Source organism: Pseudoalteromonas sp. P1-7a, assembly GCF_001401855.1.
Classification (GTDB): Bacteria; Pseudomonadota; Gammaproteobacteria; order Enterobacterales; family Alteromonadaceae; genus Pseudoalteromonas.
The window spans coordinates 57,672-114,923 of the sequence record NZ_LKDU01000010.1 but is presented as its reverse complement, the minus strand read 5'-3'; the positions used below and the strand labels follow the sequence as shown (position 1 = coordinate 114,923).

At 42.6% G+C, this 57,252-nt stretch carries 42 protein-coding genes and 1 riboswitch (1 of these 43 cut by a window edge); of the genes, 21 read left to right on the top strand and 21 right to left on the bottom strand.

Going from position 1 to position 57,252, the window contains the following annotated elements; all coding sequences use genetic code 11:
- Positions 1-269 precede the first annotated feature (269 nt).
- The 3 genes from AN389_RS08875 to AN389_RS08865 all read right to left on the bottom strand — a co-directional run bounded on the left by AN389_RS08875 (position 270) and on the right by AN389_RS08865 (position 7,486).
- Entirely contained in the window at positions 270-3,491 is a 3,222-nt protein-coding gene (locus AN389_RS08875) for a S41 family peptidase (protein ID WP_082430550.1), read from the bottom strand.
- Positions 3,492-3,647: 156 nt separating this feature from the next.
- On the bottom strand, positions 3,648-5,048 hold the full coding sequence (locus AN389_RS08870; protein WP_055016894.1) for a hypothetical protein: 1,401 nt from the start codon (positions 5,046-5,048) through the stop codon (positions 3,648-3,650).
- A 32-nt stretch (positions 5,049-5,080) separates the two neighbouring features.
- Positions 5,081-7,486: a TonB-dependent receptor gene (locus AN389_RS08865; RefSeq protein ID WP_055019649.1), complete on the bottom strand. Its 2,406-nt coding sequence runs from the start codon at positions 7,484-7,486 to the stop codon at positions 5,081-5,083.
- Positions 7,487-7,627: 141 nt separating this feature from the next.
- On the opposite strand from AN389_RS08865, the gene AN389_RS08860 reads away from it, so the two are divergent.
- Complete coding sequence (locus AN389_RS08860) at positions 7,628-8,044, top strand: MerC domain-containing protein (protein WP_055016892.1); 417 nt, start codon at positions 7,628-7,630, stop codon at positions 8,042-8,044.
- A 132-nt stretch (positions 8,045-8,176) separates the two neighbouring features.
- A complete protein-coding gene (locus tag AN389_RS08855) occupies positions 8,177-9,013 on the top strand; it encodes an alpha/beta hydrolase (protein WP_055016891.1) in 837 nt (278 codons plus the stop codon).
- Positions 9,014-9,056: 43 nt separating this feature from the next.
- Here the strand turns inward: AN389_RS08855 and AN389_RS08850 are convergent, their stop codons facing one another.
- The 6 genes from AN389_RS08850 to AN389_RS08825 all read right to left on the bottom strand — a co-directional run bounded on the left by AN389_RS08850 (position 9,057) and on the right by AN389_RS08825 (position 14,647).
- The gene (locus tag AN389_RS08850) at positions 9,057-9,959 is read right to left on the bottom strand and encodes a homocysteine S-methyltransferase family protein (RefSeq protein ID WP_055019648.1); all 903 of its coding nucleotides are present in this window, start codon (positions 9,957-9,959) and stop codon (positions 9,057-9,059) included.
- Between the two features lie 164 nt (positions 9,960-10,123).
- A complete protein-coding gene (locus AN389_RS08845; RefSeq protein ID WP_055016889.1) occupies positions 10,124-10,369 on the bottom strand; it encodes a DUF3297 family protein in 246 nt (81 codons plus the stop codon).
- 361 nt (positions 10,370-10,730) lie between these two features.
- The gene (locus AN389_RS08840; RefSeq protein ID WP_055015511.1) at positions 10,731-11,735 is read right to left on the bottom strand and encodes a YeiH family protein; all 1,005 of its coding nucleotides are present in this window, start codon (positions 11,733-11,735) and stop codon (positions 10,731-10,733) included.
- Positions 11,735-12,730: a TauD/TfdA family dioxygenase gene (locus AN389_RS08835; protein WP_055019647.1), complete on the bottom strand. Its 996-nt coding sequence runs from the start codon at positions 12,728-12,730 to the stop codon at positions 11,735-11,737. The genes AN389_RS08840 and AN389_RS08835 overlap by 1 nt, the downstream gene beginning before the upstream one ends.
- A gap of 9 nt (positions 12,731-12,739) precedes the next feature.
- Positions 12,740-13,702 (bottom strand): aldo/keto reductase, encoded by a 963-nt coding sequence (locus AN389_RS08830; protein WP_055019646.1) that lies wholly within the window; start codon positions 13,700-13,702, stop codon positions 12,740-12,742.
- Positions 13,703-13,897: 195 nt separating this feature from the next.
- Positions 13,898-14,647, bottom strand: a complete 750-nt coding sequence (locus AN389_RS08825; RefSeq protein ID WP_055015513.1) for a GntR family transcriptional regulator — start codon at positions 14,645-14,647, stop codon at positions 13,898-13,900.
- A 170-nt stretch (positions 14,648-14,817) separates the two neighbouring features.
- On the opposite strand from AN389_RS08825, the gene AN389_RS08820 reads away from it, so the two are divergent.
- The 9 genes from AN389_RS08820 to AN389_RS08780 all read left to right on the top strand — a co-directional run bounded on the left by AN389_RS08820 (position 14,818) and on the right by AN389_RS08780 (position 27,709).
- Entirely contained in the window at positions 14,818-15,585 is a 768-nt protein-coding gene (locus AN389_RS08820; protein WP_235575963.1) for a sulfite exporter TauE/SafE family protein, read from the top strand.
- A gap of 107 nt (positions 15,586-15,692) precedes the next feature.
- Positions 15,693-17,753, top strand: coding sequence for an alpha-xylosidase (locus AN389_RS08815; protein WP_055015514.1), 2,061 nt, complete (start codon positions 15,693-15,695; stop codon positions 17,751-17,753).
- A 101-nt stretch (positions 17,754-17,854) separates the two neighbouring features.
- Positions 17,855-19,591, top strand: a complete 1,737-nt coding sequence (locus AN389_RS08810; protein ID WP_200911303.1) for a solute:sodium symporter family transporter — start codon at positions 17,855-17,857, stop codon at positions 19,589-19,591.
- Positions 19,592-19,803: 212 nt separating this feature from the next.
- The gene (locus tag AN389_RS08805) at positions 19,804-22,230 is read left to right on the top strand and encodes a TonB-dependent receptor (RefSeq protein ID WP_055019645.1); all 2,427 of its coding nucleotides are present in this window, start codon (positions 19,804-19,806) and stop codon (positions 22,228-22,230) included.
- 212 nt (positions 22,231-22,442) lie between these two features.
- Positions 22,443-24,026: an alkaline phosphatase gene (locus AN389_RS08800; protein ID WP_055019644.1), complete on the top strand. Its 1,584-nt coding sequence runs from the start codon at positions 22,443-22,445 to the stop codon at positions 24,024-24,026.
- 11 nt (positions 24,027-24,037) lie between these two features.
- Complete coding sequence (locus tag AN389_RS08795) at positions 24,038-25,825, top strand: alkaline phosphatase (protein WP_055019654.1); 1,788 nt, start codon at positions 24,038-24,040, stop codon at positions 25,823-25,825.
- Between the two features lie 162 nt (positions 25,826-25,987).
- Complete coding sequence (locus AN389_RS08790) at positions 25,988-26,701, top strand: hypothetical protein (protein ID WP_055019643.1); 714 nt, start codon at positions 25,988-25,990, stop codon at positions 26,699-26,701.
- A 332-nt stretch (positions 26,702-27,033) separates the two neighbouring features.
- Positions 27,034-27,396, top strand: coding sequence for a hypothetical protein (locus tag AN389_RS08785; protein WP_055015518.1), 363 nt, complete (start codon positions 27,034-27,036; stop codon positions 27,394-27,396).
- Positions 27,397-27,400: 4 nt separating this feature from the next.
- Positions 27,401-27,709: a hypothetical protein gene (locus tag AN389_RS08780; RefSeq protein WP_055019642.1), complete on the top strand. Its 309-nt coding sequence runs from the start codon at positions 27,401-27,403 to the stop codon at positions 27,707-27,709.
- Between the two features lie 74 nt (positions 27,710-27,783).
- Here the strand turns inward: AN389_RS08780 and AN389_RS08775 are convergent, their stop codons facing one another.
- The 9 genes from AN389_RS08775 to AN389_RS08735 all read right to left on the bottom strand — a co-directional run bounded on the left by AN389_RS08775 (position 27,784) and on the right by AN389_RS08735 (position 38,247).
- Complete coding sequence (locus AN389_RS08775; RefSeq protein ID WP_055019641.1) at positions 27,784-29,673, bottom strand: monovalent cation:proton antiporter-2 (CPA2) family protein; 1,890 nt, start codon at positions 29,671-29,673, stop codon at positions 27,784-27,786.
- A 95-nt stretch (positions 29,674-29,768) separates the two neighbouring features.
- Positions 29,769-30,662: a DUF4097 family beta strand repeat-containing protein gene (locus tag AN389_RS08770; protein WP_055019640.1), complete on the bottom strand. Its 894-nt coding sequence runs from the start codon at positions 30,660-30,662 to the stop codon at positions 29,769-29,771.
- Positions 30,663-30,866: 204 nt separating this feature from the next.
- A complete protein-coding gene (locus AN389_RS08765) occupies positions 30,867-33,395 on the bottom strand; it encodes a TonB-dependent siderophore receptor (RefSeq protein WP_055015522.1) in 2,529 nt (842 codons plus the stop codon).
- A 278-nt stretch (positions 33,396-33,673) separates the two neighbouring features.
- Positions 33,674-34,519, bottom strand: a complete 846-nt coding sequence (locus AN389_RS08760) for a DUF4198 domain-containing protein (RefSeq protein WP_055015523.1) — start codon at positions 34,517-34,519, stop codon at positions 33,674-33,676.
- Between the two features lie 34 nt (positions 34,520-34,553).
- Positions 34,554-35,063: a DUF2271 domain-containing protein gene (locus AN389_RS08755; protein WP_055015524.1), complete on the bottom strand. Its 510-nt coding sequence runs from the start codon at positions 35,061-35,063 to the stop codon at positions 34,554-34,556.
- A complete protein-coding gene (locus tag AN389_RS08750; protein WP_055015525.1) occupies positions 35,063-35,695 on the bottom strand; it encodes a PepSY-associated TM helix domain-containing protein in 633 nt (210 codons plus the stop codon). The genes AN389_RS08755 and AN389_RS08750 overlap by 1 nt, the downstream gene beginning before the upstream one ends.
- Positions 35,696-35,816: 121 nt before the next feature.
- Complete coding sequence (locus AN389_RS08745) at positions 35,817-36,215, bottom strand: YbaN family protein (protein WP_055015526.1); 399 nt, start codon at positions 36,213-36,215, stop codon at positions 35,817-35,819.
- 128 nt (positions 36,216-36,343) lie between these two features.
- Complete coding sequence (locus AN389_RS08740; protein WP_055019639.1) at positions 36,344-37,663, bottom strand: hypothetical protein; 1,320 nt, start codon at positions 37,661-37,663, stop codon at positions 36,344-36,346.
- A 101-nt stretch (positions 37,664-37,764) separates the two neighbouring features.
- Positions 37,765-38,247, bottom strand: coding sequence for a MarR family winged helix-turn-helix transcriptional regulator (locus AN389_RS08735; protein ID WP_004586011.1), 483 nt, complete (start codon positions 38,245-38,247; stop codon positions 37,765-37,767).
- A gap of 437 nt (positions 38,248-38,684) precedes the next feature.
- Here AN389_RS08735 and AN389_RS08730 point away from each other — a divergent pair, with 437 nt between their 5' ends.
- From AN389_RS08730 to AN389_RS08715, 4 genes are all read left to right on the top strand, one after another.
- Positions 38,685-39,536 (top strand): D-hexose-6-phosphate mutarotase, encoded by an 852-nt coding sequence (locus AN389_RS08730; protein WP_055019653.1) that lies wholly within the window; start codon positions 38,685-38,687, stop codon positions 39,534-39,536.
- 29 nt (positions 39,537-39,565) lie between these two features.
- The gene (locus AN389_RS08725) at positions 39,566-40,099 is read left to right on the top strand and encodes a PH domain-containing protein (RefSeq protein WP_082430549.1); all 534 of its coding nucleotides are present in this window, start codon (positions 39,566-39,568) and stop codon (positions 40,097-40,099) included.
- Positions 40,092-41,636, top strand: coding sequence for a PH domain-containing protein (locus AN389_RS08720; RefSeq protein ID WP_055019638.1), 1,545 nt, complete (start codon positions 40,092-40,094; stop codon positions 41,634-41,636). Before AN389_RS08725 ends, AN389_RS08720 begins: the two co-directional genes overlap by 8 nt.
- Positions 41,637-41,859: 223 nt before the next feature.
- Positions 41,860-44,679: a PD40 domain-containing protein gene (locus tag AN389_RS08715; RefSeq protein WP_055019637.1), complete on the top strand. Its 2,820-nt coding sequence runs from the start codon at positions 41,860-41,862 to the stop codon at positions 44,677-44,679.
- Positions 44,680-44,763: 84 nt separating this feature from the next.
- Here AN389_RS08715 and AN389_RS08710 read toward each other — a convergent pair whose 3' ends face one another.
- Both AN389_RS08710 and AN389_RS08705 read right to left on the bottom strand, forming a co-directional pair.
- Positions 44,764-45,909, bottom strand: coding sequence for a lipopolysaccharide assembly protein LapB (locus AN389_RS08710; protein ID WP_055019636.1), 1,146 nt, complete (start codon positions 45,907-45,909; stop codon positions 44,764-44,766).
- Positions 45,910-45,957: 48 nt separating this feature from the next.
- On the bottom strand, positions 45,958-47,091 hold the full coding sequence (locus tag AN389_RS08705) for a PepSY domain-containing protein (protein ID WP_055019635.1): 1,134 nt from the start codon (positions 47,089-47,091) through the stop codon (positions 45,958-45,960).
- A 330-nt stretch (positions 47,092-47,421) separates the two neighbouring features.
- On the opposite strand from AN389_RS08705, the gene AN389_RS08700 reads away from it, so the two are divergent.
- On the top strand, positions 47,422-48,036 hold the full coding sequence (locus tag AN389_RS08700; RefSeq protein ID WP_055017884.1) for a SemiSWEET family transporter: 615 nt from the start codon (positions 47,422-47,424) through the stop codon (positions 48,034-48,036).
- Positions 48,037-48,109: 73 nt separating this feature from the next.
- Positions 48,110-48,898 carry a PhzF family phenazine biosynthesis protein gene (locus tag AN389_RS08695; RefSeq protein WP_055019634.1) on the top strand — a complete coding sequence of 263 codons (789 nt, stop codon included), beginning with the start codon at positions 48,110-48,112 and terminating at the stop codon, positions 48,896-48,898.
- A gap of 49 nt (positions 48,899-48,947) precedes the next feature.
- On the opposite strand, the gene AN389_RS08690 is transcribed toward AN389_RS08695, so the two are convergent.
- Positions 48,948-51,458, bottom strand: a complete 2,511-nt coding sequence (locus tag AN389_RS08690) for a zinc-dependent metalloprotease (RefSeq protein WP_055019633.1) — start codon at positions 51,456-51,458, stop codon at positions 48,948-48,950.
- A 290-nt stretch (positions 51,459-51,748) separates the two neighbouring features.
- Between AN389_RS08690 and AN389_RS08685 the strand changes: the two genes are divergently transcribed.
- The 4 genes from AN389_RS08685 to AN389_RS08670 form a co-directional block, all read left to right on the top strand.
- Complete coding sequence (locus AN389_RS08685) at positions 51,749-52,933, top strand: efflux RND transporter periplasmic adaptor subunit (protein WP_055015537.1); 1,185 nt, start codon at positions 51,749-51,751, stop codon at positions 52,931-52,933.
- Positions 52,934-52,944: 11 nt separating this feature from the next.
- A complete protein-coding gene (locus AN389_RS08680) occupies positions 52,945-56,085 on the top strand; it encodes an efflux RND transporter permease subunit (protein ID WP_055015538.1) in 3,141 nt (1,046 codons plus the stop codon).
- Positions 56,086-56,194: 109 nt separating this feature from the next.
- A riboswitch (cyclic di-GMP riboswitch) is annotated at positions 56,195-56,277 on the top strand.
- Between the two features lie 95 nt (positions 56,278-56,372).
- Positions 56,373-56,939 (top strand): hypothetical protein, encoded by a 567-nt coding sequence (locus tag AN389_RS08675; protein ID WP_055015577.1) that lies wholly within the window; start codon positions 56,373-56,375, stop codon positions 56,937-56,939.
- 119 nt (positions 56,940-57,058) lie between these two features.
- Positions 57,059-57,252, top strand: partial view of a S9 family peptidase gene (locus AN389_RS08670; protein WP_408003053.1) — the beginning only. 1,924 nt of this gene lie beyond the right edge of the window; the window shows 194 of its 2,118 coding nt (coding positions 1-194); it begins with the start codon at positions 57,059-57,061; the stop codon falls past the right edge of the window.

The following is a 57,252-nucleotide window of genomic DNA, read 5'->3' as shown; positions in this document are numbered from 1 at the left end:
GATTGAAATTTGTTCAATCTAGGGGCGATTAAATCGCGGCGCGAGGTTTGTAACCTAGTGGGCTAAGTAAAAACCGAGCAACAAAGAGTCAATCGTCCCTAGAAAGAACCCAGAGGGCAGCGCATGTTTGGCATTTATGCTGCGTTATCGCCTATTTATGGGGAATAACCACACTACATAGGCTCTGCCTTGCCTAAAAACCAAACATGCTGCTGCAAATTCAACCATCAAAGATCAACACGCCCTAGCTTATTTAGCTATACAGCAAATTAAAATTTAGACGGTGCTGGTGGCACCACTAAAGGTTGCTTAGGGTTTGCTTTAAGCTCCTTTAATAACTCCTGTACAGCACGTTCTATAGATGGATCTTGGCCTTTGTAAATGAGTTCTGGGCGGTCAATTACTTTAATATCAGGTGCAACGCCTTCGTTTTCTATAATCCAGTTACCTTGGGTATCTAAAATACGGAAAGTAGCCGCAATGACTTGCCCGCCATCTACAAGGCTAGGGTTACCAGAAATACCAATTAAGCCACCCCACGTACGCGTACCAATTAGCTTACCTAACCCCGCTTTGCGGAAGTAGTAAGGAATTGCATCACCGCCGGAGCTTGAATAGCCGTTTATTAGCATGGCTTTTGGGCCGTCGTGCGCAAACTGTGGCGTTTTAGTGGGCTCGGTGCCTCGACGTTTCCAGTAGTTAAGTGGTTTACGTGCAAGCCAGGTGATCATGTGCTCAGGAATAAAGCCACCACCGTTGTATCGGTCATCAATAATCATGGCGTCTTTAGTGGTTTGCGGCATGTAGTTTTTAAACATGGCGCGGTTACCTTCATATGCTGTATTTGGCAGGTGTACGTAGCCAATGCGCCCATTTGATAACTTATTAACGTAGGCTGCACGCGAGTTAACCCACTCTAAATAACGTAAACCTTGCTCACTGGCTACTGGTTTTACAGTTACTTGCCATGCGCCTTTGCTACGCGGCTTGCTGTTTAGCACCAGCTCTACTTGCTCGCCTTGGGTGTTTTCAAGGAGTTCGTAAAAGTTAGCAACGTCTTTAACCGAGCGGCCGTTTACCGCAATTATGTAATCGCCGTTATGTGCTTTTACGCCTGTAGTCCCCAGTGGTGAACGGAAATCGTCATGCCAGTTTTCACCTTTGAAGATTTTCTCTATTTTTACATAACCCGATGGATCGCTTGCAAGCTTAGCGCCTAATAAGCCGTGTTTTTTACGTTCGGCTTTTGGCATATCGCCCGATTGCACGTAAATATGGCCTGAGTTAATTTCGCCAGCAATTTCACTCAGTACATAATCAAGGTCGCTACGGTGGCTAATAGCATCAGCCATAGGTTGGTATTTAGCTAAAATAGCATCCCAATCTTGACCGTGGTGGTTTTCGTCGTAGAACCAGTCGCGCAGGGTGCGCCAGCCTTCTACATACATTTGCTGCCACTCAGCTTGCGGGTCAATTTTAAGCGTCATTTTACTTAAATCGAGCTTATTGGCGTCTAGGTCTTGCTTTGGTTTAGGCTCAATTAAGCTGTAACCGCCACTTGTATGTACAAGCAGGTGCTCGCTGTTGCTCGATATAGTGTAATTGCTAACACCTTTAGCCACTGTTTCTAGCTCGCTATCGTGCTCGGTGCCTATAAGTTGTAAACCACCATTGGCAAGTGTAAGCACGCCGCCTTTTACTGCGGTTAAGCCACGGTAATTGCCCGCGGGTGCATTAAGTGCGGTAACACGCTGCATAAAGTCGCTGCTTTGCAGTGCGTTTTTAACTTTTTTGTCGTCTTCTTTTTCATCGTCTTTATCTTTTACAATCGTGGTTTCGTCACTTTGTAAGGCGATAAGCGGTTTAACGCTGTTGTTTACAGCGGCCGCATAAATACGGGTGGCGCGGTTAAACATGTAGTCAAACTCGTAGCTGCTAAACGCAAGGTTAAAGTCGCGCTCAGAGCTAAAGTAAAGATATTGGCCATCTGGCGAAAAGGTTGGGTTTTGCTCATTACTCATTTCGTCTGTTAGGCGCGTTACCTTTTTCTTTTTAAGGTTGTAGTGCCAAAGCGATGCATAACGGTTTTCGTTATTTTTTACATACACAATATCTTGGCTATTAGGCGACCACGTATATTGAGTAATGCCGTCTTCGTCGTAAATACCGGTATCAATTTTGTGTTGCTTGCCCGATTTTGCATCTAACCACCACAGTGTGTGGTTTTTATCTGCAAACAACAACTTAGTGCTATCGGGTGACCAAATAGGCGTAAAGCGCCAAATAGTGCCATTACTAGTTAGTTGTTTAATGGCATTATTTTTACTGCGATCTTTTAGGTAAATTTCGTACTCGCCGCTTTCATCGCTCATGTAAGCAATGTAACGCCCATTTGGCGACCAGCTTGCGTCTATTTCACGGCTTTTTTGAGTGTACGATAAGTTACGCGTAGGGCCTTGTTTAACGGGTACGCTAAATAGCTCGCCACGGGCTGTAAATACAGCACGTTTGCCATCATGAGAAATCGACATAGAGTCAATAAAGTCGCTCACATTTTTGCTGTACGGCATAGCGTATTGGCGCACACCGGCAATGTTAATGCTCAGCTTAGTGCTTTTTTGTGTTTTTGCGTCAAAGCGATATAAGTAACCGCCGTTTTCATACACAACCGCATTAGGGCCTGCTGAAGGCCAAAGTACGTCAAAGTCTTTAAAGTTGGTAAGCTTTTTAGGCTCATTGCCTTTGCGGTATTGGTAAAGATTTAGTGTGTAGTCACGATCAGATACAAAATAAATATTGTCGCCAACCCAGGTAGGTTGCTGATCGGTTGCGCGGTTAGTAGTCAGTTGCTCTGAGATGTTTTTTTCTAAATCGTAAACCCATACGTCTTGCGCACGGCCGCCACGGGTGCGTTTCCAAGTACGAAACTCACGGTCAATGGGCGTATAAACATACTTACTGCCATCTGGCGAGAGCATACCGCCGCCCGTTTCTGGAATAGCTAAAGGTTGCTCAAGGCCACCGTCGGCAGGAACCATATAAGGGCGACCCATACGTTTGCCCCACGGTGTGCGGTTAGCTCTAAACACCACATTTTTACCATCGGCGGTCCAATCTAAAACGCGGTAATCAAAACCACCACGCGGCGGCATTGGGCCAACATCGTTGTAGTAGGTAAGTTGCTTAAGGCCTGAGCCATCGCTGTTGATCACATATACTTGGCGGCTGCCGTTATACTCAGCCGAAAACGCAATGCGCTTACCATCAGGTGAAAACTTAGGAAATGTTTCAAAACCAATGTGGTCGGTTAAACGTTTGCTTTCGCCGGTTTGTGTATTAGCAATATAAATATCGCCGCTGTAAACAAAGGTCACGTTTTGGTTATGAATATCAGGAAAGCGTAGTAAGCGAGTGTCTTTAGTTTCATAGGCTGATACGCTCGGTGCAATAACCGCAGCCAAGGCAAGCGCCAATGTTGTTAATTTTTTCATGGGATTACATCCTATATTAATAGCTGTTACATCATAACAATAAGGTTATAAATAGCGATGCACTTGCGATAAAAGGTCTGTTACAAAATGTGAATAAAAAAAGGTTGGCATTAAAACGCCAACCTTCAAGGGAGTACTCTTTTTTAAAGAGTGAAATTAGTGGTCGTGATCGCCTTCTTCTTCCTCTTGCGCAATACCAAGCCAAGTAATTGCACTAGGAGCAAAAGTAAGCTCAACCTCACTTTCAATTTCTAGGTCTTCAAGATGTACTTGCACAACGTGCTGAGCAATAGGGTCGGCTACATAAGCAAACTGACCATTTTGCGCCACTGTCATGCTAAAGCTCATGCCCTCTGGCATGGTTAATACGTCTTGCTCGGTAATATCCACTTGGCCTTCAAGCTCCCAATGCATTTCGCCATCATGGTCGTGTGCGCTAAATACATTTAAAAAGCCTAAGCTGTCTAATATTAAAAAGTGCTCGCCATGGGCAGAAAAAGAGTACGACACAGCACTTGCGCCATCGGCTAGTTGCCATTCTAGTTCTTCCATTTGTGCTGTTGTTGGGTTAATAGTTACAATTACGGCTTCGCCGCCACCATGGCCAGATGCTACGCCAATAAAGGTCTCGCTGTCTTCGTGGCCATAAATACTACCAATACGTAAATCGCCAACGGCTGCAATATTCGCTATTTTTTCAGCTTCGTATTCATCATCGTGCTGGTGGGCTAATAACACACCATCGCTACAGCCAAATGCCACGTAGTCGTGGTTTTGTGCCGCGCCGTGTAAATCAGGACACGTAAGGTCTAAGGTTTGTTCAAGCTCGTATTCACCATCATGAAAATGATAAACACCTACTTGGTCTGGCAGTACTTTAGCAACCGATGTGCTTTCGCTGTCATCACGGCGAAGTGTTGATAATAAATGCTCACCGCGGGGCTCTGCTACGCCGTGCATATTAATATCGTAGCTAATACCCGGTAGCGTTGCTGTTGCGCTTGTTATGTCGCTATCTGTTAATACTTCAACAGAGGCAACCGTGCCTGAGTCTGCATCACCATCATAAAAAACAGCTAATTGGCCGTCGTGTTTTACAAGGTGAGTAGGGCGGCTGCCACTTGTTAGCTCATAACTGCTAGCCGCTGGGCTTTGCTCGTAGTCGTGTAAATGCTCGCCGTGGTCTTCACGCCATAAACCACCATCAATAAAGCCTAAGTAATCTTGTGCGCGGCTTGCAATAACGGCATAACGAAAATCAGGTGATGACGACAACGTGCTTGAATCATTCGTCAGGGTAAATGTTTCAAGAAGTGAGTTGTCATCTAGATCATAAAAGTGGGCTTCGTTGCTGTTGCCTGCAAGCACAGCTAATCTGCCCAATGAATCAATTGTGTAGCCATCATCATGGTCGTGATCATCATCGTCATGATCGTGCTCGTCTTCTACAACAATAGGATCTTTTTCTACAATATTGGTTTCTGCATCGCCACAGGCTGTAATAAATGTAGTGCTAATAGCCAGCGCAATAAGCTTTAATTTGTATAGTTTTTTCATGTTTATTTCCTTTAATTATAATTTTTTAATGCTTAAAAATAACCGCGAATGCCTAGTGCAAAGCTACGTCCTGGACGTGGTGCTATATCTTTTACAAACGAGCTGTGCACGCGTGCTTCTGTATCTGTTAAGTTGCTGCCACGCAGGTAAACAGACATATCTTGGTTTAATACTGAAAGGTCGTAAGAGATGCTTGCATCAACCAATGTGTAGCCGTCTGTGGCTGTTTCTTGTGGGGCTATGCGGTCTTGCTTTTGATAGCGAGTAACGTGAATATGGGCACTGAGTTTATCTGTTTGATAGCTTAACTCGCTGCCAAAACGAAGCGGTGGAGTACGGGGTAAATCGCCGCCGTCTTTAAGGCGTGCACGCACATAATCTGAGAATAAATCTACTTTAAATTCATCGGTTAATTGCCACGCAATTTGCGCTTCAAATCCGTGTAAAATTACGTCGTCTGTTTTAAATAAATAAACCGGCAGTTCTGATGAATGGTCGTGTTCGTCAGCCCCTTCTTCTTCATCGCCATGGTCGTGGCCACTTTCGGCGAATAAACCGGTGTCTATTTGGTAATAGTAATTATCTACTTGGTTGTAAAAGGCATTTAAAATAAAGCCAACATCACCTTGGGTTTTACGCAGGGTTAAATCGATATTATTGGCTGTTTCCAAATCAATTGCTTGACTAGATAAACCCAAATGGCCGTCTTCATCTAAATCAAATAGTGCACCTACTTCGTAAGTGCCAGTACCAATGTGTGGCCCAAACGATAACAACTCAGAGGCAGAGGGCGCACGTTCAGAGCGCGATACCGACAGCCCTAAATTATAGTTAGGTGTAAAATCCCACACTACGCCTGCCGATAAACTGATTGGCGTAAATTCATGCTCTACGTCAAATACGCGCGTGGTTTCTGCGCTTTCTTCATGGTCGTGATCATGCTCGTCGGCTTCTTCTGCTTCATCATGTGCGTGAGCGTCAATATTTGCTAGTAATACATCGCCTGCTTCAATGGTTACACGCTCAATACGCCCACCTAGCTGCACTAAAAAATCACCAAAGTGCCTTTCTTCCATTAGTGCTACAGCAAAGCTTTCTGTTTCTGATGGCGGCGTAAAGGCCTCTTCACCTTGTGCTTCAACATCGCTTTGTTTGTAATGAAAGCTAATGCCGCCATTCCACTCGTTAAATTGGTTATGTAGTAGGTCTATACGAAATTCGTTTGTTTCGTTTTTAAATGTGGTGCCTACAGCGCCACCTTCAATTTCAGCGTGTTCGTAGTCGGTGTGGCCAACGCGCAGGTTTACTTTGTTTAGCCATTTATTATCTAGGTTGTACTCACCTAATAATTGCACTTTAGTTTGCTCTAAATCAGCAAATACGCTTTCTTCTTCGTCGCTGTGCTCTTCTTCCTCGCCGTGCGTATGGCCCGGAATACCGTATTGACGATTAAATTGCTCTACTGCTAAGCCAATAAAGCCGTTATCCATTAAATAGCTAGCGCCAACAGTAAAACCGTCAGACTCTTCATAACTGTTTTCAACTTTGTAATCGCCACTATGCTCTTCACCGTCGCTATCTATATCGGCAGCTACAGGCACCTCGTAGTCGTCGGCTTCACGCCAAAACGCATCGGCGTAAAAAGCCACCGAGTCTGTGCCTGTGGTGGCATTAAACGAGGCCACTTTTTGGTTATCAGCAGAGTTATGTTCTAGGTTCCACTCGCCGCGAGTTGTACTGTCGGTTGGAACACGGTTATCTACCACATTAACCACACCACCAATGGCGCCACTGCCATAAAATAGCGTTGCTGGGCCGCGTAATACTTCAATTTGTTGTGCGGTAGAGGCTTCTGATGCAACAGAGTGATCAGGCCCAACGCGCGACACATCGCTTACATCAAGGCCATTTTGAGTAATAAGTACACGCGGGCCGCTCAAACCACGAATAATAGGCGTGCTGGCTACTTTACCGTGAAAATTTGTATTAACGCCTGGGAGTTTTTCAAGGCTGTCGCCAAGGGTTGCAGCTTGTTGGCGCCTTAATTGTTCGCCAGATAAAACACTAACAGGTGAGGCAGATTCCATTGCCGACATATGAATAGGGGTTGCTTCAATATCAATAACTTCAATAGGCGAGCGCGTTAAATTAAACGTAACCGACTGGTTTTCATCGCCAATTATTGTTATGTCGCGATGAAGATGCGCATAACCTGAGGCCACAATATGAAGCTCTTTTAAGCCATTGTTTAACTCGGTTAGTACAAATTTACCGTTTTCGTCGGTGGTGACTTTAAGGTCTGAGCCTTCAACTTCTACCGTTGCATTATTAACCGCTTTACCTTGATTATTTAAAACCACGCCTTCAATTGTTGATGCCAGCACACTTGCTGGTAATAAAGCTGCGATGAGAACAGCTAATTGAGATCTACGTTTCATTTGACTACCTTGTTGGATGTTATATTATATCAATTATGCGAGAAATGTTATAATGTATCAATAGTAATTAACTGTTGTTACTAAAATGTCTCCTTAAAGGTAACGCTTTTGAGTAGAGGCACTAATTTAGTAGAGGAAATAATGAAGTCGAGTCAAAGTGTTATGGATCGTATGGCGATTGGGTTATCGTTAATGTGTACAGTACATTGTTTTGCAACCCCGGTTATTTTAGCGCTATTGCCAAGCTTTGCTGTACTGCAAATAGATAGTGAACAATTTCATTTATGGATTCTTGCGGCGGTATTACCCACCAGTTTATTAGCATTGAGCTTAGGCTGTAAAAAGCACAAGCGTAAACGTTATATGGCTTGCGGCATTATTGGACTGTCTTTTATGATATGTGCGGTATTGCTAGGGCATGAAATAGCCGAAAAAGCGCTTACTTTAATAGGATCGGCTTTTATAGCTGTAGCTCATTGGTTTAATTATCAACAATGCCTTAAACAGAATGACGATAACTGCCCGTGTTCAGGCGATGAATCTGATCAGGCAGCTTAGCGTTATCAGTGCTACAAACAGCTAACATGTAGCACTGCCTTTTAATATTTAACTTTGTTTTTTAATAGCCTAAAGCTAAAAGTGAGTTAAAGTAGTCATTAAATATTAGTTTATTACGCTTGGCTTAGGTTAATGAATACCGTTTTAAAATCCCTGCTGTTACTTTGCGCTTTAATGTGTTTTAAATTAAGCGCAAATACCCCCTACCAAATCCCTAGAAGCAGCGTTATAGAACTCACTGAGCCCGTGACCAATCGGGTATACCCTGTTTTTATTCAGCTTCCTAAGTCATATAAAAAGTACCCTGAAAAAATATATCCGGTTATTTATTTAACCGATGCACCGTATACGTTTCCTATTGTGGCAGGCGCCACACGGTTTCCTATGAATAGTGGCAAAATGCAGCAGGCTATTATTGTGGCCATTAGTTACGAAAAGGGCTCAAAAGGCGCCAACAGCCGAATTAGAGACTACACCCCAAGTAAGGCTCAAAGCTGGAAAAAACCAACCGGTAACGCTCACAACCATGCGCTGTTTTTAAAAAATACTGTACTGCCGTTTATACAAAAAAATTACAGAGCAAGTAACACACAAAAAACCTATATAGGTAACTCTTTAGGTGGCTTATTTGGTGCCACTATTTTATTTACGATGCCCGATTTATTTAACAATTATATAATTGGCAGCCCATCAGTTTGGTTTAATAACAATGCAATTTTAGCGCTTCAAGCAAATAAACCTAAATTGCCTACAAAGGTTTATATATCGGTAGGCGCAAAGGAAACGCCAAGCTTTGGTGAAGGGCAAAATATGGTGGCAGGGGCAAAGCAATTAACGCAAAAAATTAATGCGCTTAGCAGTGATAATATTGAACTAAAAAGCGTTGTTATTGAAGGGGCGAGCCATGCAACCGCATTTCCTACTACGGCCATACAAGGGCTTGATTGGGTGCTGGGAATGAGGCAATAGCAAATAAGCCCTAATATTTAAATATTTATAAAAACACTAAAGCTTAAGCGCTTTTAAGTTGTTGTTTCCAGTTTGCCAGTACTTCAATAAATTCTGGGCCTATGCCACAGCAGCCACCAATAATGCTTGCGCCTTGGCTGTACCACGTTTTTGCAAAATCTAGGTACTCTAAAGGTGAAATATCGCGGTACGCTTGTGAGCCTTCGTTGGCTTTGTAATCATGCGCGATAGGTGTAAAGCCATTAGCAAATGCGCCTAAAATAACGCTTTTATTTTGCTTGGCTAATACCGCGTTAGTATCGCTAAAGGCTTGCTCTATAACCTCAGGTATTGAGCAGTTAAAGAAAATACCAGCAATATTTTGTTCAAGCAAAGCCGCTACTGCGTCACTTACCAGTTCACCAGAGCGAAGTTTAGCTTGTTCGCTTACCACATCATTTAAAGTAAATGCGTAATAACATGGCTTGTTTGAGCCTTTAAGTACGCTTGCCATAACGTGCGCTTCTTCAATGCTCGATATGGTTTCGCCAATCCATAAATCTACGTGCTCGTCTTGCGCCTTGTATAGCGTATCTAAAATAGTAAATGCGCGCTTACTTTCAAATAGTTCAGGGCGGTAAGAGCCAAAAGCGGGGGGTAATGAACCCGCTACTAATACATTTTGTTTAGCGTTTTGAGCAACTTCTTTTGCGATGACCGCCGCTTGCTGTGCAAGAGCTGCGCCTTGGGCTTGGTATAGCGCTTCACCTAAATGAAAGGGTACACAGGCGTAGCTATTTGCGGTAATTATTTCAGCGCCGGCCTCTATAAAACCTTGGTGAGCCTGCGTTACAAAGTGCGGAGCTTCTATTAATGCTTGCGCACTCCATAGTGGCTGTGTGAACGGCGCGCCCATGCGCTTAAGTTCGCGTCCCATGCCGCCATCTAAAATAGTGAGTTTATTCATAACAAGCCTTTGTGTATCTGTACAATATGGCGCTATTCAACCATGTTTTTTATAAAATCATAATGAAACTTCATCATTATTCACATGAAAAAAGCTCAATGCTTTTCAATAGGTATAAAAAAAGCGACATCTCAGGAGAGTCGCTTGTTTTAGTAGGCTAAACCTTACTTATAAAATACCTCTACCGTGCCTTTTACTTTCATAAGTAAAGGTTGGCCGCGGCGGTCTAGCGCTTTAGGTGCGGCAATTTTAATCCAACCTTCGCTAATGCAGTACTCTTCTACATCAAAGCGCTCTTTACCGTTTAGCTTTACGCCAATTTCGTGTTCAAACACTTCTTCTATGTAGTGTTTGCTGCGAGGGTTAATAGAAAGCTGATCAGGTAATGCTGGTTTTGTTGAATCGGTCATGATTTTAATCTTTATTAAAAAGTGATGCGCTATTGTAGGCAATCCACTCAATACGCTCAAGGTTTAATGCTTAGGGCGTGTTGAACTTTGATGGTTGAATTTGCAGCAGTATGTTTGGTTTTTAGGCAAGGCAGAGCCTATGAAGTGTGGTTATTTCACATAAATAGGCGATAACGCAGCATAAATGCCAAACATGCGCTGCCCTTTGGGTTCTGCCTAGGGGCGATAAACTCTTTTTTACTCGATTTTTACTTAGCCCACTAGGTTACAAATCTCGCGCCGCGATTTAATCACCCCTAGATTGAACAAATTTCAATCCGCAAAGATCAACACGCCCTAACTACTCAATACACTCAAGGTTTTAGCTACACAATACAAAGCCAAGTATTAACAGTGCTATCCAAATGGTTTCGGCAACAATCATTATTATTGGCTTTAAACCTACCTCGGTGAGTTTGCCTAGGTTTGTTTTCATACCAATGGCGGCGATGGCGGCAATTAAAAAGAATCGAGAAAGCTCATTGGTGGTTTCAAGCACAATTGCTGGCAGGTTAAAGGTGCTGTTTATAATCATTAAAATTACAAAGCCAATTAAAAACCCCGGTACTTTTGGCAGCTCGCCATGGTTACTTTTGTTTGAGCGGTTAATCACAACCATCATAATAAGTACTACAGGCAACAGCATGGCTACTCGTACTAGTTTAGTCAGTGTTGCTATATCGCCTGCCTCGGGCGATACCGAATACCCCGCACCGACTACTTGGGCTACATCGTGTATGGTGCCACCTAAAAATACGCCGGCGTTGTGGGCGTCAAACTCAAGGTAGTTAACCACAATCGGGTATAAAATCATCGCTATGGTCGACATAGCCGTTACGCCAATTACAGTCAGTAACGTATCGCGCTCTTTATGCTCGCTATTAGGCATAATAGATGAAATAGCCAGTGCTGCCGATGCACCACAAATAGCGACTGACCCTCCGGTAAGTGCGCCAAAACGCTTTTGTAAACCAAATACTCGGGCAAGTACAACCCCTAAAATAATGGTGGTAAATATAGCGCCAGCTAGCATTAACGCGGTTTGCCAACCCAGTGTAATTAAATCACCTAACGCAATGCGAGTCCCCAGTAACACAATACCTACGCGTAAAACCGTGGTGCCGGTAAAGTCTATGCCTTTAGCGCACGGGCTATCACTTTGATATAAAAACGACACCGCCATGCCTAATAATAAGGCAAATAGCATAGCGGGTGCGCCATAGTGTTCACTTAAAAATAAAGCGGCAAGGCCAGTCATCGCTGCAATACTAGCGCCTTGCCATAACGGGGAAATTTTTACCTTTAGCGCATTGGTTAAGCTTTGCATTAGGCGTTAGCTGCAGTCAGAGCTACAAGTACTTGGCGTTTACGCTCGCCAGTAAATGGGCGACGGCCATGCATCGCCATTTCGTTATCTACTAAGGCTACATCGCCATCTTGCCAGGCTAAATCAAAGGTATAGTCTTTTGATAGCTCAACAATTTTTTCAAGCCCTTGTTTAGGAATGGCACTGCCATCGCCAAAGGTAATAGCAACCGATGGGTTTTCGCGTACGCCTTTCCAGCCCATATAAGCGGCAATAAGTTGGTTATAAAAAACCTGTACGCCGTTTTCAAGGGTAAGTACAGCCGGTAAAACTGGGGTAATTGCTTTTAAGGAGCCATCTTCTAGCCATTCCCACTCGTAACCTAGCTCGGTAAGTTTATTGTGCGCTTCGTCTTTGGTTTCAACACTTAGGGTGCTTTTCCAGCTGCGGCCTTGGCCCGATGTAGCATCGTCGGCTGCGGGCATGTAAGTGGTGTATTTTAAGCCTTTTTGCTCAAAGTCATCGGCTAATTGGCTATCATATTGCTTTAATGCGCTAAATAATTTATCTGAGCGACAAAGTGGCGTTGCGCCGCCTTCCTCAGCTGCCGATTTACAAAAAAAGAACAGCTTACTAGGCGAAATAGGTGTTTGCGCCATTTCGTGATGAAGGTAAATTTCTACATCTTTTGGGGCTTCATTAGCGGTAAATACACGCTCAGTAAAGTTAATACGTACCGCATTGGATAGCGACTCTTGGTACGTAAAGTTGTCGTAATCAAATCCTGCTGAAAACGTATCAAACGTCTCGGCGCTATTAATAGGAAAGCCTCTAAACAATACAGCGCCTGAGCTGCGAAGTTTTTTAGCCAGCTCACTTTTGTGAGCGCGAATAAAAGCTACCGCTTCTTCAACGGTGCTGGCGTTATTGTTATTAACCACAATGCACGGAAAAACCGAGTCATCAAACGTTAATTGTGTAGGCACTTGGGCATAGTTAAGTTCGGTAGCTGACATGTTATTATCCTAATCGTAAATAGGGTGAAAACGGTTAAAGGCAGCTTCACAAAAGTGCCCAGGGTCGTTAAAACGGCGATTGCTATTAAGCGCAGAAATTTGCGCCATTTCTTGCTCGGTTAATTCAAAGTCGAACAGCGCGAGGTTTTCTTTCATGCGCTCAAACTTAGAGGTTTTTGGAATAATGGCGGTGCCACGTTGCACGCCCCAGCGCAGCACAACTTGTGCGGGGGTTTTGCCATGGTTTTGCGCCGCAGCTTTTACAACGCTTTGCTCAAGCACCGACTCAGTTTGATCGGCCATTTCAAGCTCAAGGTACGAAAGCGCACCCAGCGGTGAAAACGCAGTAACCGGAATATCGTACTGTTTGGCAAGCCTTACTAGTCGCTCTTGGGTTAAATAAGGGTGCGACTCAATTTGCAGCATCGCGGGTTTAATTGTGGCGTAGCTCATTAAATCGTGAATAAGTGCGCTTGAGTAGTTACACACGCCAATGCGTTTTGCTTTGTTGTTATGTACTTGCTCTTCCATTGCTTGCCACGTTAAATGCAGTGGCACTTTTGCCAGCTCCATTTGGGGATTTTGTGCATCTGGGTCTACAAACCATTCTGGCGGGTAGCGTGTTTCGATTGGCACAAACGTTTGCGCAATCGGAAAGTGAATTAAGTATAAGTCGAGGTAGTCGAGCTTTAAATCGCTCAAGGTTTTATCAATGGCAAGCTCTACATGCTCTGGCGCATGAAAGGTATTCCATAGTTTTGACGTAACCCATAATTCTTCGCGGGTACATAGGCCGTCTTTTATTGCTTGGGCTATGCCATCGCCCACTTGTTCTTCGTTGCCGTAGTCTGATGCGCAATCAAGATGACGGTAACCTGCTTTAATAGCTTGGTACACTGTTTGCGCGCAATCTTCTTGTGCTACTTTCCATAAACCGAACCCGACTGGCGGGATGTTATTTAATGAACTCATTGGGAATTCCTGTTAAAATTGCATAATGACTTTGGTCTTGTATAAGACATAAGTTATTATACGAATCTAACAGTGTCAACACTATGTTAACGCGTAAGGAATAAATGAAAGGGGCTAAAAACCTACAGGCAGCAAAAAGGCAGCGTTTGCTGCCTTTAAAAAATATTTAATAAGTGCGCGTTAATATGAACAGTATCAATCAAGTTCAATTTGGTAGTGGTAGTGATCGCTACGGCATTTGCTCAAACGGTATTCTATGCGTTTACCTTCGATTGATTCGGTAATGCGCGATACCAACAACAGTGGGTCACCGGCTTTAATAGCGAGTAGTTTAGCGTCGGTTTCATCTGCTAAAACGGCTTTAATGCTGTCTTGGGTTTTATGTACGGTTTGGTTAAATTTGGTTTGGTAGTAATGATACAATGTATGCGGAATATCACTACTTTGATGTATATCAGGAAAGAAACTTTGCGGTAGGTATATAGTTTCGGTCATGCAAAATTCGTTATCGAGAATACGTCTGCGGACAAGCTTAGTAACTTTGTCTTTTTTATTAAGTTGCAGGGCATCGATTACATCTTTTGGTGCAGGGCAAAGTTCAACCGACAATAGCTCGGCTTTAGGTAGGTCGGCACCTTTGCCGTCAGCCTGCAGCGGAAAAAACCTAAACAGGGCATCTTGCGCGGTGTGCTCAGATACAAACGTACCAACACCTTGGCGACGAGTAACTATTTTATCGTCGGTTAATAAATTAAGCGCTTTACGAACAGTGCCTTGGCTTACGTTAAATTCTTCAGCAAGGCGAAACTCGCTTGGTAATACTTCGCCAGGCACCCAGCGTCTTTCAACAATGAGCTGTTTAATATAATCAGCCACTTGTAAGTAAAGTGGTTGAAAAGCCAAGCTTGGGCCACTTAATTTGTGATCAAACATAGAGTTACTCATTGTTATTTACCATTAAATTTAATCCACCTGTATTTATATCATAGGTGAAAACTTTTGCGCAGCTTTGCGCAAGCTCAATTAATTGTGAACTATTGCCGTGTAGTTTGTTTTTACATTATGCCTAAAAACAAATCGTTACACTACAATAGCGCACATCTAGGATATTTAAAGTGCTCAGTATTTCGTTAGAACTCATCTTGCTTATGGCGCTGTGCCTAAGCCTAGCCACCATAATGCAAACGCTAAGCGGGTTTGGCTTTGGGTTGTTGGTGGTTGCAAGCTTTACGCTGCTAGATGTTTTACCGCTCACCGCGACTACATTTTTAGTCAGCTTATTAGGCTTGGTTAACTCAACCACTGTGGTGGTAAAAAACCGCAATGCAGTAAAACTGCCCGAGCTTAAACTTATGTTGTATACCGGTATTCCGCTAATGCTGTTAGGTTTTATATTGCTTGAATATATGTCGGCGCATTTAACGCAGTTTTTAAACTTTATTTTAGGGATTAGTATTTTATTATGCTGTGGCTTAATGCTAATTGGTCGTGATAGAGCCAATAAGCAAAGCGGGCGTGGCTCATTTTTAATTGCTGGCGGCGTAAGTGGTTTGCTAGGCGGGCTGTTTTCAACGTCGGGGCCGCCGCTGGTGTTTCAGTGCTATAAACAAAGTTGGTCTATTGAGGCCATACGCAGCACATTACTTGCGGTATTTACCATTGGTGGCATAGTACGTGTAGGTATTGCGCTATTTGGCACCTTACCCGAGCTCGATATTATGTTTTTAATTGCTGCGGCCATACCTCTTGTGCTTTTAGTTACACACTTTGCCCGTAAATTAACGCCTTATGTTGATGCAAAATGGATTCGTATAATAGCAATTACTTTGCTGGGCTTAAGTGGGGTTTCGCTGGTGGCTACATCGGCACCGAGTATATTTTAAATCAAGGGCGTAAATTAACTTAACTTGAATTTATTTACGTTGACATGGGGATTACAATTATTTAACTTGTATCTTATACAAGACTAATAATTGGTTAAGGAACTCCCATGAATGCATTTGAATTACGTGAGCCAGACTGGAACGCTATAGAGCCAGCACGCTTAATTGCAGAGCCTAAGCTACAAGGCCATGTGCTAGTTTTACCGACCCAATTTGGCGAGGTTAGCGTTACCATAAGCCAGTTTGGTTTACGTTTAAATGCAGGCTCCACGCATGACGAGACGTTTAAAATATTAACCACCACCCCTTCTAACTTACCGCTTTCACTTAATACATTAGACCACGGCTTTGCAGCCACTGCCGGTGACTACCGCTTAGAATTTTACAGCGACCCGTTTTACTTTAAGCTTTATAAAAACGACAAATTAGTACAGCAATCAGCAACCGATGGCCACTTTGTGCGCCAGCATCGTTTACCACCACTGGCTAAAACCAATAACGGCTGGATTTTAAGCCTAGAGCTAAACTACGACGAAGCCGTATACGGCCTTGGTGAAAAGTGGGGCAAGCTTGATAAACGCGGCCAACTTATTCGCTCATACAACCATGATGCACTGGGCGTAAACGCCGAAAAATCTTATAAAAATACGCCATACGCTTGGAGCCCTGAGGGCTGGAATTTATTTGTACACACGCCAGCGCCCGTTACACATGGCGTAGGTTACGCACTTTGGTCGCAACGTGCTTATGTGTGTTTAGTAGAAGACGACGCATTAGATGTATTTTTATACCAAGAGCAAACGCCTGCACAAAGCATTAATCGCTACTGCGAGCTAACTGGTTTTGCGCCGGTGCCACCACAGTGGAGCTTTGGTGTTATTTTATCAAAAGCATATTACAAAGACGCCGACGAGTTATTAAGTGTAGCCCGCGAAGTACGCGCTAAAAACATGCCGTGCGATGTAATTACCCTTGATGGCCGTGCATGGCAAGACACCGACACCCGCTTTGCCTTTGAATGGGACCCAACACGTTACGCCGACCCAAAACCTGTACTTGATGAACTAAAAGCCATGGATTTTAAAATTTGTGTATGGGAATACCCGATGATCTCGGTAAACAATCCATTATTTGCTAAAGCGGCCGAAAACGGTTGGCTAATAAAAGATAAACGCACAGGTAAAGCGTACCAATACGAGTGGGATTTAAGCCCCTTTGGTGAAGTACTTACGCCATTACCAGAGTCGGGTATTTTAGATTTTACTCACCCCGATGCTTACGAATACTGGCTGGAGTCGCACAAGCCACTGTTTGAGCTTGGCGTAGATATGATAAAAGCAGACTTTGGCGAACAGCTAGAAGATGAAAACATGGTATCGCACAGTGGCGACAGCGGTATAAGATTACACAACGTATACAGCATGTTATACAACCGCTGCGTTTATGAAGCCGCCGAAAAATACTGTAAAACAGGGCCATTTTTGTTTAGCCGATCGGCATGGACAGGCAGCCAACGATTCCCTGCACAATGGGGCGGTGACCCACAGGCCGATTGGCAAGGTTTAGCAGCGAGCATTCGCGGTAGCTTAGCGTGGGGCATGTCGGGCGGGCCATTTTTTGCAACTGACATTGGCGGTTTTTACAAAGATACGCGCGATGCAGAGCTTTATGTACGCTGGGCGCAAGCGTCGGTATTTAGTGCGCATATGCGCTTACATGGCATTGGCCCTCGCGAACCGTGGTCATACACCGAGCAAGCAAGTGACGCCGTATTTGCAGCGCTTAAATTACGCTATCAGTTAATTCCGTACTTACAAGCGTGTGCAGAGCAAGCGCAGCAAACAGGGCTGCCTATTCAGCGTGCCATGGCACTGGCATTTCCTGATGAGGTATTGGCACATCGTTTTGATCAGCAATTTATGTGCGGCGAAAAACTTCTTGTTGTGCCATGTGTGGTACCTAGCGGTAAAGTTAAATTTTACTTACCGCAAGGGGAATGGTTGAGCTTTCCTGATGGGCAAACTTACGAGGGCGGTAAGTATTACGAAGAAACACTTGAGCTTACACAAATGGCCGTATTTGTTCGTAAAGGCGATACGCTCATGCTCGGCCCAGAGGTTCAACACACAGAGCAAGACATGAGCCAGCTAACAGCTTGGCCAAAATAAAACTCGGTAAATAGCAAACACACACAACACACGTAACACACACAATAATAAAGATATTAGCTTACTTTTTACCGAGTAAAGTAAGCTAAAAGGGGCGCAAGATGGAAGGTATGAACATTACCATGACACTGCTATCGTGCCTGGCGTTTATGGCGCTGGTAGGATATATCTCGTACCAAAAAACCAAAGGGGAAGTTAACACCCAAGACGGCTACTTTTTAGCGGGGCGTGGTTTAACAGGTACATTTATAGCGGGGTCAATGATCCTCACTAACTTATCGGCCGAACAACTTATTGGCCTTAATGGCTCAGCGTATGGTTACAACCTCAGTTCTATGGCGTGGGAAGTAACTGCTGGGATATCCACCATTATAATGGCGCTGATCTTTTTACCGCGGTATTTAGCCGGCGCGTTTTCTACCTTGCCTGAATTTTTGCGGGATCGTTTTGACGATACCGTACGCCGCATGACGGTGATCTTATTTATGGTAGGGTATTGTTTTATAACGATCCCTTCTGTTTTGTACTCAGGATCAATCGCTGTTCTTAGGTTATTTGATGTACCTACCCTATTAAACTTAAGCTACCAAGCAAGCTTAATTGTCACCATTATTATTGTAGGCTCCGTGGGCGCTATATATGCGGTATTTGGCGGTTTAAAGGCGGTTGCGGTATCGGATACCATTAACGGGGTTGGGCTATTAATTATTGGTATTTTAGTGCCAACTCTTGGCCTTATTGCCCTTGGCGATGGTAACTTTGCCGATGGCTTAAGCACCCTAGTAAACACCGATACCGAAAAGCTCAACGCCATTGGTAGCAGCGACGATCCCGTGCCATTTGGTACCATTTTTACCGGTATGATCCTCGCTAATTTATTTTACTGGGGCACCAATCAGTACGTGATCCAGCGTACATTGGGCGCTAAAAACTTAGTAGAAGGCCAAAAGGGCGTGTTGTTTTCAGGGTACTTTAAAGTACTAGTCCCTTTTATGATGATGATCCCAGGCGTAATTGCGTATCACCTTTATAAACACGAAAGCTTACAAACCATAGATTTAGCCTACCCACATTTAGTAAAAGATGTACTGCCTCAGTACTTATCTGGGTTCTTTTTAGCGGTGCTATTAGGTGCGGTATTTAGCTCGTTTAATTCACTGTTAAATAGTGCTGCCACATTGTTTTGTTTAGATGTTTACAAGCCAATGAAAAAAGACCAAGTAAGCGACGAAAAGCTAATTAAAGTGGCTAAAACCACCAGTATTGTAATTGCTATATTATCGTTTATTACTGCGCCGTTACTGATGTTTGCCCCAGAAGGTTTGTGGCACATAATTCGTGTATTTACCGGATTTTACAACATTCCGGTCATCACAATTGTGTTAGTGGGTTTATTTACTCGTAAAGTGCCTGCACTGGGCGCTAAAGTGGCGATTGTATTTCATGTTATTGCCTACACTTTGCTTAAATTTGTGTGGGACGTAGACATTAACTTTATCCATATTTACGCCATATTATTTTTTATTGAGCTGGCCATTATGTTAGGTATTGGTTATTACAAACCTCTTGCCACTCCGTGGAAATTTACCCGCAAAGCCGAGGTAAACCTAAGCCCTTGGAAATACGCGTTGCCTTGCGCCATTGTATTGGTGAGCTTAATTGTAAGCCTGTACATACTGTTTTCTCCCCTTGGGCTTGTTGGTGGCACCAGCGTTTACTTTGTACCGAGCTTAGTTGCCGTTTGGACTAGCGCCTTTGTGCTTAGCTGGTGGAGCGTACGCCGATGGCATAAACGCTACACAAGCAGCTTGGCGCATATTGGCTTAGAGCGAGCATAACGCGCCGTTATATTCTTTATATAAATTTTAAATCACATTTTATTCACATAATGTTTGCAATAAAGGGTGAGTTTGTTTAAGTTTATATCTCTTATATAAGACATAAGAGATATAAGGAAAATAACTACAACACTCTGGCACCGCTTTTTAGCAACCCACACACTTGCTAGCGCGGTAATTTAACAGCACACACGCACAATTTGGAGAATGACATGAGAGCTAAAAAGTCCGTCTTAAGCTTGGCAGTCACGTTAGCAATGACAACGGGTTTAGCGCTAAGCACGCAAGCACATGCGCAGCAAGAGCAAACTGAACAACAAGCAGAGCAAAACGATAACGATAAGTTTGAAAAAATTGTTGTAACCTCACAAAAACGAACGCAAAGCCTAAACGAAGTACCGCTAGCGGTGTCTGTACTGAATAGTGATCAGATAGATTCGGCATTTGCTAATAACATGGAGGGCCTACAGTCACTTGTGCCTTCGGTAAGTTTTAGAAAAGGCACAACAACGCGTAACTCAGCGCTAACGGTGCGTGGTATTGGTACTATTTCGTTTAGTATTGCCGCTGAGCCAAGTGTAGCAACCGTGGTTGATGGCGTGGTACTTGGCCGTTCTGGTCAAGCTTTTGCCGATTTATACGATGTATCTCGCATTGAAGTGCTGCGCGGCCCACAAGGTACTTTATTTGGTAAAAATGCCTCGGCGGGTGTGGTAAACATTACAACCAAAGACCCTTCGTACGATACAACCGGCAGCGTAGAAACCTCATTTTATCAAGATAACGAATACCGCTTTAAAGGCGTGGTAAGTGGCGGTTTAACCGATGATTTAGCAGCAAGCTTAACCGTATTTAAAGGTAAGTTTGATGGCTACATTGATAACGTTTACAACAACGAAAAAGTAAACGGCTACGACCGTGAAGGTGCACGTGCTGTATTTAAATACGAGCCAAGCGATGATTTAAACGTTAAATTTATTGCCGAATTTTATAACGCCGATGACGACTGTTGTGCCGATTTAGAAGCCCTACCAAGTGGCCGTAACCCAGATTCGCAAGCTGCGCCTAACAGCAACGGCATTGTTGATGGTGTTGCCGATATAGACCTAGACCAGCGCAAAGTGGATCACGACTATGAGTCGCGCACAATTGACGAACACAGCGCGTTTTCGGTACAGGTTGATAAAACCATTGGCGACTACACGTATACGTCAATTACAGCACAGCGCTCGTGGGATAACACCGAATACCGCGAAGGCGACTTTACCTCGATTGCTGGCGACAGTAATGAGCCAGTATTTGGCGCGCCCTTTCAATTACACGACTTAGGTGCACAGCAGTGGGATCAGTTTTCGCAAGAATTTAGAGTGACCTCTAACCTAGCAGGCCCGTTTAACTATGTGGCTGGTTTATTTTACTGGAACATGGACTCGCAACGTAACTTTACCCGTGACGCGAGTTGTCAAAATAACGCAGGCCAGCTAGACGCTGCCATGGCGTATTACGCTCAAAATAACTTAACCGGTGCAGAACTTGATGCGGCATTGGCCGATTTAGACACTTACACGCAAAGCCTAGGTGTAAGCTGTAATGCTAACGATATTGTATCGGCCACCGCGTACATGAGCACCGAGTTTAACAACTGGGCAGCCTTTGCCGATGGTACTTACGATTTATCTGAAGATTTACGCGTACTGTTTGGTATTCGCTACACCGACGATGAAGTGTCGTACACACACCGCCGCGTAAGCAATGATGAATTTGGTCGCACCGGTGTAGGTGTACGCTCAGCTGCACTAAATACTGATGAATCAGGCAGTGCAGAAGAAACCAATGTGTCAGGTCGTTTAGGTATGCAATACGATTTAGGCGATGGCCAAATGGTTTACGGTACTTACTCGCAAGGCTACAAAGGCCCTGGTTTTAACGTGTACTATAACTTTAACCCTGATAACGATAGCCGCGAAATTGCACCAGAAGAGTCAGATGCGTACGAGCTTGGCTATAAATACGCAAGCCGCGACTTTGTATTTAACTTTGCTGTATTTAGAACCGAAATTGAAGGCTTTCAAGCCAATAACTTTGACTGTTCAGACGGTACCTGTATTACCCGCTTAACCAATGCCGGTGATGTAAGCACGCAAGGTGCTGAGGTTGACTTTATGTGGGCGGCTACCGACTCACTTACTTTAACCGGGGGTATTGCGTACATTCAGGCTGAAATTGACGAATTTAATTGTCCGGCAGAAGTAGCTGAGGGTTCATGTACTGATCGCTCTGGCTTAGATGTGCCTTTTTCGCCAGATTTAAAATACTCACTAAGTGCTGATTACTTTATTGAAACAGAGCACGACTTTAATATTCACATTAACGGCTCTTACATTTACACCGACGAGCAATACTCAGACCTACCAAATAATGTAGGCGAGTTTAACCCCGCGGCGTTACTACCTGATTACGGTATTTTAAATGCCAGTGTAGGTTTATCGTTTAAAGATGATGCATTTAGAGTATCGCTTATTGCTAAAAACCTAACCGACGAAAGTTACGCAACAACCTACAGTGGCGACAACTTCCGTTACCAAATTCCGCGTGATGCCGAGCGCTACTTTGGCGTATCGTTTAAGGCGCGTTTTTAATGTTATAAATTTATCCCTGTGTAAATTGTGCTAAGCGCAGCGTTTTTAAACGCTGCGCTTTTTTTGTGTCTTATTTTTGTAATGCTTTAGTCATGTTTTTTTCATTAAAAGTACGCTTAGAGGTCACATCTATTTTCTATAGTGCTGCGGTTACTAATTTGAGGCAGACGCTTCAAGCAAAAACAACCACTACACTATGGGAATAATAAAGGATGAAAATTAAAAAAATTGCTGCGGCAGTTGGCTTAACGCTTATGTTAAGTACAGCAAGCCATGCCAATGTATTACCACAAAGCCAAACAGGTAGTAGCTGGTATACCAATGCCCAAACCACGTTAACTGCTAAAACGGCTCAAGCACAAAATGAAAACACAACAAAAGCTAAAAACGTTATTTTGTTTGTAGGCGACGGCATGGGTATATCTACCCTTACCGCAGCACGTATTTTACAAGGTCAGCGCGCGGGTGAGCTAGGTGAAGAAGGTTATTTAAGCTTTGAAGAGTTTCCGTACTCGGCACAGGTAAAAACATATAACGTAGATGCGCAAACCCCCGATTCTGCAGGCACCATGACCGCGATGATCTCAGGGGTTAAAACCGATGTAGGCGTAATTGGTGTAGACGAGGACATAGAGCGCGGTGTGTGTTCAACAGTTGCGGGCAATGAGCTTTTAACAGCCACTGAGCTTGCTGAAATTAAAGGCCTAGCAACGGGTATTGTTTCAACGGCGCGTATTACTCACGCTACACCTGCGGCAACGTATGCTAAATCGGCAGACCGTAACTGGGAAGATATCTCAGACATGCCAGAAACCGAAACTGCCTGTGAAGATATTGCCTCGCAGCTGGTAAATTTTGAAAAAAACCTAGAAGCCCGTTTTGTAGGTACCGATGTTGACGGCCTTGATTTTGTTATGGGTGGCGGACGTCGTCACTTTTTACCAAAAGATGAAGCAGCTAACTCAGCTGATGCACTTAGCGCGGTAGAAGGGGATCGTACTGATGAACGTAACCTAGTTACTGAATGGCAAACTCAATACCCACAAGGTACTTATGTAATGGACCAAGCAGGCTTTGATGCCATTGCTGATGATGCCACTAAAGTATTTGGTTTATTTAACGAATCGCACATGCAATACGAAGCTGACCGCGCAAACGACGTGGCAGGCGAGCCTTCATTAAGCGAAATGACCAGCAAAGCGATTGACGTATTAGGCAAAAACGAAAACGGTTTTTTCTTAACGGTTGAGTCGGGCCGTATTGACCACGCACACCACGCGGGTAATGCCTACAACGCACTTAACGACACCATAGAATTTGCAAAAGCAGTACAAGCTGCCGTAGATAACACCAACCCAGAAGAAACCCTTATTTTAGTCACCGCCGATCACAGCCACGTATTTACAATTGCTGGCTACCCTAAACGCGGTAACCCAATTTTAGGTCAAGTAGTTGCCGTAGGCGAAACCACCCCAAGCCTTGCTGCCGACGACATGCCTTACACCACAGTGGGCTATGCAAATGGCTTAGGGTTTAGAAACTTAGTTGATGAAACAGATGCCGATGCCGCTTATTTAACAGCTCCAGTTGCTGGACGTGTAGAGCTTACAGGCGTTGATACTACTACACCTGGCTTTCATCAAGAAACCACTGTACCCCTTGGCTCAGAAACCCATGCTGGTGAAGATATTTCGCTGCATGCAAAGGGCCCTGGTGCGCAGCTAGCTCAAGGCGTAATTGAGCAAAACGTAGTATTTCATTTAATTGATCAAGCTCTTGAACTAACTCAGCAATAATGGCGGCTAACATGAACAAATTAACAGTACTTTCTTTAGCAGTAATGGTCGCGCTTGCAGGTTGCAGTGACGACGACAAAGACGAAAATAATATTCTCGCGGTAGATAACACTATTGCAGTAGGCTCAGAGCAATGTGTTAATGGCGGTGTAGAAACCCAAACCGGCGTAGATACAAACGGCAACGGCGTGCTAGATAGCGACGAAGTGACCTCTTCTAATTTAGTGTGTAATGCACCTGCTACATCACTTACCAGCGAGCAACTTGCATCACTAACAAGCAATGCATGGTTTAGTGGTGCACAAGCACAGCTTGAAAAAACACAGCAAGCAAATGCAAGTGTGGTTACCGAGTCGGGTAAAGCTAAAAACGTTATTTTATTTGTAGGCGACGGTATGGGTATTTCTACCGTAACGGCTGCACGTATTTTAGCAGGCCAGCTTGAAGGCGGCTTAGGTGAAGACTACCAGCTAAGCTTTGAAAAAATGCCGTACTCAGGTTTTGTTAAAACTTACAATGTAGATGCACAAACGCCAGATTCGGCAGGCACAATGACGGCAATGGTGTCGGGTGTTAAAACCGATGTGGGCGTAATTGGCGTAGATGAAGACATTGAACGCGGTGTGTGTTCAACAGCCCAAGGTAATGAGCTAGTGACCTCGCTAGAACTTGCAGAAATTGCCGGTAAAGCAACTGGCCTTATTTCAACCGCACGTATTACCCATGCAACACCTGCAGCAACGTATGCTAAATCGGCTGACCGTAACTGGGAAGATAACTCAGATATGCCAGAGGGCACTGAAGCCTGTGAAGATATTGCATCGCAACTAGTAAACTTTGAAGCCAACCTAGAAGCGCGCTTTGCTGGTATTGATGTAGATGGCATAGACGTAGTAATGGGCGGTGGACGACGTCACTTTTTACCTAAAGATGCAGCAGCAAACTCAGCCGATGCAGTTAGCGCAGTAGAAGGCGATCGTACTGATGGCCGCAACCTAGTAACCGAGTGGCAAACAACTTACCCAAGTGGCACATACGTTATGGACCAAACTGGTTTTGATGCAATCAGCGACGATGCCACTAAAGTATTTGGTTTATTTAACGAATCGCACATGCAATACGAAGCCGACCGCGCAAACGATGTAGCGGGCGAGCCTTCACTTAGCGAAATGACCGAAAAAGCAATTAACGTGCTTGATAACAACGACAATGGCTTTTTCTTATCGGTAGAAGCAGGGCGTATTGACCACGCTCACCATGCGGGTAATGCCTACAATGCTCTAAACGACACAGTAGAGTTTGCAAAAGCTGTGCAAGTGGCAATGGAAAACACTAACCCAGAAGAAACGCTAATAGTAGTAACAGCCGATCACAGCCACGTATTTACTATTGCAGGCTACCCTAAACGTGGTAACCCAATATTAGGTAAAGTTGTTGCCGTAGGCGAAACCGAGCCAAGCCTAGCTGCCGACGATATGCCATACACCACAGTGGGCTACACCAACGGTGGCGGCTTTAGGGATTTAGGCGATGAAACCGATGCCGATGCGGGTTATGCATTTGCACCTGTTACTGGGCGTGTAGATTTATCAGACGTTGATACAACTGCACCGGGCTTTCACCAAGAGGCACTTGTACCACTTGGCTCAGAAACTCACGCAGGTGAAGATGTGGGTGTATACGCAATGGGCCCAGGCGCTCATTTAGTAACAGGCACTAATGAGCAAAGCTTTTTATTCCATGTAATGGACTTTGCGGCTGATTTAGTTAAAACAGCCGACGAAAAAGTAACGCCGTAACACACATAAAAGCGTACTTTTTAAATATATAAAGTACGCACATAGCATGTGTATTTAAAAACAACTCGTACCCTGTGCGAGTTGTTTTTTTATGTCATAAAAATGCCATTGTAAGTCGTTATTGTATGGCTATTACAGTGATGTTTAAAAAGAGATAAATTAATGAAACTTGCATTATTTTTAATGGTAACGCTTGCCAGTACCAGCACGTTAGCGCAGCAATGTGATATTGATAGCGCACAGTTAAAAGCCGACTATAAAATTACCAATACTCATAACCATGAGCAAAGCACACAGTCACTAACGCTTTGGCGTAATAACTCGCAAGTAGCGCACCAACGTGAGGTTATTACTGAGCTTTGGCAGCACTTAGCTAACAAGCAAATTCGCCCAATTCGTTATTTTAATGCCCAGCAACGGGGTATTGAGTATCAGCCATCCGAGGTACGTGGCATACAAAATTGGAGTGCTAAAAATCAGCTGGTGGATGCGCATTTAATCGAAAAAATGACCCTTTTAAACACCCAAGGCACAGGCTGCGATGAAGTTAAAAACTACGCACTTACACAAGGCGACAACCAATTTAAACTCGCTTTATTTACCAAGTCGAATTTGGTTAAAAGCTTTAGCGTAACCAATAAAAAAAACCACACTCACACTGCGCTTAACTTAAATAATGTAAGCAGTAATAAAGCAGAAATAACTGCACAGTTTGCCAAATGGGATCGCTTCCAAACCACCGACTACGCCGATATTGGCGATAACGAAAACGACCCGTTTTTAGCAAAAATGATCAACCTTGGTTTTATAGAACACAGCGCAACGGGGTTTTATAACCAGCAAGGTAAAGCGATTCAAGGTGGTCACCACCACTAGGTTTTAGACTGTTTAAATGTAGTAGCTCATAGCTGGAAGAGTGAGAGGTTATGGCCTACTTAATGGGGTTAATAAAGTCACAACCATCAAAACACCGTCAGGCTGCTTTCTCTTACCTCTAAAGTAACTCTCGATTTTCAACATATTTATAGTTGGTAATAATTTATACTATTTGATACTAATACAGGTTCATAGAAATGCTTTATAAAACTAAATGATAGAGCACTTAAATTTATTCATTAGTTTTTATACAAAGGCATTAATGCCTCTTTGAGTAATTTAGCATGAACACATTTAGCCAGAAGACACGAAAAAACATACAGGCTTGTTGTATGGCTCCATTTGTAGTTTTTCCTGCACTATTGGTGGCATTTCTAATTTTATATAGTTATTCGCTTGCTACAGGTTACGTGGTCTCTACAACTGGCTTTGAACCTTGGATTATAATGACTTTTGTTGGCTGGCTTTTAGCTGCATTTTTAACTCTTTTTTATGGTTTGCCGATAGCTTTGTTGCTTCAACATTTTAATAAATTCAAACTTCGCTTTTTACTCCCTTTAAGTTTAGTTCCCACATTCATAGTATTGTTAACCAGTAAATCAGAACTCGGGGTGTTATTTATCTATGCTTATAGTTCAGCTATTGTGGCTGTGGCCTACTGGTTTATATTCACGAGGAAAAAGTGTGGAGACTAAAATAATGAAAAAAGTGAATGTGCCGGTAGATTGGGTTGAAAATTCAAACCCTGTTCAGCCTGGTTTATACTTTGTTGCGTCTAGTTATAAAACTGGGTTCGGTTCTTACGATTACCTTAACTGGGATGGTGAAAAGTGGCTTAAATCTGACTCAATAAAAGTTGTTGGTTGGGTTTCCCTTGGGGATTTTTTAGGCTTAATAGATGCTGGTTGGCCTATGGGTGATGAGCCAGATAAAGAGCTTGAAGAGTTGAGCAATAAAAATAAAGAAAAATTCAAAGGAGACGAAGATGGATTCGTTGAAGTTGAGTAACATACAAAATTAATTATTCAGAAGTTTTGCCTCTGAACGAGGCAAAACCATTATCTCTAATAATTCAAAACCAACTATTCAAGATGAGCATCATCAGGCTTTTTAGGTCTATCAGCTAGCTCTGTTAGGCCTTCTTCGCAGTCGCCGCTGTCGCAGGTATTTAAATCACTTTGTGCCTGCTTATCTTGCTGCAGCACTTGTTTTAAATCTTCCATGCGTTGGCGCACGGCTACGCCGTAGCTGGCGTCATCGCCCCACAGCTCGGCAAGTTGCACAACCGCAGCGCGGTCGTGGTCTCTAAATAGTTTTCCGGCGCGCTGGGCATCTTCTTTATTGTTACCTAACAGTTCAAGCGCCTCTACTGCAAGGTTAATGGCGGAGTCGACCGTTTCGCGATTAAAGGCATCTACTTTTAAGTTAAGCATTTGATACGCATGGCGGCGGTCGATAGCGCGGGCAACTATTTTTAGCTGCGGGTAGTTTTTATGTGCGAGCTTAATTATTTCTATAGTTTTATCTGGGTCGTCTATTGCTACCACCAACATTTGTGCCGTGTGTGCGCCTGCGGCTTCAAGGAGTTCTTGGCGTGCGGCATCACCATAAAATACGGTATTGCCAAAGCGGCGAAGGAGTTCTATTTGGCTTGGGCTGTGATCAAGTACAGTAATGTCGTAGCCTTGCGCGTGCAGTAAACGGCCCATAATTTGCCCAAAACGACCGTAGCCCGCAATAATTACGTGTTTTGCTGTGCTAATTTGCTCAGGCTTGTCGAACTCAGGCGCGCTGTTACTGGTGCGTTTTTGTAGCTGCTCGTAAACCATTAATAACAATGGTGCAACCAACATTGAAACAGCCACCACTAACGTCACTAGGCTTGTTTGCTCTGGCGTTAATATGCTTAATGTAGTGGTTACACTTAAAAGTACAAAGGCAAATTCGCCGCCTTGTGCCAGCGCTAAGGCAAACAGTAAACGCTGCTTTTTACTAATATTAAATGTGATGGCAAGGGCAAATAAAATGCAGGCTTTTACTACAATAAGCAGCGCAACGAGTGCAATAACGGTTGTAAATTCATCCGCTAGTAATTCAAAGTTGATTGATGCGCCCACGGTAATAAAAAACAACCCTAAAAGTAGGCCTTTAAAGGGTTCTATATCGGCTTCGAGCTCGTGTCTAAATTCGCTTTCGGCAAGCACTACACCGGCTAAAAACGTACCGAGTGCAGGTGATAAACCAATACTTTGCATCACGAGCGCTATGGCCACCACTAAAAATAGTGCAAAAATAGTAAATATTTCGCGCATGTGAGTTTGTGCAATGTATCTAAATAGCGGCGCTGATACATATTTACCGCCAGCAATAATGGCGGCAATAACCGCTACCGATACGCCTACTTGCTGCCATACCGGCCAGCTTGCAATAATGGAGTCGCTAATTTCTTTTGAGCTACTTTGCGGCGCAAAAGCCAGTAGTGGTAGAAGCGCTAAAATAGGAATAATGGCGATGTCTTGAAACAGTAAAACCGAAAACGCATTTTGCCCGGCTTCTTGTTTTAGCCAGCCTTTTTCTTCAAGGCTTTGCAGCACAATAGCGGTTGATGACAGCGCCAGCATTAAACCAATCGCGAGGGCGGTTTGCCAGTGCATGGCAAAAAACCAGTAACAAAACGCAAAAATAGCCGCGGCGGTAAGTACGACCTGTAAGCCGCCAAGCCCTAATATTGAATGGCGCAGCTTCCATAAACGGGCGGGTTGTAGCTCAAGGCCAACCAAAAACAGCATCATCACTACACCAAACTCGGCAAAGTGCATTACATCAGTTTGATCCCCCACAATACCTAAGGCGTAAGGGCCAATAAGTATGCCTGCAATTAAATAACCAAGTACCGAGCCAAGGCCGACTCGCTTGGCAATAGGTACAGCCACTATGGCCGCCGCTAAGTAAATTAAAGCTATTTCTAACACGCGTATATCCTAATAACATCAAGGCTTTTAGCATGGCTTAGTGGCTTTAAAAATACAATGGGTCATGTGGCTGAAAATGGATCATTTAGTCATAATTAATCGGCTACTTTTACAGGGCCGCTAATATTATCAATGCTTACATCGCCAGAGCCCGATTCGGTAATGGTAAGCCCTTTAGCATGATTTACACGAATATTGCCCGAGCCATCTTCAATGGTTACGCTTGCTTGCACGTGCTCGATAACTAAATCGCCAGAGTTATCGTCAACATCAACCGCGCCATTAATGTTATTAATGGCAATGCTGCCTGAACCGTCTTCAACAGTTAAGGTGCCGCGCACATTGCTAATGCGCATATCGCCCGAACCATCATCAATAACCGTATTACCGTTCACATTATTAATATTTACGCTGCCTGAGCCATCGATAAGCGCTAAGTTACCCGTTATGTTTTCAAGGGCTATATCGCCAGAGCCATCTTCAATGGTGAGGTTTTTAGCGCTGTTTATAGATAAGCTACCTGAGCCGTCTTCTACGTTAATATTATTTTGCATTGCGCTTATAACAATGTCGCCAGAGCCATCATCAATATCTAAATTTAGATTGCTTGGCACGGTTACAACTACATCTATATGTGGAGATTGGCCGCTGTAAAAGTTAATGCCATTTTGGCTTTTATTTTGGGCAACAAGGTTTGCCTGTTTTCCGTTTTGCTCAAGGGTAAGTGTGTATTCGTCTTCAATGTCGGCTGTGTAAATTGTGGCATCTACACTTATGCTGGTGGCATTAGGCGAGCCTTTAATTTCAAGTGAGCCTGCACCGCTCAACACATTTAAGTATTCTAGATTATTGCTGGGCAGTGAAAGCTGCTGAGTTTGTTTTACTGACGCAACGCTTGGCGATATATGAAATACACAGCCGCTTAATAATAAAATGCCACCAATAAGTGAAAGTGGTTTTGTAATGTTAGATACAGTTGATGAGCTCATGCTTAGTCCTTTGTGTTTGTTATTTATGCTTGTTTTGTATAAGCATAGTAGAGCAAAAACGAGACCAATTATAAGTTATTGATTTTATTAAGGTGATAGGTATGTTTAAAACGCTGGTTTACTAATGATTGGTTAAAAACACTAAAAATTAGCAAAAAGGATGCACATGGCATCCTTTTTAAGTATTTGCTTTTAGGTTAATTATTAAAAGCTGTAAGTAATGTTACCGTATAGGAAACGCCCGTCTAATCCGTACGGTGCATATGGCGTGTACGGGAATATTTGGCCAAAGTCAGAGTAACCAATGTTATCTACCGTTGCTTGCGGGTACTGATCGAACAAGTTGTTTGCACCTACTGCAAATTTCCAGTATTCGTCTGGGCGGTAGGCTACTTCTAGGTCGGTGATCCATTTAGGGTCAATGTACTCATCGCGATCGGCGGTAGTTGAAATATCAGCCACTTCACCGTAGCGCGTTGCACGAAGGGTGGTTTGCCATTCGTTAAAGTTCCACACTGCTGATAGATTCCATTTGCTATCTGGTGTGCCTTCTTCAAAGCGGCCTACTTCACGGCGTGCAAATACCACGTAGTCATCGCCGAGTGAGTTTAGCTCGCTTGGGTTGTCGTCTACGTGTGTTACTTCGGTATCGTTAAAGTTAGCGGCTACGTTTAAGCGTAAGTCACCTAAATCGCTTAAATCTAAGTTGTAGGTAGCAACAATATCAACACCTTGCGTGCGCGAGTCGATAGCGTTAGTAAAGTAACGTACACTTTCTGTATTTAGCTCGCCGGCATTTTGCAGTATTTCTACTACAGCATCACCTTCTAGGTTTTCAGACAATACAATACGGTCATCAATATCAATGCGGTATGCATCTACAGTTAGGCTAAAGCTGCCTTGCGTGTACATAAAGCCAGCCGTTACGTTTACAGACTCTTCGGCATCTAACTGCTCTGCACCAAGTGCTTGTGCTGCTGTTGAATCGGTTGGGAATAAACCAACTTCAAACGGTTGGTTGTTCTCAAGTACGGTAGAGATTTGGCGGTACGAGCTTTGTGCAAGTGATGGTGCACGGAAACCTGTACTAATTGCACCGCGCAGCGATAGGTTTTCGTTAATGCTGTAACGCGACGCAAGCTTTGATGTAAACGTATCGCCAAAGTCGGTGTAGTCTTCGTAACGTCCGGCTAAAACTACGTTCCAATCTTCTGTTAGGTAAGTATCAAATTCTACAAATAAAGCAACATTATGGCGGCTTCTATCAGTAACGCTTTGCGGGCTAAAACCTGCAAGTACTTGTGCGCCACCGGCTGCGATTGGGTTGCCGTCGCTATCAAGCGCAGTAATGTAAGAGGCCTCTTCACCTTGCTCAATTTTGTAGCTTTCGTGGCGGTACTCTGCACCTACTGTAAAAAATACGTCGTCAGGTAAGCCAAAATCAAAGGTGGTATTTGCTGTGGTGTTAACTAAAAATTGGTCATAAACCAGTGCGCCGTTGTCAAATTCGGTTGGGCTGTCGGCACCTAACGATGTATTTATACTATTTACAACGCCAAAGCCAAAGTCGTTACGGCCGTAGTTAGTACTTACATCCCAAGTCCATTCGCCTGTTTCGCCTTGTAGACCTAAGGCAAATGAGTAATCTTGTACGTCGGTTTCAATTTGCGGTAAAAAGCCGTCTGGGTACACTTCTAACACGTTGCGGCTGTCTTTTGCACGGCGGTAAAAACCACCTGAGTTGCCTTCGCGCTTTGAGTAGCTACCAAACGAGTACAGGTTATAGCCGTTATCAAAGTCGTAACCCATGTTGTAAAACAGTGCGTAGTCTTCAAGGTCGGCTTTACCAAAACGGTGATTGTATCGGTCGATGGTAAATTCGCGTGGGTCTAGGCTGCCATCTTCTAGGCGGTCGTATTGCTCGCGCGGGTCAAAACCAGAGCGCTGTGTAGAGTCGTTATCACGGTACTCAATAGATACGTTTACAAAGCCGTTATCTAAAAGCTCAAAACCCGAGTTTGCGCTAATTGTACGGCTTGCGCCGTCGTTTACTTCGCGGTCGGCACCGGTATTAAAAGCAAGGTTGCCATCGGCGTCGGCGTAGGTGCTTTCTAGCTGAGGTACACCTGCCATTTGCGTATCGTATTCACCGTAGGTTACGCTTACGCTGCCGCCTTCGGTGGCATCTTTAAGTACAATGTTAATTACACCGGCAATAGCATCAGAACCGTATTGCGCTGCTGCGCCATCACGTAGTACTTCTACGCGTTTAATGGCTGATGTTGGGATCATGTTTAAATCAACCGCTGTAGAACCACGGCCTACTGTGCCACCTAGGTTTAATAAGGCGCCTGAGTGACGGCGTTTACCATTAATAAGTACTAGGGTGTGATCGGGTGCTAAACCACGTAGTACAGCAGGTTTTGCGTGGTCGGTGCCATCTGCAAGTGTTGCACTTGGGTAGTTAAAACTAGGCACTTGGTTTGCTAATACTTGGCTTATTTCTAGCTGACCCGTACTTTGCATATCGCCGCTGGTAATAATATCTACAGGTACGGTACTTTCGGCAACACTACGCAGGCTTCTGCGGGTACCGGTAACCGAAATCACTTCAATACTTTCTTGTGCTTGAGTGTCTTGTTCTGCGGCAATTGCAGGAGAATAAGACGCGCCAAGCGCAGAGGTAACGGCCAGACTAAGTGCTACTTTTTTAGCTGATAATTGCTTTAACATGATGTTGATTCCCTTAAGGGCTGCTGACTATTGATTTTAAAAGGAGCGCATAATATAGAAGGCGCTACTTGTGTGCAAAGATAAAAACTGTCTAAGTTATTCTAAGTTGTTAACAACTAAAATGACAATTTACGCCCGCTGTAGATGTTTAGATCGCTCGAGTTGCAATCTTGTGTCGAATGGCTGCAAATTCAAGGTAAGTTGTAGGTTTTTTGAAAAAACAAAAAAGGCCAAGTTTTTAACTTGGCCTTAATTTATAGTGTAAATTGCATGAAAAATTATTCAGGCGCTACTTCAAGCGTAGTAAATAAAGAGTAACGTCCTGCGTCTACACCTTCTTCGTTTACTTTAACTTTGTTAGAGGTTTCGATTAGGTATAGGCCTGGCTCTTTCCATGTTGTGCTAAACATGCCGTTTTTGTCGGTTGTTACTTTTACTTCGCCACGTTCGTTACGGTAGCGTGTATCACCTTTTAAAATACTTACTTCAATGCCAGAGCCTACAGGCTTACCATCTTGTAGTAACTGAAAACGTGCTTGCTCGCCAACAAATAAATCGTTTGGATGTGTTGGGCCGCTAAGCTCAAGGCCTAAACCTAGTTGTGCAGGCTTAGAAGTACCGTTACGGCTTACAAATGTATCTACTGTAGAAATAACCTTAGTTGTGGTTACATCTTTTGCGTTGCTTGGTAATTTAGCATCTGACTTTTTACCAAATACGCGCTTGCGCTTACCTTCTTCGTTTTTGTAGAAGGTCATGTACATTGGTTTTTGCGTCATGGCAATGTGGTAAGTGCCTTCTTCTTTTAGGCTTACCGCTGCTGAGCTTTTACGCTTTAGGTAATAAGCACGAATGGTGTCAGATACTTTTTCACCGTTTGGTGCAAGGGCCATTAGTAGTGTGTCGTCGTACTCTGCGCCTTTTTCTTTTGGCTTAAAGGCTTTGTCGGGTGCAAATATTTCGTTAGAAATACTCGCGTCAATCATTACGTAATGTGCTTTATCACCAGAAAGTGACGTGTGAGATGGCAGTAACCAGCGGCTATGCGCGTTTGCCGATGTAGATACCAGCGCCGATAAGCTAAGTGCGCCAATTAAAGCCGTTTTTAATAAATTAATTTTCATTGTATTTCCTTAAATTCAAATGATTAAGTAGCAGCTATTTAGTGCTTACGGTGACAAAACTGGTTGAAAATTCTTTTTTACCTTCAATGGTCACTTTGCCAGCTTGTGATAAATCAAGTTCTATACGGCTGTAATCACGGCCGCCTTCTTCGCGTACAACTTCAATGTTTAAAAGGTATTTGCCAGGTTTTACGGCATTGCCGTCTAAATCTTTACCTTGCCAGTCAATGGTGTAAGTACCAGCACGCTTAGTTGCACCGCTTATACCGTCAAAGTTAATGTCGGTTTTACCCGCTTTACGCCACCATTGGCGTAAATCTTTAAACCATTCTGCTTTTTGTACCCATAGCGCAAGCGTAGTTACGTGTTTACGCTTTGGCGTTTCTAGCCAAACAGCTACGTAAGGGCGGTGGTAAGGTTGTACATCTAAATCGGGTAGGGTGAGTTCAATCTCTAACTGTGGCGTTTGCGCCTGCGCAGTTGCTTGAAATAATGCGGCAACCATTAATAATGCTGCGCTTAGTACCGTACTTGCTTTTAACATTAAGACACTCCTTTAATTTGTGGCACCCAACATAGGTAAATAACCAAAGGCGTTGCAATGCCTAAAACGGTTATCCATATTCCTGCTAAGCGTTTTTTTCTGTTTTGAAATAAAATAATCATCCCAGTGATTGAAAAAATAATCATCAATACTGCTGAAATATCAATAACCCAGCTCCATACCTCACCGGTGTAGCGACCTTTATGTAAGTCGCCAATTAGGCTTAAAAAACCACCGGTTTGGTAATCTAAATTTAGCTCGCCGGTTGTAAAATCAAGCTCTGCGTAAGCAAAACCTGCGGGTAGTGGGTAATCGAGCATAACCAGTGCGTCTTCTTTTTCCCACTCAATACTTTTAACGTTGGTTAAAGAGTATTGCTCAGCAAGAAACGTTTCTATGTCTGGATAAAGCGTTGGCAGGGAATCTAGTTGTGCATTCGCTTTTGTGACTAATTTTGCTGGAATAGTCGCAGTTACTTGCCCATTATTTTTATCGTTTTTAAGCCAATCAACATGGTTAAGCACAATGCCGCTAACACAAAACAAAATAAGCAAAAAAAACAAAGCTGTAGAAATATAAATATGCAGTGCACGGCTTGTGCTGTACAAAGCACGCTTATTAATAAACGCCATAAAAACAGTAATTAAGTTAAAGTTACAATATGATAATCATTTGCATTAACTATTACAAATTTACTTACTTAACTTTACATTAAATTTTTGGTTAAACGATGTGTGCAAACAAAAGGGGTGGCTATTTAGCGCTAGGCGGGTGCGAGGGCCTTAAAATTAGGTAAATCATTACAGCTATTTCAATTACGCCAACAAGGTAAATAACCCAAACAGGGGCGCTTGAGTAAAGTAAAAACACAAAGCCAATTAACATACCAATTGCGGCGTAGCATTTTGCTTTAACTGGCACTACTTTATGCGCTTGCCATTGTTGTAAGGTAACGCCGTAACGAGGGTGGTTAAGCAGCCAATGTTCAAGCGCCGGCGATGAGCGAGTAAAGCAGGTAAGCGCAAGAATAAAAAAAATGGTAGTAGGCATAACGGGCAGCACAATACCAATAATGCCAAGCGCAACAAGTAATAAACCAAGCGCTTTAAGCCATAAGTTTTTATAACAAATAAATACTGCTTTTATATTCACTTAGGCTCTTTTAAGTAATGGTTGTTAGTTAGGATTGTAGGCCAAATCGTTGTAAAATCTAACCCTATAAATGCAAAAAAGGGCAAACTAAGTTTGCCCTTTTAAAATACCAAATATGTTTTACTTATTTAGAAGTAGTAACCTACGTTGATGTTAAAGCGACGTTCTGTGTCGCCATCACCAATAATTGTACCGCCAATAAATGGCTGGTTACGCGCTTGAATAAAGTCAAAGTAGGTAAATAACGGACCTGCCGATACACTCATACCGGTTACGTTCATCCACGTGTTTGCGCTGTCGTCAGACTTGTCGTAAATAATGCCGTAGTCGTTATAAAATTGCACGCCAGTTACTGGGCCCCAATCAAGTGATAGGTCGTATGCTACGTTGAAGTTAGTCATCGTTGCTTCGCTTGATACGGTATCGTAGTAATCAAATGCGCCAACTACAAAGCGGTTGCTGTTGTCGTCTAGGTCGTAGTCGTATTCGCCGTGCTGAAATTGAATATTCCAGTTATTAATTTGGCTGTTTACGTGGAACGCCCATGCACCGTAGTTACCAGCGCGGTCGTTACCATCATGTAGGCCACCACTTAAAAGTGATATACCCACATCTGTTTTAGCGTTTTCGCCATGCTCAATTTGATACACTGTACGACCAGCAAAGGTGTTGTATTCACCAAGGCGAGAACCAGGGGCATCGTATGTGCCTTCGGTTGTTGCACGGCTACCTACAATATCGAAAGAGTAACGTTCGTTAACTTCTGAGCTGCCATCAACACCGCCTACTTCATCATTTTTGAAAAAGCCCAGATCTAGTTTCCAATTGTCTTTAAGTTTGCGGTTTACTGTTACACCTAAATCGAAGTCGTCTTCTAGGCCAACGTAGTAGTTAGTGCTAAAAAAGTAGCTGTGTGAGTTGTATGGGCCGTTACCAAACGGTACAGGTGCAATACCGGCTTGCGCTTCCCAGCCATCTGTAAATTCGTAACCTAAGTATGCATACTTAACAATGGTCATGTAATCGTAAAAACGAAAATCACCATTTACAGAAATATCGCTAATTTCGCCTGATAAGTTAATGCGAAATACTTCAAAGTCTAAATCGCCGCCACGGTCTTGCGTGTCTTCATCGTATGAATTAGTGCTGTAGTTAAAGCGTACGGCACCGCCAATTTTAATGCCTTCGTCTTCTTGCTCAGGCGCAGCTTGTGCAACAACAACTTCTTTGTTGTCGGATTTTTTACTGATTTCGGCAACTTGTTGTTGGTGTTGCTTGTTGATTTGGCTTTGCTTTGATTTTTCATCAGCGAGCTGCTGTTCAAGCAACTGCATTTGTTGCTTAAGTTGCTTTAATTGGTTTTGCAGTGTGTCAAGATCGGCTGCGTGAGAAGTGCTTGCTGCACCACCAAGCATAAGTGCTAGTGTTAATTTTGAGAGTTTAGTCATTGTTGATGCTCAGATTGTGTTTAAAAAATAAAAAATTCAAGGTGCCCAAAAGCCCCTTACGAATGATGTAAGAACTAATTTAAATTTATTTTTTTTATTTTTTATTTATTTGGTGTTTGAGTTAACGCGCCTACCTCTAACAGAGGTGATGCGTCTAACTTATCAGCATCCATCATTGCTGCAACGCGTTGCATAGATGAAAGCAATAAACTTTGCTCCCATTCTGCAAGTGCAGAAAACTTTTCAATAAAGTGTTCTTGCAGTGGCTGAGGCGCTTTTTCTAGTAACTCTTTCCCTTGCTCGGTGAGGTATAAGCTCACTCGGCGTTTATCCATTTGACTACGAACGCGTGTTACAAGGTTTCTGCTTTCTATTCTATCAAGAATATTAGTCACAGTAGCCGGGCTTAAATTAACATTCTGAGCTATACGGCTAGCGGTTATTCCATCGGTGTGCGCTACTTCTTGCATTATAAGCAATTGTGGGCCTGTTAAACCTGATGTTTTATTTAGCTGCTTAGAATGTAAGTCAATCGCGCGGATTACTTTACGTAAAGAAACTAATAATTCGTCATATTTTTGCATTTGCTTATCTCGTCGATGGGCCAAAGGTGTGCCGTAATCGCGAAATGTTACACATCAAATAAATTGAATTCAAATAATAAATTAAGCTTGAGCCCATGTTCATTGGTTTTTATTAGTTTGAGCAGAAACTAAAATAGTATAACTTTGTTTAAAACTTATTAAATGTTATTAGCATATTGTTTGCATTGTGGTGCGCACACTACGTATGTTGAGAATAATTGGCAAGTCTTATGGTGTAGACTTTAGTATTATTCATAACAGCTGTTGCTAATTAGTAATTGTTTGTAAGTTAGCTGTGTATGTATTAATCGCCAATGAACAAATTTCAATCCACAAATGTCAACACGCCCTAGTAAGTATAGCGTATACTTTACACATGCATTATTGTTTATATGTACATGTTAAAAATCTTTAATATCAGTATTGTAGGGAAAAACATGAAATTATCGCCATCAGTTAGCATTGAACAAAGCGAAACCGGTCTAGAGTTTATAAAAGTAGCGAGCTCAAAGTGTGATGCAAAAATATTTTTGCAAGGCGGGCAAATTACCGAGTTTATCCCAAAAAATAACAAGCCACTTATTTGGGTATCTAACAACGAGACGTTTAAAGAAGGGGTAAGCATTCGCGGTGGGATTCCTATCTGTTGGCCTTGGTTTGGTAACCATGAAAACCAAGATTGGCCAGCGCATGGCTTTGCACGTACCAGTTTATGGCAAGCTGACGAAGTGCACGAAAGTGATGAGCACATTACAATTAGCTTAAACTTACCCATGAAATTAGTTAACCCAACGTATTGGCCTCATCACTCGGCGTTAAAGGTTGAGTTTGTTTTGAGCGAGCAGTTACAGGTGCGTTTAACCACAACTAACTTAAGTAATACTGCGTTTAGTTATACTCAAGCGCTGCATACTTACTTTCCTACCTCAGATATTAAAAATACGGTTGTTGATGGTTTGCAAGGCGCGCAATATATTGAATTTGGCGAAGGGCCTTTTGCTCAAAACGAACAAGTTAATTTTACCCGCGAAACCGATATGGTGTATACACAGGCCGCGCTGCTGCAGCACATTCATACCCCAGATGGGATTATTAAAGTAAGCCGCGAAAACTCAAGCTCGTGTGTGCTGTGGAACCCGTGGATAGAAAAGTCTAAGCGTTTATCTAATTTTGCTAACGATGAATACCTAAGCATGGTGTGTTTAGAAGCCGCCAATGTGTTAGAAGATAAGGTGACACTTGAGCCTAAGCAAAGCCATACGTTAGTTACTACGATCAGCTGGGATTAACAGCCAGTAAAAAGGAAAGGTACATAAACGTGTTTAATAATCAGCAAATAATGGATTTACCAAAGCACAGTGAAATACAGCTCAACCCCTTGGCCGATAAAGCGTTATTACACGTGCAACTTAACTGGCTGGCGTTTTACATTCCTTTTTGCGCGGTATTGTTTGCTGTTTGTTACTTTAACGAAGCGTTTGCTAACAAAGCACAAACCTACTTGCTAATAGGTGTGCCCATTTTAATTTTGCTTTCAATGCTTTATAACGCCGTGAGTATTAAGCTGCAGGGCTTTGCACTGCGCAATCACGATATTGCGTTTAAAAAAGGGGTTATTTGGCAGCAAATAACTATTTTGCCTCTCGCGCGTGTACAGCATATGGAAATTCACCAAGGCCCTATTGAGCGAGAACTAAAGTTAGCCAGTTTAAAGTTATTTAGTGCCGGCGGGGTCAGCGCTGATTTACAAATAAGTGGCTTAACCCACGAGCAGTGTAAAAACATACGCCAGTTTGTACAAAATTATCGCCAAGACGACACACCCGCGCAGGTTGAATTAGCCAATGAGTAATACCATTAGCGAGGAGCAAAGTAGCTCACTACATTGGCAAAAAGTATCGCCTTGGGCGGTAGTGTATTTTGTGGTGTATTTTAGCGTGCGCTTTGTAAAAGACGGGCTTTTAAACCTACTACCCATGCTTGTGGTGTTTGTTACACAAGTAGAAAACAAGCTGTTTTGGGCGCAAGTAGCTGGTGCTACTGCATTGGTAACACTGCTAATCTATTCAATTTTATATTACATAAATTTTAAGTTTTGCATTAGCGACGATCACGAAATTTTGCTTAACAAAGGGGTGCTTAAAAAAGAGCGCCTAACGCTCAAGTTTTCGCGCGTGCAAAATGTAAATATTGCTGAGCCCTTTTATTTTACTCCCGTTAATTTAGTTAACTGTATTTTTGATGCCGCAGGCAGCGTAACGCAAGAGGCGGTATTGCCAGGTGTTACCAAAGCCTATGCTCAGCAAATGCGTAAACAAATTTTTGCCTTTAAAGCGCAGCAGCAACCCGACGAGCAAACCACCTCAAGTGAGCATTTTGAAGCAGAAAATAGCTTACGTATCAGTAATAAAGAAATTGCTAAATTTGGCTTAATGTCAAACATGGCTATATTAGCCATGGCCGCTATTGCGCCTTTTATAAATGTGTTGGTTGATTTTTTAGAGCAACAAATTATTGCTAAGGTTGAGGGATTTTATCAGCAAGAGCTTGGTTTACTGGCAAGTGCAGCAACCTTTGCCATGATCACGCTTATTGCTTTGCTTGTTTTAATTGCTGTGATGCTGTCGGTAGGCATGTCGCTTATTCGTTTTTATAATTTTGAGCTTTACTTTAAAGGCCAAAAATTTAAACGCATTGCTGGTTTATTAGAGCGCCATCAGTTGTCTATGAGCATGGATAAGGTGCAATCGATTGTTATAAAACAAAACCTAATGGGGCGATTACTAAAGCGTTTTACCGTTGAGTGCTTACAAGCAAGTAGCGGCGGTATAGCGGCGGGCGTGGCTGCTAAAAAAAATAAACAAACCTTAGTGTTACCCGTTTTAAATAGCGAGCAAGTAGATAGCGTATGCCAATGGATTTACCCGTGGTTTAATAGCAAAAAATTGCAATTTAACGGCGCAGAACGTGCCTTACTTTATAAAAACTTGAGCTTTTATGCGTTAATTCCAAGCGCTATTGTGCTGCTAGGGTGCTACTTAGGTGACTTTAACCTTTGGTTTAGCGTGGGCGTATTACTTATTTTAGCGGGATTGGTAACGCTTGCTTATCAGCGTTATGGCTATTATTTGCATGAAGACAACGGCCGTTTTTACATGGTGGTACGCAAAGGGATGATAGGTGTGCATTACCGTGTATTTGAGTTGTACAAAGCACAAAGTGCACGCAGTATTAGTACCTACTTTATGCGCCGCGCAGGGCTCAAAAGCCTGTATATACAACTTGCGTCAGGGTTTGCATTTATGCCCTATATAAAGCAGCAAGATGCTGATTATATAATTGATTTTACACTTTATCAGGCCGAGTCAACGCAGCGTAGCTGGATGTAGTTATACCAATTGACTTATACCAATCCGCATAATTAAGTGTTCTATTTTGAGGGTGGATAAACGTGTTGATAGCAAGGCAAAAAATTCGCTATTGAGAACAAGCTATTACTTAATTTAAAAGTTTATAAAACATACACTTTTATAAGCTTTGTTACATTTTTTTACTGCAACGTTGGCTGGTTTAATAATACTCTAAGTGGTATCAATCATTTAAAGGATTATTATGAAAAAATCACTCATCGCTGCCTCTTTGTTATTAGCCACACCTACCTTAGCTGCTGATTGGCAAACTATTCATACCGAACACTTTAATGTGCATTACAGCACCGAAAATGCCGATTATGCTAAATCGACAGCGGTAGAACTTGAAATAGTGCGCAGTAAAGTGCTTGAGCAGCAAAACCGAGCGCTCGATAAAGTAGTTGATGTGGTGGTGTTTGATCCCCTAAATGCGCCCAACGGTTTTGCTTTACCTACTTCTAATAATCCCTTAATGGCCCTTTTTACCACGCCCCCACAATCAGACACGGTGGTTTCTAACATGAGTGGCTGGCAGCAATTACTTATATTGCACGAATATATTCACTTAGTGCATTTAGCGCAGCCAACACGTAACACATGGCAGCAAAAAATAAGGGGTGTGTGGGATATTTACGACTTAACTTACAGCGATATGCCGCGCTGGGTAGCCGAAGGTTATGCAACCTTACTTGAGTCAAAAATGACGGGCCGAGGGCGACTATTTGATAACTACACCGAGTCAATGCTAATTGAGTTTGCTCAGCAGGGGGCACTGCCGAGCTATAGCCAACTAAGCGCCACCGAGGGCGGTTTTATGGCAGGCTCTATGGCGTATTTAATGGGCAGCCGGTTTTTAAATTGGCTAGAGCAAACGTATTCAACGCAAATGCTCGATGCTGTTTGGACGCGCATGCAGGCTGTTAAAAAGCGCGATTTTAACGAGGCCTTTACTGGGATATTTGGCCAAAGTGCCGCTAAGCTATATGGCCGCTTTATTGCTCAATATACTTATAAAGCTATGGCAAAAGAGCAGTTAGAGCCTGCGCTTAACAGCGAGCTGTGGTTAAAGCTTAACTTATATGCAAGCAACCCTGCGCTTTCAAAAGATGGCAGTAAACTTGCGATTGTTGAGCGCGATAAAGATAAAAAAACCAAGCTTATTATTTACAGCACGCAGGAAAATACCAAAGCAGAGGAAGCATTTACAAAAGCACAAAAAGCGCTATTAGAAAACGATGCATTGGATATACCCGATAACCCCCCGAGTGTATTTAAGCGTGAGCAAAAACACATATTAAATCAAATAAACAGAGCGGGCATTGCTAATCCACAATGGGTAAATAACAACACACTTTACTTTAATGCTTATACGCGTGAAGAGACGGGTATTTATAACAAGGTGTCTGATATTTTTAGTTATAACACCGAAACCGGAAACGTTGAGCAGTTAACTAAGCTAGCTGGCTTACGTCGTTTTACTGTTACAAACAATGGCGAAACCCTTTACGCTGAGCAAGTACGCGGTGGCTACTCAGAGTTAGTAAAAGTAGATTTAGCCACGCAAACCATTACCCCTTTGTTTTCAAAAAGCTTAAAAACAGCCTACGACTATCCAACTTTTAGCCCTGATGAAACCCAATTAGCTTATGTATCCGCCAATTTAAATGAGAATTGGCAATTGTATATACAAGATATTGCCAATAATACTCGCCAAGCCGTGCCTATGCCCAACGGGTACCAATACCTAAGCCAGCCCAGCTTTAGTAAAAACGGTGAAAAAATTTACTTTGTAGCCGGCTTAAAAGGCTCAACTGATATTTATAGCTACCATATTGCAAGTAATACATTAACTAAACTTACCCAGGGCCAAGAGGCCGTTGCTCACCCCCTAGAAACAAGCAACGGAGCATTACTTTATTTATCCATTACTGCTGATGGGCCTAATGTAAAGCTATTACCAAGTACAGTAGAGGGCGAAATAATTACTGATTTGGCACAGGATAATAATGCGCCACTGCTTTTGGTGGATCAGTACACTTTGCCTAAAGCAAAAATATATAACGACAATGTAGGTAAGCAAAGCAGCTACGATGTGCTTGATCAGCATGGAAGTTTAGCGCTAGGCGCACAGTATTACTCTGCCGCTACAAGTGCTTTAAATATTAATATTAAAAGCAGTGACTTACTTAAACAGTTAGACCTTCAAGCGGGATATAGTGTTGATTTAAATGATGATGCTTTGCACGGTGGGTACGCCCAAGCAAAATACAATGCACTGCCAGTTAAGCTTAAATTGAGTGTATTTGATTATGATTTAAATACTGCAAAACAATACCAAGCGAGCGAAAATGCAGAAGTACCTGCACGAGGTGGTTTTGCAGTCTTAAGTTACCCAATTAAATACGCGGCGTTTAGCCTAACGCCAGAGCTTGCCTTTAACTATACCGATTATAAGCAAGACTATAATAAATGGGCGCGCATAGGCATTACCCAAAGCTGGCAGTACGACCGTCAAGCATTTGCTATAGGGCAAAGTGTTAATGCCCAGTATTACGATGGCAGCAGTAAAAACATTAATTGGGACGGCTACGATTTAGCGGCCAACGTATTTGGTAAAGCGTTTGATGTGCCGCTTTATATTAATTTTACTCAAAAGCAGCGCGATAATAGTAGTTTAGCGCTAGGCGGATTTAGCTCAAACCTAATTAGCGAGCACCAAAATAGTGAGTTTGTGCTGTCATCAGAGCTGCCATTTTATAGCACAACTGCTGAGCGCTATATGGGTTATGGCGGTGGCTTTAGCTTTAAAGAAGGCATGCCGTGGCTTTATTATAAACAGCATCAGGTAGATGATGCGGTATACGCACAAAGTTATGGTTTAAAGTATCAAGGCAATTTTAGCTTTGGACTAGGTCCAGCCGGTGTGAACGATTTAACCTTTAATATGGGGTTATCGCGCGTAGAAGGCGATAGCTTTGAGGATGAAATGCGCGGCTGGTTTAGTTTTTACTACTCGCTATAAGTAAATTACGATAACACGCTAATGCACTTGTGTAATAAGTGCATTAGTAAAAGCTGCGTTTAAACTAATTTAAAGTATTGGTGGTTAATTGGGCTTGTTTAGCGATGCAAGCTTAGCTTGATACACGTTTAGTCTTTCTTTATTACGCTCATATTGGATGGCTTTTTCAAGCAAGCTTTGTGTTTGCGCTGTGTGACCTTGCTGGTAGCGAATTTTAGCCAGCTCTAAATAGAGCTCCGATATATAAGGAGCTTTTGCAATGGCGAGTTCAAGTTGCTTTTTAGCTTGGGTGACCTTGCCCTGATGTAAGTTATTTTTAGCAATCACGAGTAGCTCGTAGGGGTCTTTCTCTTTATCAACAAGCTGGCTTGTTAGGCGTTTTTCTAGTGTTTTATCTCCTAGCTCTTTTGCTAATATTCGATAGTTATTAATTAAATTTATACTTATATCGTTTCTATCAAGCGCGGTTTGATAAATCATGTGAGCGCTTTTTAGATCGCCTGCGCGGCGGTGCAATACGCCGGCTATATTAAAAAGCTCTGCATCGTTTGGGGTAAAGCGGTTGGCTTGCATAATTAAAGAGTAAGCCTTATTAAGATTGTTTTCGGCTAATGCCGCGGCGGCTAAGTTACTATAAAACTTACTGAGTAAATCGTTATACGTTGCACTACCGGAATAAAAGCTGCCACGTGTGGGAAAGTAGTCTATTAACGTGCCAGGGCGAATAAATACAATATAGTTACCATCTATTTCTTCTTCTGGCGCATACACTTTGGTTCTAAAGTGATTGGCGATGTAGACTAAATTACCTTCTTTGGCATACACAGGTTCACTGGTCATTTCTTGAAAGCTGGTATCGAGGCCTAAAAGTGTGGCGTAGCTTTGGGTTAATACAGCTAAACTAATACAGTTGCCTTGTGCGCGTTTAATAACTTGTATAGATGTTAGTGTATCGCCGTGATACTTAAAGTTGGTAAGTTGGCTTTCTAGGTAGTTAAAAATAATTTCATCAGCGCGAACTTCATTTAAGTGTTTATGCGCGTATGCTAAAAACTTTTCTTGTTCGGGTTTTGGCAGCTCAAAAATGCTCTGCTCATTAGGTGTTTTAACTTGCTCGAAAAGAGAGTGGTTAATTACGTGTGTTAGCTGCACCTTTTTAATGGGCATTGCAGGCGGCGTGCTATTACAGGCAGTTAAAAAAAGGCTAAGAGTAAAAACTAGATATTTCATATATCACCTCACTGTGATTGTTAACATTACAGTGAGGTGATTTTTTAATCAAGCACTTGCAGTGCGGTGTTTACTTAAGCGGTTTTTTTGAGACTGCTTTTTGCGCTTACGGCGAGTAAACCACAAATAAAAGCCAGTACCACCAAGCCAAACAGGGCTTAAACCAATAACACACCAAATTATTTTACTAATGAGCCCTGCAAAATAACCAAAGTGAAGTTTTCTAAAGCTATCAATTACTTGCCAACCTACACCCACTTCGCGGATGTCCCAGTTTGCCATATGCTCGCCCGTTAGCTTGTTGTAAGTAACGGTATTGGCATATTCGCTGGCAAGTGGGTTACTGGTATCTACTTCTCCAAATAGCGTTATGTTTTCGTCTGGCTCAAGCGGCATGACTAAAAATGTGCCATTAAATGTGGGTATTTGCTTTTGGCTATCATCAAGCACGTGTTGAAAAGAAATCTCTTCATTGTATAAATTTTTAGTAAGTACGAAGTGTTCTTCTTCTGCGTGTTCAATGACTTCGTGATACCACACAGCGCCGTTAAAGTAGCCGCCAGTGATGGCTAAAATTATAATAATGGGCGAGCCAATTACACCGGTCATTTTATGGATGTCGCTAAGCACTATTTGCAGTGTGGCGCGCCAGCGTACGCTAAATAAACGCTGCCAAAACTTACGATAAATAATAAGACCTGTAATACCTAGTACTAAAAAAAACACCGCAAAAAAGAAGCCTAAAACGGTACCAGTTTGGCCTGGTAAATTTTTTAAATCATTGAGTAAAAAGGTGTAGTGTAAATCTAAAAACCAGTCTGTAAAGTAGTGGCTGGTTCCCACTGGCTCTGAAAGAATATTGCCAGTGTATTGATCTAAATGAAATTTATACCAGTCTTCTGTACCGCGCTTTATTAAATAAACCCGATCAGCAGTATCATCGTTAAATATTTCCCAGCTACCTACGACATACTCAGGGTACGCTTTTTGCGTTTTTGTTATAAGTGTATCCATAGGTAAGCGGTTGGCTTGTTGTTGTACAACAAAGTGACTGTCTGGCATTAATAAGCCGTCAATCTCGCTTTTAAATACCAAAACGCTACCCGTTACACTAATAACAAACAGCGGGACAAGCGCGATAAGGGCTACCCAACTGTGAATTTTAAAAAGTGTTTTTCTCATAGTTTATAATTGTGTAATTGCCACAGACCTGCGCATGATAACAATTATCAGTACCATTTCATAGTTGTGCGACAAATACACACTCGTTGTTTAAGACAGGGTGCAAAGTGTTCAGCCTCCAATATAAAAGTACGATTTGGTGTCCACTTAAAGTAACGGTTTTTGTACAGCTATCTTGCCAGTGCCTAATATAGGGTTACGCTAATTTGTTGAGTAAAATATATTCACCATTACAATGCGCGCTCACTTTAAAACTCATTTAAAAACAGATGTTTATTTATTGTTTCTAGCGGGTTTTATATTAACATTTAAGTAACGAGCGAGGTTGTTTTGGCGCACTATCTACCTATTTTGTCGGCTTTTATTTTAGTTTTTAGCTTTTTACCGCTATTGAGCAAAATTAGAAAGAATCGCAGTGTGTCGGGGTTATCACTATTAATGATGACTTTTGGTTTAGCGCAAAGCCTCTACTTTATTACTTACAATATTTATTTTGAACGCTACTTTATAGCACTACCGTTTTTTGTAACTGGAGTGCTAAGTGGTTTAATTTTATATTACTTTGCCCGCTATAACGCCGCAAAAGCTGAACGTATACAGCTTGTGGCTATGCTTGGCTTTTCGTTATTACCTTTTTTATTGCTGTTAAATAAAAGCCTAGAAACAGCATCGGTACTTAACGCACTTACATACGTAGGGCTAGTAATGAGCTCAGTACGGGTAATGCCGCAAACGTATAAAACCTTACGCAGTGGCAATATTAGCAATTTAAGTGCTCGCTACTTTAGCTTGCAGTTTGTAGCAGGTACCTGTGGCTTGTATGTAGAGCTAAGCAGTGCTATGACCAGCACCTCACATATTTTAATGTTTGTTATGCTGCTGCTTACAAATGCTGTGCAATTTGCGTGTATGCAATATTATAAAATGCGCCCCGCAATGGCTTAGCTATAAAATTAATAGTGATTATTTAATGACTATGTGGCAGGTTTAAACTCTAACTAATTTAGGGGGTCAACCTATGCAACTCACTATCCATCAAATTGATGCATTTACAAGCTCTTTATTTAAAGGCAATTACGCAGCTGTGATCCCGCTAGAGGCGTGGCTTAGCGATGAGTTAATGCTAAATATAGGCGCTGAAAATAATGTGTCTGAAACTGCGTTTACTTGCCCTCAGGCTGATGGCAGTTTTGCAATACGGTGGTTTTCACCATTAATGGAAATAGATTTTTGCGGCCACGCCACGCTCGCTGCTGCGTATGTTTTATGCGAGCAACACAACCTTAGCCAAGTGCGCTTTAACGCCACGGCCGTAGGGGAGCTTGTTGTAAACAAAAATAGCGATGGTAGTTTTACTATGACCTTTCCTAAACAGGCGCCAGTAGAAGTGAACACTATACCCGAAGCGCTGTTAAAAGGGTTGTCTATACAACCAATTAAGGTGCTAAAAAATCGTCAAGCATATTTTGCTATTTACGAAAATGCGCAACAAATCCATGATTTAACTACTCAGCCTGATTTATTAAAAACCTTATACCCACTTGATGTTGTCGCCACATCAAGTTCTGCTGAGTACGATATGGTGTCTCGTTATTTTTGGCCTGCAAGTGGCGGCGAAGAAGATTTTGTTACGGGTTCTATTCACACTGGCCTTGCCCCTTACTGGGCACAGCAGTTAGGTAAAAATAAATTAAACGCGTATCAGGCTTCAAGCCGTGGTGGTTTTATACAATGCGAAGTAGGCGAGGATACCGTCAGGTTAACTGGTAACGCTGTACGGTATTTAAAAGGTACAATTTATTTATAAACTCGCATTAAAAAGGCCACGTATTACGTGGCCTTTTTGATTGAGTTTATTAAGCTTCTAACGCTTTAGCAATTAAGTGATCAATATACTTTTTATGTGCTTTAGTAGCTGTATCGGCTCCCCATCCTACGCTTGTATCAGCTATTTGTGTTAGCTGGTACAGCGCGGCAGTTTTTGCCAAATTATCGTGTTTACTTGCTTTGCCTAGGCCTGCAATAGCAATAAGCTGATTTACATACTCTATTTGTAGATTGCGGCTAATAGACGTGCTCTCTTTGCTATCAACAAAAATACTGGCCGTTAGGTCGTCCATAAATTGCGTTAGGCTATATTCATTACCATACAGTGCGGTGTCTGAAATACGTAGCATAACAGCCGGGTGCAGCAATTGCGCAAGTACCGTTTTTTGCATGCCTAAAATCATTTTGTGCGCTTTAGGGTCTTCATTTTTACCATAATGGTTAAAGCCACGGCGTTGTTGCTGTAAATAGTTGTATAAAGGCTGCATGCTGATTAGCACATCAGGTGCAAATACATATTTAGCAAGTATGTTCATTGCTTGCGTTTGGCGCTCAAGCGGTACTGGCATAAACGGCTTACTTGCATGTGTATCACCTACTACTGCACGTTCAACATATACGCCACCTATTTGGCGAGAAACAATACCTGCTTGTCTTCGGTATTGACCGAATAAACTATTAGCCGAGGTAACCAGCTGTTGATAAGACTCACCTTTTACTGTGGCTTTATCTTTTAGCTCCGTAAATAGTTTATCAATTAGCGCCATGCGGTCGGCGCCATAGGCTGCAGGATTTGACGATAAGTCGCCAATCATTACACGGGGGTCTATGTGGCGGCCCGGGGCGCGCATATCATCGGCATCATTACCGAAGGCAAGGGCATGTTCGCTTGAGCGAGCGAGTATGTTTTCAAGTCGAACTTGTTCGGCATCTTTATCTTCTAAGGCGCTGCTATAGCCATAGTTGATAGCCCAATCATCATAAGGACCCGGCTTAGTTTGAAAAATATCACCTTGCTGTACACCGATTGGCGCGATGTTAGCGGGTGCATAATCCATCACAGAACCGGTTACTATGCCTTGAGTTTTATTTTTGTCATGAACCTCTTTTTCATCCCACAAAATAGACGATTTCATATTGTGGTTTAAGCCTAATGTATGACCCACTTCATGAAGAATTAACTGGGTTAAACCTTGGCGAATCATTTCATTGTCATCAATCGAGGCACCTGTTGCTAAGCCTTTAGCAACCAGCAGGTTTTGTTGAATTTCATGGCCTAGTGAGCAATTTAACTCACCTTGTGTAGGCAGGTGTTGGCCGTGGCTCATTGTGCCTTGGGTGTATAGCGTGTCGTAAATCCAGCGGTTTTTCATAAATACAAACTCAAGCATAATGTCTGAGCCGAGTATTTCACCTGTTAGTGGGTTGGCAAGAGCCGGTCCGTAGCCGCCAAATGGCGGTTTTGGCGATGAAGTCCAACGCAGTACGTTGTAGTTAATATCACCAGCATCCCACGTTGCGTCATCGGGTTGTACTTTAACTTCGAGTGCGTTTTTAAAACCGGCTTTTTCAAACGAGCTATTCCATGTAAGCACAGCATCGCGTATTGTGTCGCGCCACTCTACAGGGGTGGTGTTTTCTATCCACCAGGTAATTGGTTTTACCGGCTCAGAAAGTTCAGCATCAGGGTTTTTCTTTTGTAGATCCCAGCGCTTAATAACATCGTCATAGGGCGCCCAATCGGTTGAGGTCATTAGATCAAATTGATTGGTGAAATAACCTATGCGCGCATCATCTTTACGTGGTTGGTAATCGTTTTTAGGTAATGCCACAAAAGAGTGCTGGACCTTTACAGAGATATTGCGCGGGTCACTTACGGCACTTGTACCACGCACGGTGGGACTGGCATTACTAAATACGTAATCAACGACTATATCTAAGTTGTTTGGGTAGGGGCGCTGTTTAACAATACGCGACTTTTTAGTATTTAATTTACCTACTTTAAAGCGTTTTTTAGCGTTTTTATCGGCTGGGTTTGGCGTTGGCGATACCTTGTGTAGCGCTTCACTTAAAAATAGCTTGTTGACCTTAAAGGCTATTTTACCTTCTTCTTCTTTTTCTATTTTAATGCTGGCTAAAACGGCTTCGCTGATGTTGGCATTGCTTGCTTTGGCAATGGCGCTGTTTTGATCAAATTTATAGCGAGGTGTTTTGCTCACTATATCTATGCGGTCAAAGTATTTTCTAAACTCAATGAGCTTGGTTTCTCTATAGGCGCCGCGATAATGCCCGGCATCAGTGACACCGTCGACTGTATGGGCAAAGTATACAAAAGGGGTATTAAGCTGCGACTCGGTGATCACCATTAAGTGTTCACCGGTTTTTTGGTCTTGGTATAAATTAAAAATACCTGAAAATTCGGTTTGTCCTTCGACCATTTCGCTCAGGGTTTTTACTTTTTTGTCTTCTTTTTTATCATCAGCCACTGCGTGGCCGCTTAGCGCTATACTCAGTGTTAGCGCAAGGGTTGTTAATTTCATTGTAATAATCTTTTTCGCTGTTATTTATTAAGGGTGACTGTACGTAAATTAAAAACTGTTCGCACATGTTCTCGATGAAATAATAGCCTAAACTTGTAATTTGTTGATTTTAAATAGTAAAAGTTTGTAACAAAATATAATAAATGCGATGAGTAGCAGGTGTTTGTTAACGGGTACACAACTAAATTCAGTGCCCAATTTGATTTGTAACAGTTGCTTACAAATGTCAGGTTAATGTTTTATTGCGCTCTGTTATTATAGTGTTAGTAGAAATATGAGGTAATTAGGATATGCAATCAAATTCACTGAGATGGGTGTTCCCATTTGTAGCATTAGCCATTGGTGTAGTGGGCTTTATGGGAATAAACGCTATTGCACAAGAAGATCAAAATAAAACAGCAGTAGATACACGACCCACCGTGCAAGTTGAGCCTGTAGAAGCTAATAATCACCAAGTAATAATAAACAGCTACGGCGAAATAAAACCATTAGAAAACACACAGTTGGCGGCGCAGGTGTCGGGGGAAGTAATTAGCTGGCATCCTAGTTTTGTAGCTGGTGGCGTGGTTTCTCGTGGCGATACACTTATTAGTATTGAAAAAGACAACTACGAAGCAGCCGTTTTAGTTGCCGAAGCCGATTTAGCGCGTGCCAAAGCAGCCTTAATTGAAGAGCAAGCGCAGGCAAAAGTAGCCGAAGACGAAGCAAAGCGTTTTCCGAATAAAGCACGTACAGACTTATTTTTACGTAAACCGCAGGTGTTAAGCGCCCAAGCAGCGGTTAAGTCGGCGCAAGCCGCATTAAAAAGAGCACAACGTGATTTAGAAAACTGCGATATAAAAGCCCCATACGATGCGTTAGTAGTGAGCCGTAATGTAGGCGTTGGCCAGTTTGTGGCTATGGGTGCACAAGTGGCTGATTTAAATAATATAGAAACAGCAGAGGTTATTATTCCTATTGCTGGTTTTGATAGCGTATTTTTACCGGAGCGAATTAAGGGCATTAAGGCCACTATTATTCAAAAAGGGTTAAACAGTTTTACACGTGAAGGCGTGATTGACCGCGACCTAGGTATTGTAGATAACGCGACGCGCATGAGCAGCTTAGTGGTACGTATTGAAGACCCATACGGCTTAAAAACACAGCAACCGGCTATTAAATTTGGCAGCTACGTGCAGGTTAACTTTGCAGGCGCCATGCTTAATAATATTTACCGTTTGCCGCAATCATTAGTAAATAACCAAACGGTGTGGATAGTTAACGAAAACCAAGAGCTTGAACCGCGCAAAGTAACCGTAGTGAGAGAAGAAGGCGAGTACTTTTATATTAGCAGCGGACTTAATGCCGATGATAAGTTGGTTACCACGTTACCTGAGTACCCACAAAAAGGCATGCAGGTAAAAGTGGCTGGCATGAGCGAGCCAAGTAACGCTAATACAAACACCGAAAGTAGCGCTGAAGCGCAACAGTTGTAAGGTGTAAATTAATGAACGAATCAATTGAAAAAAAACAAACAGGGTTAATAGCTTATTTTGCTAAAAACTCTGTTGCAGCCAACCTAATGATGGTTTTTATCATCATTATGGGGGTTATTAGCTACTTAACTATTCAGCGCCAAATGTTTCCTAATGTAGAAATTAACTACATTAATGTTGAGGCCAATTACCCCGGTGCTTCACCACAAGAAATTGAAGAAAGCATTCTTATAAAAATTGAAGAATCACTAAAGGATGTGACCGAAATTAAAAAGGGCGTGTACCGCGCCTTTAGAAATGGCGGTAGGGCAAGCCTTGAAATTAACACCGATGCAGAGCTTACCGATGTGCTTGATAAGGTAAAGCTGCGTGTTGATGGTATTGCAACCTTTCCTGCGGGCATGGAACCGGTCACCATAAGTCAGATTGAGTTTAGGCAAGATGTTATAGGGATGACCTTAGTTGCCGATTTGCCGCTGACAGAACTCAAACCAATTGCTAATCAAATTGAAGATGAGCTATTACAGCTATCTAACGTATCGTTGGTAGAAAACGATGTGCCGCTTGATGAAATTGCCATCGAAATCGACCCTGATACGTTACGCCAATACAATTTAACCCTAAGCGATGTAATGAACGCGGTGCGCAGTTATTCTGCTAACTTTTCGGCGGGGCAACTAACAACCGATGCGGGGGTTATTTCTGTTCGGGTTGAAAACCAGTATTACTCTGGTGATGAGTTTAGGCAAATACCGGTAAAAATAGGCGAATACGGCGCTAAAGTGTTGCTTCAAGACGTTGCCGTTATCAAAGACCAATTTACCGAAGGCGAGCGCTACTTTAAATTTAACGGCGAAAACGCAGTGTATATGTCGGTAAAGGCTACGCAAGATCAAAACATGATTCCGGTTGCCGAGTCGGTTAAAGCATATATTGAGCAAAAGAATACCCAGCTACCACCGGGTGTTAGGTTAGAGCCATTAATGGACATGACGTACTACCTAAATGCGCGCCTTGATATGATGAAAGCTAACTTGTTTCAAGGGGCAATATTAGTCGCTATTATGCTTTCGTTATTCTTGCGCTTTAAATTAGCGCTTTGGGTAATGATTGGCTTACCGGTGTGCTTTTTAGGGGCAATGATGCTAATGCCGTTATTTGGTATAAGCATTAATATAATTTCGTTGTTTGCATTTATTATGGTGCTCGGTATTGTGGTTGATGACGCCATAGTAATAGGGGAAGCCGCTTATACTGAGGTAGAAAAAAGCGGAGGCGGAGTTGAAAACGTCGTTCGTGGTGCAAACCGTGTAGCAACCCCTGCTACATTTGGTGTATTAACAACCATTGCGGTGTTTGCCCCATTTACACTATCGAGTGGGCCAGAAAGTGCCTTCTTTTACGCGATTGCTGTAGTAGTAATACTGTGTTTAGTATTTAGCTTAGTTGAGTCAAAACTTATTTTACCGGCGCATATTGCCCACACGCACTTTTCACCTATTAAAAAAGGTGGCTGGCGCGATAGGTTTAATATGCGCTTTTTTGGTTTTGTAAATGGCCCTTATAAGCGTTTTATATCCCGCTGTGTAGACTGGCGCTGGACGGTATTGTTTGGCTTTATTGCTATGTTTTTTATAAGCATTGCGCTTATCACATCAAATAAAGTACGTACTGTACCTACGCCAAAAGTGCCACATGATTTTCCGCAAATTCATATAGAAATGAACGACAATGTGTCTGACTTACAAACTATTGCAGCTATTCGTGAAGTAGAAGCCATGGTGTTGCGAGTTGATGAAGAAACAGAGCGTGAATTTGGCCAAAAAATAATTCGTGATGTACTGGTATTTAATCAAGGTAGAACCGAGTCTCAGTTACTTGCGCCGTTAGTTGATGAAGAATTACGACCTTATAACGCGTTTGAACTTTCGCGCCGCTGGCGAGAAGCCATGCCTACCATTGCAGGCATTAAGTCACTCACTATTGAAGATGATGTTGGCGGTGGTGGCGGCACCGGTGAAGGCGAGTTTGGTTATTTACTATTTGGCTCTGATATAGATACGCTTAATGCCGCAGGCCGTCGTTTTATTCAGCTACTGCAGCAACAAAAAGGCTTGTTTGATATAAGCTCGACCATTGACCCTGCTAGCAAAGAAGTGCAAATGAGCTTAAAACCTGTCGCTTACGATTTAGGGCTCGACCTTGCTAATATTGCAAACCAGGTAGGCGCCAGTTTTTATGGTGGCGAAGCGCAGCGTGTAATACGTAACGGCGAAGAAGTAAGAGTAATGGTACGTTACCCTAAACTGACTCGCGAAGCGTTTTCATCGCTAAAACACACAGTAGTTACAACACCGCAAGGGCGTGAAGTACTTTTAGGTGATGTAGTTGAGCTAACCGAAACGCCAGGGATTAGCTATATTCGCCGTGAGGGCGGTTATCGTACAGTGTATGTGTACGGCAGTATTGATGAAGAAGTTATAGAGCCAGGCGAAGTGGTTTCACAAGTAAAAGAAAACTTATTGCCACAGCTTAAAGAGGAATACCCAAGCGTTAAATCAGAGTTAGGTGGTGCAATAGAAGAGCAACAAGCGCAAGCTAATGAGCAGTTTCTGTTTTTTGTAGGCGGCATGATTTTAGTTTATATATTACTTGCCGTACCACTTAAAAGTTACGCCCAGCCGCTTATTGTTATGTCGGTTATTCCGTTTAGTTTAACGGGGGCTATTTGGGGTCACTTTTGGTTTGATTTAGACATTAGCTTAATGTCGGGCTTTGGTTTAATCGCCGCGGCCGGCGTAGTAATAAACGACTCGTTGGTAATGACCGACTACGTAAACCAAGTACGCCGAGAGGGTGTAAGCGTTAAAAACGCGGTAATAGAAGCCGGTTGCGCACGCTTTAGGGCAATATTACTCACCTCAATTACCACCTTCGCAGGTGTGTTGCCCATAATGTTTGAAACCAGCTTACAAGCTAAGTTTGTAATCCCTATGGCTGTAGCGCTTGGCTTTGCTGTGATGTTCGCAACACTTATTACGCTTATATTGGTGCCATGTTTATACATAATTTTAGGCGATATTGGTAACGTGTTTAAAATGGTTTTTCGAAAAGTTTTTAGACGAAAAGCGCCTATAAATCAAACATCTTAAACCACTTAAAGCCAACTCTAGCGAGTTGGCTTTTTAATTATTAAGGATTGCATAAAAATCTCGGTTACATTCTTTTGTTTGAATAAACCATGCGCCCGTTTTATAATCATTTTTCTGTTGGCAAATTAGTCGAAAGGCTAAGACGCAAAGTTTCCGGTCTAAGGTTTAAACTATGATAGCGGGGCTGCTGGGTGATTATTGTACGGTATCGCTTGCTCTCAGTGTCGTTTTTGTGTATCCATATGAAATGGATAAAATTTTGTGACTCTTAAGGTGTTACTGTGTTTATGCATACGTCGTTGGCCTGTGGAAAATGGTCAACTATAGGTTGTTTAAATCATCATACCCAATTATTCATTGGAGATGTGATTAGTGTAACCTTTTCAGACATGCAAGGAGAGCTCGTTGATTTATCGTTTGAATATAAAATTACCTCTTTGGAACAAGGTGAGCCTCATGCTTGGCCACGGTTAGTTGCTGAATATATAAACGTGCATGTCCCTTTAGTAAGTGCAGGCAGAATGACCAAGCAAGGTTTGGTTGTAGCTTATCGAAATAACGAAATATTTGCCCTAGAAAGTAGCGGTATTAATAAAGCACAGGTTGAGTTTCATTGTGTAGCAAAGTGTGACAACTTAATACAATACAACGACCAAGAATATGATTACGTATACCCTCAGTGTAGCGAAAAATACAATGCGGGCACTAAGGTACTACAACTTAAAACAGGTTACATATACCAGTGTAAGGCATGGCCATTTAGCCAGTTTTGCAGAACCAATAATGATAAAGACCCAAGCTTTGAACCTGGTGTGGGAAAAAGCTGGGCGATGGCGTGGACTAAGGTCTCTTAGCGCTTTTAAAATAAAAACCAACTTCCCATGGGTGTAATGACAAGAATAAAATTGCAGTAATTTTAAAATTTGGACTTATACCTCAAGCCCACTCACTATGAGTGGGCTTTTTTATTTTTATGATAAACTGCCCGCATTGTTATTTTTTATACGGTTTTGTTGTGTCATTAAGTGAATTTTCTTCTCAATCATTAGCTCGTTTTCCTGTTGCTAAAAAGCAGCCCCATCAATTAACTATGCACAATAAAACGCGCACCGATAACTACTACTGGATGCGTGATGATGAGCGCGAAAACGAAGAAATACTCGCCCA

Excerpts from the sequence above, each read along its gene's own strand:
- AN389_RS08835 (WP_055019647.1), bottom strand. The coding sequence starts at position 12,730 with ATGTCAGCTACCGAACTTAACTATGCCCAAGTGCCTACACAATTAACG.
- AN389_RS08780 (WP_055019642.1), top strand. The coding sequence starts at position 27,401 with ATGAAAAAAGTGAATGTGCCGGTAGATTGGGTTGAAAATTCAAACCCT.
- AN389_RS08730 (WP_055019653.1), top strand. The coding sequence starts at position 38,685 with ATGAAATTATCGCCATCAGTTAGCATTGAACAAAGCGAAACCGGTCTA.
- AN389_RS08800 (WP_055019644.1), top strand. The coding sequence starts at position 22,443 with ATGAAAATTAAAAAAATTGCTGCGGCAGTTGGCTTAACGCTTATGTTA.
- AN389_RS08695 (WP_055019634.1), top strand. The coding sequence starts at position 48,110 with ATGCAACTCACTATCCATCAAATTGATGCATTTACAAGCTCTTTATTT.
- AN389_RS08815 (WP_055015514.1), top strand. The coding sequence starts at position 15,693 with ATGAATGCATTTGAATTACGTGAGCCAGACTGGAACGCTATAGAGCCA.
- AN389_RS08740 (WP_055019639.1), bottom strand. The coding sequence starts at position 37,663 with ATGACTAAACTCTCAAAATTAACACTAGCACTTATGCTTGGTGGTGCA.
- AN389_RS08750 (WP_055015525.1), bottom strand. The coding sequence starts at position 35,695 with ATGGCGTTTATTAATAAGCGTGCTTTGTACAGCACAAGCCGTGCACTG.
- AN389_RS08860 (WP_055016892.1), top strand. The coding sequence starts at position 7,628 with ATGAAGTCGAGTCAAAGTGTTATGGATCGTATGGCGATTGGGTTATCG.
- AN389_RS08760 (WP_055015523.1), bottom strand. The coding sequence starts at position 34,519 with ATGAAAATTAATTTATTAAAAACGGCTTTAATTGGCGCACTTAGCTTA.
- AN389_RS08790 (WP_055019643.1), top strand. The coding sequence starts at position 25,988 with ATGAAACTTGCATTATTTTTAATGGTAACGCTTGCCAGTACCAGCACG.
- AN389_RS08825 (WP_055015513.1), bottom strand. The coding sequence starts at position 14,647 with ATGAGTAACTCTATGTTTGATCACAAATTAAGTGGCCCAAGCTTGGCT.
- AN389_RS08685 (WP_055015537.1), top strand. The coding sequence starts at position 51,749 with ATGCAATCAAATTCACTGAGATGGGTGTTCCCATTTGTAGCATTAGCC.
- AN389_RS08840 (WP_055015511.1), bottom strand. The coding sequence starts at position 11,735 with ATGCAAAGCTTAACCAATGCGCTAAAGGTAAAAATTTCCCCGTTATGG.
- AN389_RS08830 (WP_055019646.1), bottom strand. The coding sequence starts at position 13,702 with ATGAGTTCATTAAATAACATCCCGCCAGTCGGGTTCGGTTTATGGAAA.
- AN389_RS08715 (WP_055019637.1), top strand. The coding sequence starts at position 41,860 with ATGAAAAAATCACTCATCGCTGCCTCTTTGTTATTAGCCACACCTACC.
- AN389_RS08705 (WP_055019635.1), bottom strand. The coding sequence starts at position 47,091 with ATGAGAAAAACACTTTTTAAAATTCACAGTTGGGTAGCCCTTATCGCG.
- AN389_RS08785 (WP_055015518.1), top strand. The coding sequence starts at position 27,034 with ATGGCTCCATTTGTAGTTTTTCCTGCACTATTGGTGGCATTTCTAATT.
- AN389_RS08770 (WP_055019640.1), bottom strand. The coding sequence starts at position 30,662 with ATGAGCTCATCAACTGTATCTAACATTACAAAACCACTTTCACTTATT.
- AN389_RS08855 (WP_055016891.1), top strand. The coding sequence starts at position 8,177 with ATGAATACCGTTTTAAAATCCCTGCTGTTACTTTGCGCTTTAATGTGT.
- AN389_RS08710 (WP_055019636.1), bottom strand. The coding sequence starts at position 45,909 with ATGAAATATCTAGTTTTTACTCTTAGCCTTTTTTTAACTGCCTGTAAT.
- AN389_RS08755 (WP_055015524.1), bottom strand. The coding sequence starts at position 35,063 with ATGTTAAAAGCAAGTACGGTACTAAGCGCAGCATTATTAATGGTTGCC.
- AN389_RS08680 (WP_055015538.1), top strand. The coding sequence starts at position 52,945 with ATGAACGAATCAATTGAAAAAAAACAAACAGGGTTAATAGCTTATTTT.
- AN389_RS08875 (WP_082430550.1), bottom strand. The coding sequence starts at position 3,491 with ATGAAAAAATTAACAACATTGGCGCTTGCCTTGGCTGCGGTTATTGCA.
- AN389_RS08735 (WP_004586011.1), bottom strand. The coding sequence starts at position 38,247 with ATGCAAAAATATGACGAATTATTAGTTTCTTTACGTAAAGTAATCCGC.
- AN389_RS08795 (WP_055019654.1), top strand. The coding sequence starts at position 24,038 with ATGAACAAATTAACAGTACTTTCTTTAGCAGTAATGGTCGCGCTTGCA.
- AN389_RS08720 (WP_055019638.1), top strand. The coding sequence starts at position 40,092 with ATGAGTAATACCATTAGCGAGGAGCAAAGTAGCTCACTACATTGGCAA.
- AN389_RS08870 (WP_055016894.1), bottom strand. The coding sequence starts at position 5,048 with ATGAAAAAACTATACAAATTAAAGCTTATTGCGCTGGCTATTAGCACT.
- AN389_RS08690 (WP_055019633.1), bottom strand. The coding sequence starts at position 51,458 with ATGAAATTAACAACCCTTGCGCTAACACTGAGTATAGCGCTAAGCGGC.
- AN389_RS08850 (WP_055019648.1), bottom strand. The coding sequence starts at position 9,959 with ATGAATAAACTCACTATTTTAGATGGCGGCATGGGACGCGAACTTAAG.
- AN389_RS08865 (WP_055019649.1), bottom strand. The coding sequence starts at position 7,486 with ATGAAACGTAGATCTCAATTAGCTGTTCTCATCGCAGCTTTATTACCA.
- AN389_RS08810 (WP_200911303.1), top strand. The coding sequence starts at position 17,855 with ATGGAAGGTATGAACATTACCATGACACTGCTATCGTGCCTGGCGTTT.
- AN389_RS08765 (WP_055015522.1), bottom strand. The coding sequence starts at position 33,395 with ATGTTAAAGCAATTATCAGCTAAAAAAGTAGCACTTAGTCTGGCCGTT.
- AN389_RS08845 (WP_055016889.1), bottom strand. The coding sequence starts at position 10,369 with ATGACCGATTCAACAAAACCAGCATTACCTGATCAGCTTTCTATTAAC.
- AN389_RS08805 (WP_055019645.1), top strand. The coding sequence starts at position 19,804 with ATGAGAGCTAAAAAGTCCGTCTTAAGCTTGGCAGTCACGTTAGCAATG.
- AN389_RS08675 (WP_055015577.1), top strand. The coding sequence starts at position 56,373 with ATGCATACGTCGTTGGCCTGTGGAAAATGGTCAACTATAGGTTGTTTA.